The sequence below is a fragment of the Alteromonas sp. KUL49 genome, from assembly GCF_006538345.1.
Lineage (GTDB): Bacteria > Pseudomonadota > Gammaproteobacteria > Enterobacterales > Alteromonadaceae > Alteromonas.
On the sequence record NZ_BJKL01000001.1, the window covers coordinates 115,343 to 171,328 of the forward strand.

At 45.3% G+C, this 55,986-nt stretch carries 61 protein-coding genes (2 of these 61 only partly in view); 33 read left to right on the top strand and 28 right to left on the bottom strand.

Features of this window, described 5'->3' with window-relative positions; all coding sequences use genetic code 11:
* Window positions 1–1,823, bottom strand: partial view of a glycerol-3-phosphate 1-O-acyltransferase PlsB gene (gene plsB / locus EYS00_RS00525; RefSeq protein ID WP_130634629.1) — the 5' portion only. The gene continues 631 nt to the left of window position 1, outside the view; only the first 1,823 of its 2,454 coding nucleotides appear in the window; it begins with the start codon at window positions 1,821–1,823; its stop codon lies beyond the left edge, outside the window.
* Window positions 1,824–2,029: 206 nt separating this feature from the next.
* Entirely contained in the window at window positions 2,030–2,407 is a 378-nt protein-coding gene (locus tag EYS00_RS00530; protein ID WP_130634630.1) for an STAS/SEC14 domain-containing protein, read from the bottom strand.
* Window positions 2,408–2,597: 190 nt separating this feature from the next.
* Here EYS00_RS00530 and lexA point away from each other — a divergent pair, with 190 nt between their 5' ends.
* The 5 genes from lexA (at window position 2,598) to EYS00_RS00555 (ending at window position 8,105) form a co-directional block, all read left to right on the top strand.
* A complete protein-coding gene (gene lexA / locus EYS00_RS00535) occupies window positions 2,598–3,224 on the top strand; it encodes a transcriptional repressor LexA (protein WP_130634631.1) in 627 nt (208 codons plus the stop codon).
* 641 nt (window positions 3,225–3,865) lie between these two features.
* A complete protein-coding gene (coxB, locus tag EYS00_RS00540; RefSeq protein WP_373995551.1) occupies window positions 3,866–4,966 on the top strand; it encodes a cytochrome c oxidase subunit II in 1,101 nt (366 codons plus the stop codon).
* Window positions 4,967–4,975: 9 nt separating this feature from the next.
* Window positions 4,976–6,583: a cytochrome c oxidase subunit I gene (gene ctaD, locus EYS00_RS00545; protein ID WP_130634633.1), complete on the top strand. Its 1,608-nt coding sequence runs from the start codon at window positions 4,976–4,978 to the stop codon at window positions 6,581–6,583.
* 30 nt (window positions 6,584–6,613) lie between these two features.
* On the top strand, window positions 6,614–7,201 hold the full coding sequence (locus EYS00_RS00550) for a cytochrome c oxidase assembly protein (RefSeq protein WP_130634634.1): 588 nt from the start codon (window positions 6,614–6,616) through the stop codon (window positions 7,199–7,201).
* A 25-nt stretch (window positions 7,202–7,226) separates the two neighbouring features.
* Window positions 7,227–8,105 carry a cytochrome c oxidase subunit 3 gene (locus tag EYS00_RS00555; protein ID WP_130634635.1) on the top strand — a complete coding sequence of 293 codons (879 nt, stop codon included), beginning with the start codon at window positions 7,227–7,229 and terminating at the stop codon, window positions 8,103–8,105.
* An 18-nt stretch (window positions 8,106–8,123) separates the two neighbouring features.
* Here the strand turns inward: EYS00_RS00555 and EYS00_RS00560 are convergent, their stop codons facing one another.
* Entirely contained in the window at window positions 8,124–8,333 is a 210-nt protein-coding gene (locus EYS00_RS00560; RefSeq protein ID WP_130634636.1) for a DUF2909 domain-containing protein, read from the bottom strand.
* A 32-nt stretch (window positions 8,334–8,365) separates the two neighbouring features.
* Between EYS00_RS00560 and EYS00_RS00565 the strand changes: the two genes are divergently transcribed.
* The 6 genes from EYS00_RS00565 to EYS00_RS00590 are packed head-to-tail and all read left to right on the top strand — an operon-like array spanning window position 8,366 to window position 12,835.
* Window positions 8,366–9,079, top strand: a complete 714-nt coding sequence (locus EYS00_RS00565; RefSeq protein WP_130634637.1) for an SURF1 family protein — start codon at window positions 8,366–8,368, stop codon at window positions 9,077–9,079.
* Entirely contained in the window at window positions 9,069–9,623 is a 555-nt protein-coding gene (locus EYS00_RS00570) for a hypothetical protein (RefSeq protein ID WP_130634638.1), read from the top strand. The genes EYS00_RS00565 and EYS00_RS00570 overlap by 11 nt, the downstream gene beginning before the upstream one ends.
* A 10-nt stretch (window positions 9,624–9,633) precedes the next feature.
* The gene (locus EYS00_RS00575) at window positions 9,634–10,686 is read left to right on the top strand and encodes a heme A synthase (protein WP_130634639.1); all 1,053 of its coding nucleotides are present in this window, start codon (window positions 9,634–9,636) and stop codon (window positions 10,684–10,686) included.
* Window positions 10,679–11,596, top strand: coding sequence for a heme o synthase (gene cyoE / locus EYS00_RS00580; protein WP_130634640.1), 918 nt, complete (start codon window positions 10,679–10,681; stop codon window positions 11,594–11,596). Before EYS00_RS00575 ends, cyoE begins: the two co-directional genes overlap by 8 nt.
* Complete coding sequence (locus EYS00_RS00585; RefSeq protein WP_130634641.1) at window positions 11,593–12,231, top strand: SCO family protein; 639 nt, start codon at window positions 11,593–11,595, stop codon at window positions 12,229–12,231. Before cyoE ends, EYS00_RS00585 begins: the two co-directional genes overlap by 4 nt.
* A 4-nt stretch (window positions 12,232–12,235) precedes the next feature.
* The gene (locus tag EYS00_RS00590) at window positions 12,236–12,835 is read left to right on the top strand and encodes a GNAT family N-acetyltransferase (RefSeq protein WP_130634642.1); all 600 of its coding nucleotides are present in this window, start codon (window positions 12,236–12,238) and stop codon (window positions 12,833–12,835) included.
* Between the two features lie 17 nt (window positions 12,836–12,852).
* On the opposite strand, the gene EYS00_RS00595 is transcribed toward EYS00_RS00590, so the two are convergent.
* On the bottom strand, window positions 12,853–13,941 hold the full coding sequence (locus EYS00_RS00595) for a polysaccharide deacetylase family protein (RefSeq protein WP_130634643.1): 1,089 nt from the start codon (window positions 13,939–13,941) through the stop codon (window positions 12,853–12,855).
* A 169-nt stretch (window positions 13,942–14,110) separates the two neighbouring features.
* Here EYS00_RS00595 and EYS00_RS00600 point away from each other — a divergent pair, with 169 nt between their 5' ends.
* Window positions 14,111–15,388 (top strand): MATE family efflux transporter, encoded by a 1,278-nt coding sequence (locus tag EYS00_RS00600; protein ID WP_130634644.1) that lies wholly within the window; start codon window positions 14,111–14,113, stop codon window positions 15,386–15,388.
* Here EYS00_RS00600 and EYS00_RS00605 read toward each other — a convergent pair.
* From EYS00_RS00605 to nfuA, 4 genes are read right to left on the bottom strand one after another with little or no spacing between them, the layout of a single operon-like run.
* Complete coding sequence (locus EYS00_RS00605) at window positions 15,348–15,977, bottom strand: class I SAM-dependent methyltransferase (RefSeq protein ID WP_130634645.1); 630 nt, start codon at window positions 15,975–15,977, stop codon at window positions 15,348–15,350. The genes EYS00_RS00600 and EYS00_RS00605 overlap by 41 nt on opposite strands.
* Before the next feature lie 4 nt (window positions 15,978–15,981).
* Window positions 15,982–16,674: an aspartate/glutamate racemase family protein gene (locus EYS00_RS00610; protein WP_130634646.1), complete on the bottom strand. Its 693-nt coding sequence runs from the start codon at window positions 16,672–16,674 to the stop codon at window positions 15,982–15,984.
* 57 nt (window positions 16,675–16,731) lie between these two features.
* Window positions 16,732–16,956 carry a hypothetical protein gene (locus EYS00_RS00615; RefSeq protein ID WP_130634647.1) on the bottom strand — a complete coding sequence of 75 codons (225 nt, stop codon included), beginning with the start codon at window positions 16,954–16,956 and terminating at the stop codon, window positions 16,732–16,734.
* 8 nt (window positions 16,957–16,964) lie between these two features.
* Window positions 16,965–17,543: a Fe-S biogenesis protein NfuA gene (gene nfuA, locus EYS00_RS00620; protein WP_130634648.1), complete on the bottom strand. Its 579-nt coding sequence runs from the start codon at window positions 17,541–17,543 to the stop codon at window positions 16,965–16,967.
* 112 nt (window positions 17,544–17,655) lie between these two features.
* On the opposite strand from nfuA, the gene EYS00_RS00625 reads away from it, so the two are divergent.
* Window positions 17,656–20,259: a M14 metallopeptidase family protein gene (locus EYS00_RS00625; protein WP_130634649.1), complete on the top strand. Its 2,604-nt coding sequence runs from the start codon at window positions 17,656–17,658 to the stop codon at window positions 20,257–20,259.
* Window positions 20,260–20,355: 96 nt separating this feature from the next.
* Entirely contained in the window at window positions 20,356–21,039 is a 684-nt protein-coding gene (locus tag EYS00_RS00630) for a hypothetical protein (RefSeq protein WP_130634650.1), read from the top strand.
* 24 nt (window positions 21,040–21,063) lie between these two features.
* Here EYS00_RS00630 and EYS00_RS00635 read toward each other — a convergent pair whose 3' ends face one another.
* The 3 genes from EYS00_RS00635 to EYS00_RS00645 form a co-directional block, all read right to left on the bottom strand.
* On the bottom strand, window positions 21,064–21,846 hold the full coding sequence (locus EYS00_RS00635; protein ID WP_130634651.1) for an RMD1 family protein: 783 nt from the start codon (window positions 21,844–21,846) through the stop codon (window positions 21,064–21,066).
* Between the two features lie 163 nt (window positions 21,847–22,009).
* Complete coding sequence (locus EYS00_RS00640) at window positions 22,010–22,942, bottom strand: DUF808 domain-containing protein (protein ID WP_130634652.1); 933 nt, start codon at window positions 22,940–22,942, stop codon at window positions 22,010–22,012.
* 86 nt (window positions 22,943–23,028) lie between these two features.
* Complete coding sequence (locus EYS00_RS00645) at window positions 23,029–23,781, bottom strand: ComF family protein (RefSeq protein WP_242618593.1); 753 nt, start codon at window positions 23,779–23,781, stop codon at window positions 23,029–23,031.
* 27 nt (window positions 23,782–23,808) lie between these two features.
* Here EYS00_RS00645 and bioH point away from each other — a divergent pair, with 27 nt between their 5' ends.
* The 3 genes from bioH to EYS00_RS00660 all read left to right on the top strand — a co-directional run bounded on the left by bioH (window position 23,809) and on the right by EYS00_RS00660 (window position 25,996).
* Window positions 23,809–24,627 (top strand): pimeloyl-ACP methyl ester esterase BioH, encoded by an 819-nt coding sequence (bioH, locus tag EYS00_RS00650; RefSeq protein WP_130634653.1) that lies wholly within the window; start codon window positions 23,809–23,811, stop codon window positions 24,625–24,627.
* Between the two features lie 93 nt (window positions 24,628–24,720).
* The gene (locus tag EYS00_RS00655) at window positions 24,721–25,044 is read left to right on the top strand and encodes a hypothetical protein (RefSeq protein ID WP_130634654.1); all 324 of its coding nucleotides are present in this window, start codon (window positions 24,721–24,723) and stop codon (window positions 25,042–25,044) included.
* Between the two features lie 13 nt (window positions 25,045–25,057).
* A complete protein-coding gene (locus EYS00_RS00660; protein ID WP_130634655.1) occupies window positions 25,058–25,996 on the top strand; it encodes a putative metalloprotease CJM1_0395 family protein in 939 nt (312 codons plus the stop codon).
* 27 nt (window positions 25,997–26,023) lie between these two features.
* Here the strand turns inward: EYS00_RS00660 and EYS00_RS00665 are convergent, their stop codons facing one another.
* The 3 genes from EYS00_RS00665 to EYS00_RS00675 all read right to left on the bottom strand — a co-directional run bounded on the left by EYS00_RS00665 (window position 26,024) and on the right by EYS00_RS00675 (window position 30,390).
* The gene (locus EYS00_RS00665; RefSeq protein ID WP_130635105.1) at window positions 26,024–28,357 is read right to left on the bottom strand and encodes a Tex family protein; all 2,334 of its coding nucleotides are present in this window, start codon (window positions 28,355–28,357) and stop codon (window positions 26,024–26,026) included.
* A 179-nt stretch (window positions 28,358–28,536) separates the two neighbouring features.
* On the bottom strand, window positions 28,537–29,400 hold the full coding sequence (locus EYS00_RS00670) for a hypothetical protein (protein WP_130634656.1): 864 nt from the start codon (window positions 29,398–29,400) through the stop codon (window positions 28,537–28,539).
* A gap of 27 nt (window positions 29,401–29,427) precedes the next feature.
* Complete coding sequence (locus tag EYS00_RS00675; RefSeq protein WP_165399273.1) at window positions 29,428–30,390, bottom strand: hypothetical protein; 963 nt, start codon at window positions 30,388–30,390, stop codon at window positions 29,428–29,430.
* Between the two features lie 233 nt (window positions 30,391–30,623).
* Here EYS00_RS00675 and EYS00_RS00680 point away from each other — a divergent pair, with 233 nt between their 5' ends.
* Window positions 30,624–31,439, top strand: coding sequence for a DUF1080 domain-containing protein (locus tag EYS00_RS00680; RefSeq protein WP_130634658.1), 816 nt, complete (start codon window positions 30,624–30,626; stop codon window positions 31,437–31,439).
* 18 nt (window positions 31,440–31,457) lie between these two features.
* Here the strand turns inward: EYS00_RS00680 and greB are convergent, their stop codons facing one another.
* A complete protein-coding gene (greB, locus tag EYS00_RS00685; protein WP_130634659.1) occupies window positions 31,458–31,943 on the bottom strand; it encodes a transcription elongation factor GreB in 486 nt (161 codons plus the stop codon).
* A gap of 203 nt (window positions 31,944–32,146) precedes the next feature.
* Between greB and EYS00_RS00690 the strand changes: the two genes are divergently transcribed.
* Window positions 32,147–32,404 (top strand): hypothetical protein, encoded by a 258-nt coding sequence (locus EYS00_RS00690; RefSeq protein ID WP_130634660.1) that lies wholly within the window; start codon window positions 32,147–32,149, stop codon window positions 32,402–32,404.
* A gap of 262 nt (window positions 32,405–32,666) precedes the next feature.
* Here EYS00_RS00690 and fkpA read toward each other — a convergent pair whose 3' ends face one another.
* Window positions 32,667–33,446: an FKBP-type peptidyl-prolyl cis-trans isomerase gene (gene fkpA, locus EYS00_RS00695; RefSeq protein WP_130634661.1), complete on the bottom strand. Its 780-nt coding sequence runs from the start codon at window positions 33,444–33,446 to the stop codon at window positions 32,667–32,669.
* Between the two features lie 148 nt (window positions 33,447–33,594).
* Window positions 33,595–33,765, bottom strand: coding sequence for a hypothetical protein (locus tag EYS00_RS20640; RefSeq protein WP_207301669.1), 171 nt, complete (start codon window positions 33,763–33,765; stop codon window positions 33,595–33,597).
* Between the two features lie 79 nt (window positions 33,766–33,844).
* Between EYS00_RS20640 and EYS00_RS00700 the strand changes: the two genes are divergently transcribed.
* Entirely contained in the window at window positions 33,845–34,837 is a 993-nt protein-coding gene (locus tag EYS00_RS00700; RefSeq protein ID WP_130634662.1) for a WD40 repeat domain-containing protein, read from the top strand.
* 8 nt (window positions 34,838–34,845) lie between these two features.
* Window positions 34,846–35,097: a SlyX family protein gene (locus tag EYS00_RS00705; RefSeq protein ID WP_130634663.1), complete on the top strand. Its 252-nt coding sequence runs from the start codon at window positions 34,846–34,848 to the stop codon at window positions 35,095–35,097.
* Between the two features lie 100 nt (window positions 35,098–35,197).
* On the opposite strand, the gene EYS00_RS00710 is transcribed toward EYS00_RS00705, so the two are convergent.
* Window positions 35,198–35,404, bottom strand: a complete 207-nt coding sequence (locus EYS00_RS00710; protein ID WP_130634664.1) for a YheV family putative zinc ribbon protein — start codon at window positions 35,402–35,404, stop codon at window positions 35,198–35,200.
* A gap of 170 nt (window positions 35,405–35,574) precedes the next feature.
* On the opposite strand from EYS00_RS00710, the gene EYS00_RS00715 reads away from it, so the two are divergent.
* From EYS00_RS00715 to EYS00_RS00730, 4 genes are read left to right on the top strand one after another with little or no spacing between them, the layout of a single operon-like run.
* Entirely contained in the window at window positions 35,575–37,506 is a 1,932-nt protein-coding gene (locus EYS00_RS00715) for an ATP-binding cassette domain-containing protein (RefSeq protein ID WP_130634665.1), read from the top strand.
* Window positions 37,493–37,993 (top strand): TIGR02444 family protein, encoded by a 501-nt coding sequence (locus tag EYS00_RS00720; protein WP_165399274.1) that lies wholly within the window; start codon window positions 37,493–37,495, stop codon window positions 37,991–37,993. Before EYS00_RS00715 ends, EYS00_RS00720 begins: the two co-directional genes overlap by 14 nt.
* A gap of 20 nt (window positions 37,994–38,013) precedes the next feature.
* Window positions 38,014–39,051: a hydrolase gene (locus EYS00_RS00725; protein ID WP_130634667.1), complete on the top strand. Its 1,038-nt coding sequence runs from the start codon at window positions 38,014–38,016 to the stop codon at window positions 39,049–39,051.
* Window positions 39,048–39,290, top strand: coding sequence for a YheU family protein (locus EYS00_RS00730; RefSeq protein WP_130634668.1), 243 nt, complete (start codon window positions 39,048–39,050; stop codon window positions 39,288–39,290). Before EYS00_RS00725 ends, EYS00_RS00730 begins: the two co-directional genes overlap by 4 nt.
* Before the next feature lie 9 nt (window positions 39,291–39,299).
* Here EYS00_RS00730 and EYS00_RS00735 read toward each other — a convergent pair whose 3' ends face one another.
* The 3 genes from EYS00_RS00735 to nudE are packed head-to-tail and all read right to left on the bottom strand — an operon-like array spanning window position 39,300 to window position 41,307.
* The gene (locus EYS00_RS00735; RefSeq protein WP_130634669.1) at window positions 39,300–39,878 is read right to left on the bottom strand and encodes a YceI family protein; all 579 of its coding nucleotides are present in this window, start codon (window positions 39,876–39,878) and stop codon (window positions 39,300–39,302) included.
* Between the two features lie 16 nt (window positions 39,879–39,894).
* Window positions 39,895–40,740 (bottom strand): 3'(2'),5'-bisphosphate nucleotidase CysQ, encoded by an 846-nt coding sequence (gene cysQ, locus EYS00_RS00740; protein ID WP_130634670.1) that lies wholly within the window; start codon window positions 40,738–40,740, stop codon window positions 39,895–39,897.
* Window positions 40,741–40,743: 3 nt separating this feature from the next.
* The gene (gene nudE, locus EYS00_RS00745; RefSeq protein WP_130634671.1) at window positions 40,744–41,307 is read right to left on the bottom strand and encodes an ADP compounds hydrolase NudE; all 564 of its coding nucleotides are present in this window, start codon (window positions 41,305–41,307) and stop codon (window positions 40,744–40,746) included.
* Window positions 41,308–41,374: 67 nt separating this feature from the next.
* On the opposite strand from nudE, the gene yrfG reads away from it, so the two are divergent.
* The 8 genes from yrfG (at window position 41,375) to EYS00_RS00785 (ending at window position 50,962) form a co-directional block, all read left to right on the top strand.
* Window positions 41,375–42,064: a GMP/IMP nucleotidase gene (gene yrfG, locus EYS00_RS00750; RefSeq protein ID WP_130634672.1), complete on the top strand. Its 690-nt coding sequence runs from the start codon at window positions 41,375–41,377 to the stop codon at window positions 42,062–42,064.
* Complete coding sequence (gene yjjX, locus EYS00_RS00755) at window positions 42,061–42,603, top strand: inosine/xanthosine triphosphatase (RefSeq protein ID WP_130634673.1); 543 nt, start codon at window positions 42,061–42,063, stop codon at window positions 42,601–42,603. The genes yrfG and yjjX overlap by 4 nt, the downstream gene beginning before the upstream one ends.
* Before the next feature lie 84 nt (window positions 42,604–42,687).
* The gene (locus EYS00_RS00760; RefSeq protein ID WP_130634674.1) at window positions 42,688–43,557 is read left to right on the top strand and encodes a sterol desaturase family protein; all 870 of its coding nucleotides are present in this window, start codon (window positions 42,688–42,690) and stop codon (window positions 43,555–43,557) included.
* 271 nt (window positions 43,558–43,828) lie between these two features.
* The gene (locus EYS00_RS00765) at window positions 43,829–45,085 is read left to right on the top strand and encodes an efflux RND transporter periplasmic adaptor subunit (RefSeq protein ID WP_165399275.1); all 1,257 of its coding nucleotides are present in this window, start codon (window positions 43,829–43,831) and stop codon (window positions 45,083–45,085) included.
* Window positions 45,086–45,107: 22 nt separating this feature from the next.
* Window positions 45,108–45,827: an ABC transporter ATP-binding protein gene (locus EYS00_RS00770; protein WP_130634676.1), complete on the top strand. Its 720-nt coding sequence runs from the start codon at window positions 45,108–45,110 to the stop codon at window positions 45,825–45,827.
* 9 nt (window positions 45,828–45,836) lie between these two features.
* Entirely contained in the window at window positions 45,837–48,227 is a 2,391-nt protein-coding gene (locus tag EYS00_RS00775) for an ABC transporter permease (RefSeq protein ID WP_130634677.1), read from the top strand.
* A gap of 25 nt (window positions 48,228–48,252) precedes the next feature.
* On the top strand, window positions 48,253–49,599 hold the full coding sequence (locus tag EYS00_RS00780; RefSeq protein WP_242618594.1) for a sigma-54 dependent transcriptional regulator: 1,347 nt from the start codon (window positions 48,253–48,255) through the stop codon (window positions 49,597–49,599).
* Window positions 49,600–49,681: 82 nt separating this feature from the next.
* Entirely contained in the window at window positions 49,682–50,962 is a 1,281-nt protein-coding gene (locus EYS00_RS00785) for a PAS domain-containing sensor histidine kinase (RefSeq protein WP_130634678.1), read from the top strand.
* Here the strand turns inward: EYS00_RS00785 and EYS00_RS00790 are convergent.
* The 7 genes in view from EYS00_RS00790 to gspH are tightly spaced (each overlapping or abutting the next) and all read right to left on the bottom strand, a layout consistent with a single transcriptional unit that may run on beyond the window.
* The gene (locus tag EYS00_RS00790) at window positions 50,949–51,704 is read right to left on the bottom strand and encodes a type II secretion system protein N (RefSeq protein WP_130634679.1); all 756 of its coding nucleotides are present in this window, start codon (window positions 51,702–51,704) and stop codon (window positions 50,949–50,951) included. The two genes, EYS00_RS00785 and EYS00_RS00790, sit on opposite strands and share 14 nt — an antisense overlap.
* Window positions 51,701–52,180, bottom strand: coding sequence for a type II secretion system protein GspM (gene gspM / locus EYS00_RS00795; protein ID WP_130634680.1), 480 nt, complete (start codon window positions 52,178–52,180; stop codon window positions 51,701–51,703). The genes EYS00_RS00790 and gspM overlap by 4 nt, the downstream gene beginning before the upstream one ends.
* Entirely contained in the window at window positions 52,177–53,376 is a 1,200-nt protein-coding gene (gene gspL / locus EYS00_RS00800) for a type II secretion system protein GspL (RefSeq protein ID WP_130634681.1), read from the bottom strand. The genes gspM and gspL overlap by 4 nt, the downstream gene beginning before the upstream one ends.
* Window positions 53,376–54,374, bottom strand: a complete 999-nt coding sequence (gspK, locus tag EYS00_RS00805) for a type II secretion system minor pseudopilin GspK (RefSeq protein WP_130634682.1) — start codon at window positions 54,372–54,374, stop codon at window positions 53,376–53,378. Before gspK ends, gspL begins: the two co-directional genes overlap by 1 nt.
* The gene (gene gspJ / locus EYS00_RS00810) at window positions 54,374–54,994 is read right to left on the bottom strand and encodes a type II secretion system minor pseudopilin GspJ (protein WP_130634683.1); all 621 of its coding nucleotides are present in this window, start codon (window positions 54,992–54,994) and stop codon (window positions 54,374–54,376) included. Before gspJ ends, gspK begins: the two co-directional genes overlap by 1 nt.
* Window positions 54,994–55,374 carry a type II secretion system minor pseudopilin GspI gene (gene gspI / locus EYS00_RS00815; protein ID WP_258312975.1) on the bottom strand — a complete coding sequence of 127 codons (381 nt, stop codon included), beginning with the start codon at window positions 55,372–55,374 and terminating at the stop codon, window positions 54,994–54,996. Before gspI ends, gspJ begins: the two co-directional genes overlap by 1 nt.
* On the bottom strand, window positions 55,364–55,986 hold the 3' portion of the coding sequence (gspH, locus tag EYS00_RS00820) for a type II secretion system minor pseudopilin GspH (protein WP_130634685.1). Its footprint extends 13 nt past the window's final position; 623 of the gene's 636 nt are visible here — the last part of the coding sequence; the start codon falls outside the window, past its right edge — the gene reads right to left on this strand; the stop codon is at window positions 55,364–55,366. The genes gspI and gspH overlap by 11 nt, the downstream gene beginning before the upstream one ends.

Consider the following 55,986-nt stretch of genomic DNA (forward strand, 5'->3'; position numbering starts at 1 on the left):
TAAACCGCTGATTTTGGTTGAGGGCTAATGAGTTTACCAAAGTCGTCTTCTTGCACATCAAAGCGATTAAGCTGAAGGGTTTGGTCAAGCAAAGTACGCGCGCTCACGTCAGGAATAGTGGCGTCTGCACTGTAGGGCACTTCATTGAACAGGTGCATAAAGTCTTGCAGTGCTTGCTCTAATTCACGCTCACTCATGGTTTGAGTTTTAGAAGACAACAAGCAAAGCGACGTCAACGCCATGCCATTGAGGGCAGCCGCTGTATTAATGTTTGTCATCACATTATTGGCAAGCTCGTTTACTGCGGGTGTTAACCATGTAGGCTTTTTGTCTGCGTCGTCTTCGCGACAGTCACGCCAGTCGGGTACTTTATTTTCCAAGAACTGGTTGAGTTGAATGGGCTCACCAAAGTTCACGTAACCATGACCGTAATTTTTGAGTTTTTTGATCGCTGAGAATATCTGCCAGTTAGACTCTTTTTGCTTTTTCGAGCCTTTCAATTCGTTGAGGTAGCTTTTCACTTCCATGACGTTTTCATAGCCGATATAGACCGGAACAATACTCACTGGGCGATTAACTCCTTTCACCATGGCTTGAATTGTCATGGCAAGCATGCCGGTTTTGGGAGGAATCAACCTACCTGTTCGGCTTCGACCACCTTCTGGATAATATTTTACTGAATACCCTTTGTTGAAAAGCAGCTCGAGGTACTCTCTGAAAACAGCGGTATAGAGTTTGTTGCCAGCAAAGCTGCGGCGTAAAAAGAATGCACCCGCTCGACGGAATATCTTCCCAAAGGGCCAAAAGTTAAGGTTAATACCCGCGGCAATGTGCGGTGTTACCATACCTTCGTGGTAAATAACGTAGGTCAGTAGCAAATAATCCATGTGACTACGATGACACGGCACGTAAACAATTTCGTGACCGTTCGCTGCTAATTCCCGAATGCGATCGGCATGACCAACACTAATACCGTTATAAATTTTATTCCAAATTCGACCGAGTACCCGATCACCTACGCGAATGAGCCCTTCGCGATAATCACCAGCAATTTCTGTAATGTAACCTTGCGCTCGCTGTTTGGCTTCTTCGTGAGATATTTTCTTATTTTTAGATTCGTCACTAATGGCTTTTCGAACAGAGTCAGAACCCAGCAAGCTATTGTTGAGTTCTTGGCGCTCAAGTAATGTTGGCCCTGTCATACCCTTGCGCTTACGTTGAAAGTGAGTACTTGCCACACGCACAAGTTTGTGGGCAATGCGTTGATCGCTGCCGTGTTGATTGGCCATCACACGAGCTGAAACGGCTTTGCTGTAGTTGATAAAATTGTCTCGGCCTAAAAACAGCACGATGAACAGTTTACGCAACCAGCTTGGAGTCGCATTGTCAGTAATCAAATCACTAAGACCAGGGTTACCCGTGCTAGGTGCACGACCCCACGTAATAAATACAGGAACAACCTGTAAATCTAAATCTAAATTATCCCGATGAAGATGGAACAGATCGGTAAAAACTTCTTCGATGCCAGTATCTTTAGCTTTAGAACGCATTAAAGGCTTTGAATTGCGCAAAAATAACGTTGATGGATATTCTCTGCCCGCAAGTGTTAGCGGTTCAGTGGGGCTTGGGAGACCAAGCGACTGGGTAGACATTCTCAACGCCAACTGGTCGGTAATTGAGTTCGTCATTAATAAGTAAACGATGGGTTTGGTTCTATCGATTCCTAGCTCTGATTCTACATTTACTGGAATACTATGAGCTTTAACAAGCCATTTAACCGGATATTGGAAAACCGATACCAATGCTTTTCGCATCCACGTCATGAATTGTGTGATCCTATGAAAAAGTTACGCGCGAAGTGTACCACAGATAACCCGTGTTTATTATGTCACATGGGTGTCAGATACAATGATTGTAGCTGCTTACGTGAGCTTCAATAGTCGAACTAGCTTTTTGACAAATATTCTCGCAGGAAATTCAACATGACCACATACGAAAAACTAAATGTAACGACAAAATACTGCAGTGATTAGAATTGCTCTAACCAACGTAGTGCCGTTTGATAGTCTGAGAAAAATTCTGTGGGAACAGAGTGCAGGGAAGAAAGCCTCTGTTCCATTACCCCTTTTAGCACTGCGCTATTATATACAAATGCTTTGGCAATCAAGGGTTGTGTCGCCATCCAAGTATTAAACTGGTCAAGGGTTTCAAAGGCGTCTGGAGTACCGCCTTCCACTAAGGTGTTGTCGACCAGCATCGCAAAAGCTTCACCCTCAAGAGAGTCAAGCGCTTGAATGACTTTTTGTTTGTACTGCTCTATGCCGGTTTTGTTAAACGCACCACTCATCTTCGAAACAATAATATTGTTGTTGAGGAATACTTCTGAGTGACCATGATTTAGAGGCATAGATTACAACGCTTATACTCTCGTGAATTCACGTTAATTAATACACCCAAAACGAGTGCATTTAAAGTGTTTCACGCGCAAGTTAGACTATTTACTCATACGTAATCTAGGTTTATCGGATTAATCATTGCTTGCCATTTAATCATGGGTGTATATACTTACAGGAACTGTATAGAAAAACAGGTCTTTTATGCGCCCACTTACTGCACGACAAACCGAAGTACTCGAACTCATTAAATCCACGATGCAAGAGACGGGTATGCCGCCTACACGGGCAGAAATAGCGCGTCAATTAGGCTTTCGTTCTGCGAATGCTGCAGAAGAGCATTTGAAAGCTTTAGCGAGAAAAGGCGTTATCGAAATCCTTCCTGGAACGTCACGAGGTATAAAGCTCAATGTACCTGTTGAAGATGTAGAATCAGAAGAAGAAGGTCTTCCACTTATTGGGCGTGTTGCCGCGGGCGAGCCAATTTTAGCTCAAGAACACGTTGAGACTCACTACAAGGTTGATCCTAACTTATTTCACCCTAGCGCTGATTTCTTACTTCGCGTTGACGGTATGAGTATGAAAGATATTGGAATTATGGACGGAGACTTACTTGCCGTTCATCGCACAACCGATGTACATAACGGGCAAGTAGTGGTTGCGCGTGTTGATGAGGACGTTACTGTCAAGCGTTTAGAAAAACGTGGTCGTGAAGTGTTACTCCACGCTGAAAACGAGGAATTTGCGCCAATTAAAGTCGATTTGGCTAATGAGCCATTTAATATCGAAGGTATCGCTGTTGGTGTCATTCGAAACGCTGATTGGATGTAGCTAAGATCCTCATTAAACCAATTTAATTAAGAAAAGCGGCCGAAAGGCCGTTTTTTGTTGATTTTTTATTCACTTTTGACCCGCAAACGATCAACTAACCAAACTTTTTAGCATGCTTAGTTAGATGCGGAAAAATCAATGAATGGTCTGACAAATTTAATGAGTTGGATCAGCTTCTTACTTGTCTAAACTTTGACATAACCACGCTTAGCTCCCATCTTCATCCTGATTTTAAAGCAGTTTTCGCGATTTTTTGCCAACTATCACCAGTTTGATTTGTACGCTATTGGTAACTGCAACTATTCGCCCGTAAATTTCTTCGAGAATTATACATTTGGTTAAAAAACATACCAAATATGAAGTTTTTGAAATAAAAGACTAGACGTACGTTGTTTATTGAGCAATTCTTATACAGCATTTTACAAAATAATAACAACGACTCAAATCTATATTTACATGCGGGCAGATCTGGGTCGAGTTCATGGAAACCACTTGGTGAGAACAACGCGCTACAACTTAGCGACATGGTTCCACCATAATGGAGGTGCTGAGTGAAACGACTTACGGTTTCTGCCGTAAAGGGGTTAACAAACAAGCTAGCCCTTTGGCTTTATTCTTTACCCTTACTGGGTTTTTCTGCGTTGTCTATCGGCGCAAGTTCAGATACTGAAGAAATCTCTTCAATAAATCTTCGGCCTGGTGCTACTGAGATAAGCGGCCAGGTATACGACTTACACATGCTGATGTTTTACATCTGCGTGGCGATTGCTGTTGCGGTCTTCGGTGTGATGTTCTTGTCGATGTATTTACATCGCAAATCACGAGGTGCGAAACCTGCGAACTTTCATGAAAATGTGAAAGTGGAGATTGCTTGGACCGTAGTGCCTTTTCTTATTCTAATTTTTATGGCGGTGCCGGCAGCAAATACGCTTATTGCCATGGAAGATACCAGTGAGCCCGACATGACCGTATTGGTTACTGGTTCTCAGTGGAAGTGGCACTACAAGTACATGGATAGTGATGTTGAGTTCTATTCATTGATGGCTACTCAACGCGAGCAAATCGAAAATCGCTTTGATAAAGGTGAAAACTACTTACTCGAAGTGGATCGGCCTTTGGTTATTCCTACCGGACAAAAAGTTCGCTTTTTGATCACGTCGGATGATGTGATCCATTCGTGGTGGGTGCCAGACTTTGCCGTCAAAAAAGATGCAAACCCAGGATTTATCAATGAGGCGTGGACACGGGTTGATGAGCCCGGCATTTATCGCGGTCAGTGTGCTGAGCTTTGTGGAAAGGATCACGGATTTATGCCCGTGGTCGTTATCGCGAAAGAGCCTGCCGAATATAACGCTTGGATTGACGAACAAGAGGCTATAGCTAAGCGAGCTCGAGAAGAAGAGCAACGTCTACTGGCGATGAATATGTCTATGGACGAACTCATGACGGAAGGCGAGCGTGTATACAACGCTGCTTGCGCCGCCTGTCACATGCCCAATGGTGAAGGTCTTCCTGGTGTATTCCCTGCACTGAAAGGGAGTGAGATGGTTTTGGAAGATCAGCACGCACATATCGAGATCGTTCTCAATGGTAAGTCAGGTACGGCCATGCAGGCATTTGGAAAAATGCTCAGCTTAAAAGAGATTGCTGCTGTTGTGACCTATGAGCGAAATGCATGGGGCAACAACACTGGTGATGCTGTGCAGGCTAAAGATGTTAATGCCGTCGTGAATGGAAATTAGGAGCCCGTTATGAGTAAAGCAACAGATGTTCTTACGCCGGATACGGCGCATCACGATGACGACCATCACGATCATATACCTAAGGGGATAACACGTTGGTTGTTCACGACTAACCACAAAGACATTGGTACTTTGTATTTGTGGTTCGCCTTCATCATGTTCTTGGTGGGCGGTGCGATGGCTATGGTCATTCGCGCGGAGTTATTTCAACCTGGGCTACAAATCGTCGAACCCAATTTTTTCAACCAGATGACTACGGTGCATGGCCTTATCATGGTATTTGGTGCCGTCATGCCCGCGTTTACTGGTTTAGCTAACTGGCTTATTCCTATGATGATCGGCGCGCCAGATATGGCGTTGCCGCGCATGAATAACTGGAGTTTTTGGATTTTACCCGGTGCATTCCTAATCTTACTAGGGTCACTGTTTATGGAAGGTGGCGGTCCTGCGTTCGGTTGGACCTTCTACGCGCCGCTATCAACTACTTACAGCAATGACTCTACGGCCTTGTTCGTATTCTCCGTACATATCATGGGGATCTCGTCCATCATGGGTGCCATAAACGTCATCGTTACTATCTTCAACATGCGTGCACCTGGTATGACGTGGATGAAGATGCCACTGTTTGTATGGACGTGGTTAATTACAGCCTTCTTATTGATAGCGGTAATGCCCGTACTGGCAGGAGCCGTGACCATGGTACTTACTGATAAGTTCTTTGGCACTAGCTTCTTTGATGCCGCCGGTGGTGGCGACCCAGTAATGTTCCAGCATATTTTCTGGTTCTTTGGTCACCCAGAAGTGTACATCATGATATTGCCCGCCTTTGGTATTATCTCTCAGATCGTACCGACCTTTTCTCGCAAGAAGCTGTTCGGTTACGCGTCTATGGTTTATGCCACTGCATCAATAGCACTGCTGTCCTTCGTGGTTTGGGCGCACCACATGTTTACCACTGGGATGCCGGTGTACATGGAGATGTTCTTCATGTTCGCCACTATGCTTATCTCGGTGCCAACTGGGGTTAAGGTATTTAACTGGGTGGCGACTATGTGGCGTGGGTCATTGACCTTCGAAATGCCCATGATGTTTGCAATAGCCTTTATTGTTCTGTTTACCATTGGTGGTTTATCGGGATTAATGTTGGCGATAACACCCGTGGACTTCCAATACCATGACACTTATTTCGTGGTCGCTCACTTCCATTACGTGCTAGTTACTGGCGCCGTATTCTCAATTATGGCTGCCGTGTATTACTGGTTACCTAAATGGACGGGGAAAATGTACGACACCGCATTGGCAAAATGGCATTTCTGGTGCTCGTTAATTTCAGTAAACGTACTTTTCTTCCCAATGCACTTTGTTGGTTTAGCGGGTATGCCGAGACGTATTCCTGACTACGCCCTTCAATTCGCTGACTTTAACAAGTGGATAAGTATAGGCGGTTTCGCGTTTGGCTTGTCTCAGCTTATTTTCTTGGCGCTACTTATTAAAGCATGTCGCAAAGAAGGTGAAGCCGTGTCGAATCAGGTGTGGGAAGGTGCAGAAGGTTTGGAGTGGGAAATCCCATCACCAGCGCCTTATCACACGTTTGAAACACCCCCAGAAGTGAAGTAGCACACAGTCGCGAACGTTAGGAGAGCACCTATGCAAACCAAAACGCAGCAAAACAACAAAATGGTCATTCGCTTGGTAGTGATTGTTCTGGGTATGTTTGGCTTTGGGTTTGCGCTGGTGCCGCTCTATGACGTGTTCTGCGACCTAACGGGTATTAATGGCAAAACAGACAATACCGCAGCTAGCTATCAAATGGTTGAGGTGGATGAAAGCCGAAGCATTACGGTGGAGTTCATTACCAAAACCATGACAGGTATGCCTTGGGAATTCCGTGCTGAAACCTTCCGTATGGAAGTACATCCGGGAGAACTCAGTACCGTTGGCTTCTACGTCAGAAATCCAGCGAATAGCAATATGGTAGCGCAAGCGATTCCCTCAGTATCGCCGGGAGAAGCGGCGCTCTACCTGAACAAGACAGAGTGTTTTTGCTTTAACCAGCAACCACTCGATTCCGGTGCTGAAGCCTACATGCCCATGCAGTTTTACGTTGACCCTCAGCTTCCTGAGGACATCAGTTATTTCACAGTGCAGTACACCCTATATGACGTGACAGAGAGAACAGATGACACGTCTACTACCAATCCGTTTATGGTTTCGGTCGCTGAGAGTGGCGAGTAGCCGCCCTTAGTCAGAGGAGAAAAAAATGCAGCAAGAATATGAACGCTATTACGTACCCGCGCAAAGCCCTTGGCCCATTGTTGGGGCGGTGGCGCTGTTTTTAATTGCCGTTGGGGCTGGCACTGTGGTGCTGGAAACTACTAAAGGCGAGTCGGGTTATGGTACACATACGTTAACTGCCGGCATACTTGTGTTGTTGGTGATGCTTTTTGGTTGGTTTAAAAACCAAATTGATGAAAGTATGTCAGGGCTCTATAGCGACCAATTGGGTCGTTCATACCGTCAAGGAATGAGCTGGTTTATTTTTTCAGAAGTGATGTTTTTTGCCGCCTTCTTTGGCGCGTTGTTTTACGCTCGCTTCATTTCAGTGCCTTGGCTAGGTGGCGCATCAAATAATGAAATGACAAACGCTGTGCTATGGCCAACTTTCGAGGCCATGTGGCCGCTCATCAACACGCCAGACGGTACTACTACGCAGGTGATGAGTGCAGCTGGCTTACCGACGATTAACACCATCATACTGTTAGTGTCGTCTGTCACACTTCACTTTGCTCATACAGGATTAGAACAGCAAAAGCGCAAGCAACTGACGTGGATGCTGGGAGTAACCATTTTACTGGGCTTAATTTTCCTTACGCTGCAAGTACAAGAATACATTCACGCCTATCGCGATTTGGGGCTAACACTTCAGTCTGGCGTGTATGGTAATACCTTCTTTATGCTCACGGGCTTCCACGGTATGCATGTCACATTGGGAACCATCATTCTCATCGTTCTGTTTTTCCGTGTATTGAAAGGGCATTTTACCCCTGAAAATCATTTCGCGTTTCAGGCAGGTAGCTGGTATTGGCACTTTGTCGATGTAGTTTGGGTCATGCTCTACATCTTTGTTTACGTACTCTAGATAGACATACACCCAATCCTAGTAAGGTCGGGGGTTGGGTGTAATTAATCCCGTACTTATTGCCAGTAAGATGATAACGACGATAACGGCGGAGGTAAGTACACGACGGCCTATATATTTGCTCATTGGTCCGTCTTCAGGGTTGTTTCTTATCATAACGCGCATCGCAAGAAACAAATTAACCAGCATGTAAATCACCAGGGCTACGAGCAAGATTTTTATTATCATTCTACTGTCCTCAGGAGTGTGTACTGTTTGATATGAAGCTGTTACGTCCGTCTTCACTCGCTGCTTTGACCATTACTGCCCTTAGCGTAGTGATTATGTGTAGCCTTGGGTTTTGGCAACTTGAACGGATGACACAAAAGCAACAGCGTCTTTCAAGCATAACGCAAAAGCAGGCTAAAGGAAGTTTAAGCCTAATAGAGGCGCTTGCACAAAATGACCCAAGAGATCTATCGGTCAACTTTCAAGGGCAAGTAGACACTGAGCATTTGATGTTTCTGGACAATCAGGTGTATCAACAGAAGGTTGGATATAATGTGTTTGCCCCTGTGAGTACAAATGTTGGCTGGTTGTTGGTTAACTTTGGCTGGATGCCCGCAGCCGACCTAACACGTCAGATTCCAACTTTAGATAAAGCTAACGTTGCGCTAAACAGATTTGAAGGCGTAGTGTCGCTACCAAGCAACAATCCATTAGTGGACAACTATCTAGATACCAATGCTGGGTTTCCCCAAGTAATACAACAAGCCTTACCCGAGCAAGTTGCCCCTCTACTAAATCGAGACCTTTTACCCTATGTGGTTGTGCTTACCCAGCCTGACCACTTCTTCGTTCGGCATTACACCCCCGTTGTAATGTCTCCTGAGAAACATCTTGGCTACGCCATTCAATGGTTTGGGTTAGCAATTGCAGCTGCTCTCATTGGTGGAATAGCAATTATTAAAAAAGGACGTACTCATGACGCCTGATAAAACATCCTCTTCTTCAAAGAAAACCTTAATCGGCATGTTAGCCGTGTTCGTTTTACCAGTGATCCTTGCGAAAGTAGCGCTAGACAACGAATGGTTTAATCGGGGGGCAACAAATAAAGGACAACTAATCGCACCGACCTTGGACCTCAGCAATCAGTTAACAGGCGTATCACCCAAGTGGCGGCTCTTGTATGTCATGCCAGAAAACTGTGATGCCAGCTGTGAAAACGCTCTGTTTAGTATTAACCAAGTGTGGCTAGCTTTAGGGAAAAACGCTGATCGTGCTGAGGCGCTCGTACTCACTACATCATCGAGCGACCAGTCTGCAATTGCTCAGCTAGGCGAGTACCCCAATGTACGTACCCTTTCTGTTAACGACGCCATTGATGGGTTGAGTAGTGACAACGTATATGTGGTGGACACTCAGTACAACGCCATGTTGTTTTACACCATTGCTCCAGATAAAGACGTGGCGGTAATGGAGAGTAGAAACATGCTCGCTGACATGCGTAAGTTGCTTAAGTTATCTCGTATTGGTTAGGAGAAGTTCAATGAGAAAGCTGGTGGTATTTAGCTTATTTTTGGCTGTGGTGGTCATCATCTTGGGGGCATACACTCGCCTAACCGATGCTGGCCTGGGTTGTCCTGACTGGCCCGGGTGTTATGGTTTTTTAACCGTACCGTCGTCTGAACAAACCGTTGCCCAAGCAAATGAAGCCTATCCTGAACGTCCGGTGGAAGCATTTAAGGCATGGAACGAAATGGTTCACCGTTACTTTGCCGGAGCGCTGGGGCTATGTATTTTAGCCATTGCTGTTATTGCGGTGCGTGGTCGTCACAATGGGACGCCAGTCAAGCTCCCCTTATTTTTGTTAGCTTTGGTGACCTTTCAGGCCATGCTTGGTATGTGGACTGTCACACTCAACCTTCTACCAGTCGTTGTTATGGGGCACTTGCTCGGCGGCTTTACCGTGCTTACCTGTTTATTCTTGTTGTATTTGCGATTACCTAAAGCGCAAAACACGGTAGTTGAGCCAGAGATTCATAATGAGCATGCTCAAAGTACCTTGATGAGTTCTCGCGGATTTAAGCTCTGTATCGTTGGAGTGGTTGTGCTAGTGGGGCAAATCGCACTGGGCGGTTGGACATCCGCGAACTATGCTGCGCTAGCTTGTACAGAGATGCCAGTGTGTGAATCCGGATGGCAAGAGCGTTTAGATTTTTCAGGCGCGTATAGCGTACCTGACGCTGAAAATTATGAGTACGGTGCGCACGACTATGGTGAGCGAATGACTATGCACATAGTTCATCGATTTGGCGCTGTTGTCACTTTTGCGTACTTGTTAGCCCTGGGGGTAATGGGGTTACTCAGCAAAACGGCTTCCACCGGAATTAAACGCATCTGTGGATTAATGCTCATCGCACTATTCGCTCAAGTGGGATTAGGCGTGAGTAACATAGTGTTCAGTTTACCAATGGCGGTTGCGGTAGCGCATAATGCCGTTGCGGCTCTACTTTTACTCTCTCTTGTCTGGCTAAGTTGGACACTTTTCTCTTCTCGTGTTGCTTCGATAAATATGGAATCTGGAGTTTCTCATGGCTAAATCTGCTGCTTATGTTTCGAATACCTCTCGCCGATCAACGCAAGCATCTTGGCGCGACTATTATGAACTCACTAAACCCAATGTGGTTATGTTGCTACTACTTACTGCTTTGGTGGGAATGTGTTTGGCTACGCCCACTTGGGTCGATGCGCTAACACTTACTGCGGGGCTTGTGGGCATAGGGTTTCTGTCAGCCTCTGCGGCAGTGATTAATCATGCGGTGGATCACCAGATTGATAGCAAAATGGCGCGTACTTTCAATCGCCCTGTCGCCAAAGGGAAGGTGTCGATTAATAATGCGCTTACGTTCGCTTTGGTATTGGGAGTTGCTGGCTTTGCTTTGCTTGCTGTACTAGTGAATATGCTTACTGCATGGTTAACATTGGCGAGTTTAGTAGGTTACGCAGGCGTTTATACCTTGTTTTTAAAGCGAGCAACGCCGCAAAATATTGTCATTGGTGGATTAGCCGGCGCTGCGCCGCCACTACTTGGCTGGACAGCAGTGACGGGAGAAATTCACGCTCATGCATTATTACTCGTGTTAATCATCTTCACTTGGACTCCACCCCATTTTTGGGCGTTGGCCATTCATCGTGAAAAAGACTATGCAAAAGCTAAGGTACCTATGCTTCCGGTGACTCATGGTGTCAATTTTACTAAGACGTCGGTGTTGTTGTACACAGTGCTATTAACCTTAGTTTGCTTGTTGCCCTACTTAGTCGGTATGAGCGACCTTATCTATTTAATTGGGTCCACACTGCTCAATATTGGCTTCTTGTACTATGCTTACAAATTGAAGTTTTTAGCAAAAGAAGACACCGCAATTAAAACATTTCGCTACTCAATTGTGCATCTCATGTTATTGTTTGTGGTACTTCTATTGGATCATTATTTACCATTAAGTCTATGAATCAACGAATTATTGTCGGAGTCGTCGCGTTTATCGCCTTGTGTGCGGGAGTTGTTGGGGCCTTGTATATTGCCCCACCTAGCACGTCAGAGCCCAGTTACTTTCAAGCATACCCAACGCCTCGCGACATTAATTCTTTTACGCTTACCAGCCATACGGATAAGGCGTTTACCCAAGAAGATCTAAAAGGTCACTGGAGTCTTGTTTTTCTTGGGTATACCTTTTGCCCCGACATTTGCCCCACAACTATGGCCGAGCTCAACGGCATATTTCCATCGTTGCAGAAAATAAACACTGAACACTCACCCCAAGTCGTATTTGTGTCGGTAGATCCAAAACGAGACACCACAGAGCGATTAGCCCAATACATTGGTTTTTTTAACAATAGCTTTGTTGCGGTTACTGGAGAGCACACACAACTTTTTCCCCTCGCCAGAAACCTTGGCATGATGTATTCCATGTCAGACAGTACTGACAATCCAAATTACCTCGTCGATCACAGTGCTTCAGTGGTGGTAGTAAACCCCCAAGCACAAGTGGTTGGACGCTTTAAACCGCACCGCGAGCCAGGACAGTTAGCGATAAGTGACGCGCAGCAAATACTGCACGACATGCCGATTCTGATGTCGGAGTGAGGGCATGTTGGTCGAAATTCGCCGAGGGCGCCCAGAAGATGCACAGGCCGCCGCTAACCTTATTCTTTCTGCCGCTGAAGAGGTCATTACTGATTTGTTTGGCGATGGATGTAAATCCAAAGCGTACAAGTTTTTAGTACACGCCTGGCATCATGGTAGAGGTCAATACGGTTCGGAGTTTCATTGGGTTGCGCAATGTGAAAGCGAAGTGGTGGGAGTTATTACGGCGTGGCATACTAATTTGGGGCGAGAATTTGATCGCGCTACACTCGACAGTATTACGGCTTTCTATGATATTGATGAGTCGTTAGATGTGTTAGTTAAGAACCAGTTGATTAGTGCTGAACTCACACCGCCGGAAGGCCATGAATGGATGCTAGGTCATGTTGCAGTGGCACCCACGCATCGCGATAAAGGGGTGGGGCGAAAGTTAGTCGCTACTATGTACCCATTGGCAAAACGCTTTGAAAAGACCTCAATTGTACTCGACGTACACGTAAAGAATGTTCCCGCTATTCGGTTTTATCAACGTCTTGGTTTTCAAGAACAACAAGTGAATGGGCAGTTCATACGTTTCGCAAAAGCAGTCACTAGTGACATGTGAAACAAGGTTAAAATTTACTAGTCAGGATAACGCCCCAGCTCATCAGCAATAAAGAATGGCTGTGAGTACCAATAGTATCTTCCCGATTGTGTTTTCGAAGGCGCAGTGCAATTAACCCGCGAACGACCTATTGGGAGCCTTTGTTCAATGCTATACGAAATAACGTTATCACTGACTTGGGTAGGAATGAGTGAGCCATTGAAGTAACAAGTTGCTTGATTAATACGTACGTCAGTTGTCTCGATAATTACGGAGATTCTATCATTGAGTTGCCTGTCGACAAGCTCAGGATCCCCTAGCGAGTTCGCCATTACCGGCATGGCTAAGCTGTTCAACTTTACTTTCAAGGTATTTAAATTTGCATAAATACCCGCAGCAGGAAATCTAGGTAGCTGGCCAAAGTCACTCATTGCGCCAATGGCACCAGAATGTTGCCCAAAACCTATGTACCCTTCAGATGTCACTTTTTCTGCGAGTAAATTATTAAACTCGCCGAATGGGTAAGCTAAGTAACGCAAAGATTCGCCGGTATTTTGTGTGATCATCGCTTCAGCTCGAACCACATTGTTCCATACTCTTTCTAACCACTTTTGCTGAGTTTCATCCGCTTTTTTGTTCAACATGTGTAGGTGATCTAGCGTGTGATTAGCGAAGCTCGCGCCCTCTGATTGCATTTTCTTGATCGTTTCCCACGTCAACTGACTGCGAGACTTGCCAATTTCTAGGGGGTTAATAAATATGGTATAGGGAAAGCCATAGCTTTTTAAAACAGGGTGTCCGTTGTCGAAAATATTTTGATAACCGTCATCAAAGGTAATTGCCACGGCATTTTCTGGAAGCGGCTGACTGTTTTTAATGGCCTCAATGACCTGTTGTAATGGCACTACAGTGTGATGTTGCGACAAGTATTCCATGTGTTGTTTAAATTGATCTGGGGAAATACTTGTACTCGCTGGTGTATTGTCAGCCACATGATGATAAAGCAGCACTGTTGCACTTGATGTTGCCGGCGATGAAGTGTCAGCACTTTGAATATTTGCGCTCACTTGATAGCTGAATGCAAGGCACAGGCTGGCAAGCAGTGTAAGAAAAAACGTCTTCATCATTCAATCGACCTAAAAAGAAAAAGGACAAACGGGACAACCCAACTAAGTAGCGTGATATGCTCTGTACTGATTATACAATAACTTAGAATCAACAGCCCCCACTACACTCATGACGAACCAATATACACTTTGGCATGACCACAGTCGCCTCATTGTGCTAGCAGTACCAATGATTTTAGCCAACATTACCACGCCGTTACTCGGGTTGGTGGATACCGCCGTGTTGGGACACATGCAATCACCTTCAATGCTAGCGGGGGCCTCCATTGGCGCATTAATACTTACCCAAATTTACTGGGTGTGCGGCTTTTTGCGCATGTCTACTACTGGGTTAAGTGCACAGGCCCGTGGCCGAGTAGAAGATCATGATGCAGCAGCTCGAGTATTGTGGCAAACCGTGGGTATTGCCATTGCTATCAGTATGTTGCTGTTGATATTACAAGTACCTATTTTACGCATTGGTATCGCCTTAGCTGATCCTTCAACACAGGTGGAACAATGGCTCAGTCAATATTATCAAGTGCGTGTATGGGGAGCGCCAGCAGCGCTCGTTAATATCGCCATGATTGGTTGGCTAGTGGGTCAACAGCGAACACGCCTGGTTATGATTATTCAAATAACGGGCAACCTGCTCAATGGTGTGTTGGATGTTGGATTGGTGTATGGCTTAGGTTGGGGTGTTGAGGGCGTGGCATTGGCTAGTGTGTTTGCCGAGTACACAATGGCAACAATGGCGCTTGTTGGCGGGCTTCAACAGATTGGCTGGCGCTTGCCCAGTACTGAGTGGTTTAACGATGCCGCAAGGCGAGTACTGTTAAAGCTCAACTCAGACATGCTCATAAGAAACCTAGCGCTACAGGGCTGTTTGGCATTTCTAACGCTTCAAGGCGCGAGGCTTGGTGAAACACACGCAGCGGTAAATGCCATACTAATGCAGTTCTTTGTATTGATAGCACTGGGGCTCGATGGTATTGCCCACGCCGTTGAGGCCTTAGTTGGTGAAGCCTCTGGCGCGAAAAATCAAAGGGCTATTGTGCAGCGAACGAATCAAGGACTCGTGTGGTCTTCCTTTTTCGCCCTTGCTTATACCTTGTTATTTTGGATGTTTGGTACTGACATCATTCAGTTACTAACCCAACACAATGACATCATAGAAGCAGCTTTTAGCTACCTGCCCTTGATGGTGGTTTTGCCCATTCTTGCGCACTGGTGTTTTCTTTATGATGGCGTGTTTGTGGGACTCACTCGAGCGTCATCAATGCGCAATTCTATGGTGTTCAGTGCACTTATCGTGTTTTTTCCAGTGTGGTTTGTCACCCAGTCATTGGGGAACGTAGCACTCTGGTATGCACTGTTGGCGTTCCTCGTTGCCAGAGGGGTGACACTTGCGATAGCCTTTGCTTTGCTTAATCGTCGCAACCAGCTAGTGTCGGTCGCTGAGCAATAATGTAAGTATGTAGTTCCGGATGCTGATCGTATTCAACATGGCGACAGTAACAGCCTGTGTCTAGCACTGTCTGTATAAAACCGTTGATTCCAACAGACGCATAGTAAACTTCTGGCCCCATAGTGCGGTTAGTATGCTCTCCAGCTTCTTCGGTCCCACCACATGTGAAGATAAGCACCCCACCGGGTTTTAGTGCATTGCATAACTTGGTAATCAAAGCGGATTGATGAGCTAACGGAACATGCCAGATACTGTCCCAAGCGGTAATAAAGTCGTATTGACGGGGAAGAGCAAACGTACAGATATCACCGTGATAGAGCGTGCATTTATGGTTTTGCGCTTCAAGTAGCGCTAACATTTTCTCAGATGCGTCAATTCCCTCTAAAGCGAACCCTTCTTCACCAAGCAGCTCAAAAAATCGACCAGTACAACCACAACCTACGTCTAGCGCTACTGCATGTTCTATGGGTTTGCCGTAAAACTTTAGAGCACGCTTGTGCTGAGCGATCCCATTGTGGCGATTGAATGTTGATGAGGTCCATCGCTCGGTAATGGTATCGTAGGCTTTACCAGTTTTTAATGGATTCATTTAGCTAGCTCAATGCAAAATCGACGGCAGCTTGAGCATGTATTGCGACCGTATCAAACAGTGGAATAGCGGTATGCTCTGGTTTTACGAGTAGGGCTATTTCAGTACACCCTAAGATAATACCCTGAGCGCCCTGCTCGCTCATCTTATCCATAATGGCAAGATAGGTTTCTCTATCACCTGGTTCAACTATGCCTTGGCAAAGCTTGTTGTAAATGACGTCATGTACCCTAGTACGGTCGTCTTCAGAGGGCGTTAATACCTCTAGACCATACTCATCTTGCAAACGCTGTTTGTAAAAGTCTTGCTCCATAGTGAAGCGTGTCCCTAACAAACCAATGGAGCTATAACCTGCCTTTTTGATAGCCGCGCCGGTGGCATCAGCAATGTGAAGCAAGGGCACATTAACAGCGCTAGCGACTTCATCCGCAACCTTATGCATGGTGTTGGTACATATGAGGACAGCATCTGCACCGCCAGCAACAGTACTTTGTGCCGCGTGAGAGAGGATTTCTGCAGTGTCAGCCCACTTGTCTTGATGTTGAAGTAACTGTATTTCCTCAAAGTCCACACTGTAGAGGCAAAGTTTTGCGGAGTGTAATCCGCCGAGCTGCTGATTTACGCCACGATTGATGGCTTGATAGTAACTCACCGTAGATTCCCAGCTCATTCCACCAATTAAACCGATTGTTTTCACTGGATGTTCCATTGGAATGTTGAAAGTGAATTTCATCATACAATGGCAATTGGGTGATTAAAACGGTGGTGGCGGTTTTTTGCTCTTGAGTGAGTTAAAGCGATTGAGAAAGATTCCTGCGTAGCCAAACATGGCGTATGCAAATCCACCAAGTAACAAAGCCAAAGAGGTATAGTGAGTAGCGATGTGTATCGATGAAGTGAAAATAAAAAGCGCAGCGCCAACGGCGAAAAGGCCTAAACCAATCTTAAAGCGCTGCCAGCTTTTTAATATGTCCATCATTGGGGGTATTAGTAGTAAGAGTGTTCGCCAGCTTCGTGTTCTGTGGCATCGCGCACGCCATTAAGTTCACCAGCAAAGTTTTCTAGCATTTGCTTTTCAATGCCATCTTTCAGCGTTACGTCTACCATTGAACAACCATTACAACCGCCACCAAACTGAAGAATAGCAATGCCATCGTCAGTCACTTCAACAAGCATGACTTGTCCGCCATGGTTGGCTAGCTGAGGGTTAATTTCAGATTCGATCATATAGTTGATACGCTCAACCAAAGGTGCATCATCTGACACCTTTTTCGCTTTAGCGTTGGGGGCTTTAAGTGTTAACTGAGAGCCCATTTGATCAGTGACGTAATCGATTTCAGCTTCATCAAGGTAAGGTACGCTTTCCTCGTCTACCACAGCATCAAAACCATTAAACGGCAAACGAGTGTCGCTGTCTTCTACCGCGTCTGGTGGGCAGTAGGAAACACCGCATTCTGCGGAAGATGTACCCGGGTTAACAACGAAAACTCGAATGTTTGTGCCAGCTTCTTGATTACCCAGCAATTTTACAAAGTGAGCTTGCGCGTCTTCTGATATAGTGATCATTAGCAAGTCCTACAATAATGATGAATACGGCTATAATAACAAATTTACCTGACTAAAACAGTCAAGTATTGTTAAATTCCGTGAAAGAGTAAAAATAAAAGACAGGAAAATCATGGTTACCACGTTGATTCGGCGGGTTGTTACCGCCTGTTTGTATGTTTTAGTACTACTTAGCACTGTTGTCGGAAGCGTTTACGCTGCGGTATCGATAGATAAAGGCGGACGAGTTGCTGCCGCATTTTTACCAGAAGGTACACCGCTAGACCCGAGTATTCCCACGCCCGAGTCAGTGTTGGGTGCAAATGTTGGTGAATGGCACGTTAGACACGACCAATTAGTGAGTTACATGTATCAACTCGCCAACGCGTCGCCTCGGGTAACCATAGAGGAAACCGGACGCACTCACGAAAACCGCCCCTTACTGTTGCTTACGATCACTGCTCCCGAAAATCATTCAAATATTGACGCTATTCAATCGACTCATGTTAATTCGGTTGTCAGTGGTAATCGTCCAGCAGGTGATGCCCCCCTTGTTATCTATATGGGCTATAGCGTACATGGTAACGAGCCTTCGGGCGCAAACGCATCTCTTATCGTTGCTTATTACTTGGCCGCAGCACAATCGGCAGATGTAGAAAAGATGCTAAACGAGAATGTGGTTTTACTCGATCCGTCATTTAACCCTGATGGTTTATCGCGATTTGCACAGTGGGCGAATATGCATAAAGGGAAGCAGCTTGTTGCCGACCCTCAACACAGAGAGCACGACGAAGGCTGGCCTTCCGGCAGAACAAATCACTATTGGTTTGATTTAAATCGAGACTGGTTATTACTTACTCACCCTGAGTCACGTGCCCGTATTGCGAAATTTCACCAATGGCGTCCCCATGTGCTCACCGACTTTCACGAAATGGGTACCAATAGCACTTACTTTTTCCAACCCGGCGTACGCTCTCGTAAGAACCCATTAACGCCCGATGGTAATGTAACCCTCACTGAAGCCTTGGCAAAATACCATGCTAAGGCCCTAGATACTGCAGGAGAGCTTTACTTTACCGAAGAAGCCTTTGACGATTTTTATGTTGGCAAAGGGTCAACCTATCCAGATATTCACGGCAGCGTTGGTATTTTGTTCGAACAAGCCAGTTCTCGTGGGCATTTGCAATCATCTATCAATGGTCCAGTCGCCTTTGCCGATACTATTGCGAACCAAGTCACTACCTCGCTCAGTACGTTTGAGGGGGCTGTAGCCAATAAAGCGGCCTTACTTGACTATCAAGTGACCTTTGTAAAAAGCACTGAAGCATTAATAGAGAATGATACCGATGCTGGCTATCTGATTGAGCAGCCCAAGGACACAGGTAGGTTTACTCGATTCCTCGCTCTACTTACTCAGCACAATATCCGTTATGACGTAGTCAATCGAGACATCACGTTGCGCGATAAAACCTTTGAGGCGAAAAATGCGATTTATATCCCGTTAGACCAGCCTCAATACCGCTTGATTAAGTCGTTGTTTTCAACGCAAACAAATTTCGAAAACAATACCTTTTACGATGTGTCTAGCTGGCATATTGCCTACGCTTTTAACTTGGAATATCAGTCAGTTTCGCAACGTGATGCAAGAGGCGTAAAAACTGCTGCTAATATTGAGCTAGCCAAGCCAGAGCTTCCTGATGCGCTTCCAGAGGGTGCATATGCCTATGGGTTTGGTTGGGATGAGTATTATGCACCGGCATTTCTACAAGCCCTTTTAGAGCATGATATATCCACGCGAATTACCAGTAAGTCATTTACTGCGACTCTGGTGGATGGTAGCCGTCATCAATTTGCGCCGGGAAGTGTTGTGATACCTAGAAGTGGTAATGAAGGACAGCCGCTAGCTGAGTATTTGGTTTATCTTGCCAAGCAGTTTGATGTACCAGTGTATGCATTGAAGTCGGGGTTAACCCCGGCAGGTGTCGATTTGGGCAGCCGCTCGATTGTACCTACCACGCCGCCTAGTGTACTTATTGTTGGCGGTGAAGGTACCCGTGAATACGATGTGGGTGAAATTTGGCATTTGTTTGATACTCGCATTGGCCTAGCTACAAGCATTGTTGAACAAGCAAAGCTCGCCAGTACTTCTTTCATGCCATACACACATATCGTATTTGCCAATGGTCGTTATCAACTGTCGGAACAGGCGATTCAAAAGCTAGAACACTGGATTAACCAAGGTGGTGTGGTCATTGGTCAGAAGTCCGCCTTACGATTTTTATCAGCACAAGGCTGGCTTGACGCAGAGGTAGTAGATAATAGTGTGATAGATGCCGCATTTGATACCGATGATCTTGCGTTTGCTGAAAAGGATGCCTTGTATGCCCGCAAGCTCGTTGCTGGTACTGTGTATCAAGCCAATATCGACGTGTCACATCCTCTGTTTTACGGTTTTGATTCTGATACGCTCCCTCTGTTCAAAACAAGTAATATGATCATCAGTAATGATTATTCCCCGTTTACTACGCCTGCGGTTTACTCTGGTGCTCCGTTGCTCTCAGGCTTTAGCGATAAGGCCATGGTTAACCTAATTGCAGATTCTCCGGCGGTGGTAACAACGCGAGTAGGTAACGGGTTAGTCATAGGGTTTGTCGACAACACTCAGTTCAGAGGCTATTGGCATGGCACTAATAAAATGATGGCCAACGCTATTTATATGTGGCCATTTATGCGTTGAGTGCAAGCAACGGAGCACTAAGCAAAGTGGCTAGTAGTGAGTAGATAATATACTATCGGTGGTGTTTGGATTTGCGAGTTCGGAGAACCAAGTTTAATGAAATACGCAGTGTTCGGGGTATTGCTATTTGCCCTAACGACTATTTCGGTTGCGCAAACCAGTGACCGATACGCCATTGCTGTTTCAGAAATAGGGAATGCACTCACTCAGCCACCCGCTCCCGAGGGGCAATACAATCGTTTTCTGTCGACGTTAGACAACATAGATGTGGTGTTTATGCCTCCAACTCGGGTTGAAGTTGAGTTTCCAAAAGGCTATTTGAATTGTATTTTCCCCGCCAGTAGAGAAACCATGCAGGAAAAGCATACGTTACTGGAAAGTCATCCACTTGAAGTAACGAGTGCTTATGTTTTCACTATTGGGGAGCAACCCCAAGCGGGGCTTAATACAGAGTCAAGAATAGCTATTCGTCGCGGTTTTACCTTCGGTGGCATTCGTCAATCTCTACCAGCAGAGTATATAGAATTGGACGACGACGTAACTATTTTACAATTCTTAACTCTTGGGCGTGTAGATGCCGTAATAAGTTACCTAATAGATATTCAAGGGGCTGCAGAGCGATTACAGATCGCTGTCCCACAGTTCCAAAAAGACAGACCCATCCACACCTCACGCGAGGCATTTGTGTGTCATGACAATGAGGTCAATAGATCTTTTGTTGAGCAAATCAACCAAGCAATTCGTGAATGGAAAATGCAGTCTCAGTATGATTTACCCTAGTGCTTAGGAAGATGTCACCCATAGTTAATGGCCAAAGTAAACAGCAATATCTACGGCGATTAAGACAATAATTATCCATTCTAGAAAAGCTGAATGCTTATGGTTTTGCTCCGCTGCTAGCATCTCTAATAGTTCGTGAATCGTTTCGAGCTTTAATGTCAGCAATTCGACGCGTGGAACCAGTTCAAGGTATTTGGCCAACGCTTGGTAAATCGATTCCAGATCAGGGTTCTGCCAGAAAAAGTCGGGTGTATCGAGCAAATTGTAGTGAAGCAAAATATCGCTTTTTGTTTTGAATAAGTTGCCTCTGAGCTTTGCCAGTTCTTTGCGCGAAAGTGGGATTTTGCCAGTTTTTGCCAAACCTGCAGACAAATAAGCATTATCTTTAATAGTTCGCTCTGCTCGGCTTTCAAATTGTTCAAGCTTGGCAGACTGCGCTAACGCATGGCTAACAGCTAAAAGGGCACGCTGTTCCTTTGCATTTATCAGAATCTCGTCATCGACCATAGTTACCGTTGCATCAGAATCAACGCTGTATGGAAAGATTTCTCTTTGCTGTTCAACATGTAGCTGAGTATTGGCTTTGAGAGTATCTATCAGATAATCTTTGCGTTCTTCTGTGACAGACCAAAACACGACTACACCATAGTCGAAAATGTAGGTAAAAGATTTTGGGTAGCCAACAAATAAAACATCTTTATAGCGGTGTGAAAACACGCGCTTATCCAAGGCTTTCTCGATGAGCGTGAGTTGGACTTTGTCAGCCAATACAGTGACTTCAACTGTGTCTTGATGGGGTTTGTTCATATGGTTTCATGTTTAGCTTACGGGAAACTAAGCGCTTTTTACGCGCAATAAACATGAAAGGGAAATGACAAATTTTTATCGTCAGGAATGAATTTTATCGCCTTATTGATTGCTAGGTTGCTAGACAGTTCACTACTAACCATTAAAAAATGGAGACCGTCGCCTAAGTCTTGTTGTTTGTGATACCTCTTAGCTTAGACGCGAAGCTCACAATCACTGCAATTACCACTCCTGAAACAATGCCAACAACGCCGTCAGCCAAAATTGACATGATTAGTGAAAAGTTGGGTGCAATGGAAACAAACCAGTCTGATACATGATGTAGCATGCCAATACTGTGGGTTAAAATACCACCGCCCACCAGGAACATGGCAACCGTACCCACAACCGCCAAGGTTTTCATTAGTGCTGGCGCGGCTATCAGTAAGCTTCGGCCAACCACTCTTTGAAACCCATTCATTGTGCCGGTTAATGATTTTCGTAGCATGTACAAGCCCACATCATCCATTTTTACCAATGCAGCCACAAGACCGTAAACGCCTACGGTAATGGCTAAGCTCAATGCTACCAACACACCGATTTGTGTGGTTAACGGGGCATCGCTTACTGTACCTAATGCAATAACAATAATCTCTGCAGAGAGAATGAAATCGGTACGAATAGCTCCTTTGATCTTATCTTTCTCAAAGGCAACCATATCTACATCAACTTGCGATAAAGCTTCTATTCGTGCTTCTCTTGATTCAATGGCATCCTCGTGGGGCAAATATTTATGCAATAACTTTTCAGCGCCCTCAAAGCACAAATACAATCCACCTATTACCAATAATACTGTTATCAACGAAGGAATAAAGGTACTGATAGCTAATGCTGCGGGCACTAAAATAGCTTTGTTGAGCAAAGAGCCTTTAGCGACGGCCCAGACAACAGGAAGTTCTCTATCCGCTTTGACACCCCTAACCTGATCAGCATTTACGGCAAGGTCATCACCTAAGACACCGGCTGTCTTTTGTGCTGCGACCTTAGACAGGGTGGCTATGTCGTCCATCAAAGTGGCGATATCATCAAGAAGAGCAAGTAAATTAGCGGTGGCCACGCACGAATTCCTTATTTCATTTTTATCGCTAAAGCATACGCTTAGCGGTTTGTTGTTGGCAATAGCCTGTTTGCTATTCAATACTACTATTCATTCAACAACGCACTTTTCGGCGGTGGCGTAAACGCCATTGCCCAAACATGAATAGTGAGTTGGGGGTAGCGTTTTCGAAGTTGCTGAGCGAGGTGATTTACCGTAACGCCGGTGGTAATGATGTCATCGACGATGGCTACGCAGTTGATATTTGAAGTAGCAATCCGCTTATCTAAACAGCGGGTCGACAGTGAAAACGCTGATTTAGCATTCGTTGCTCGGTCTGAACGATTGAGGTGGTGTTGAGTTTTTCTTCCCGTCCTTATTGCCCAATGTTGCTCTACAGGGATGTTTGCAAGCGTTCCAATATCGTCAGCGAGCACAGTGGCTTGGTTGTAATGCCGAGAGAATAATCGCGTTGGATGAATGGGCACCGGCAGCAATACCTGAGGTAGTTGTCTTGATGAATGAATTCGCTTGGTGTAAAACCAGTTAGCGAGAATACGCCCAGCGGCAAGAGAGTGACTAAACTTAAGTTTTTGTATTAGGTGTGCAACGCTCCCAGTATATATACCTAGCACTGAGAGAGCGTCATAGTGGCAGTGTTTAACATGACGAGAAACTAACCCACAAGACAGTAAGTTTTCGTCGTAAGTGGTATCGTCGAAAAAAAATAGATCGTTTTCACACCAATGACATACTGTAGTGGCGCTTGGCTGATAGCATAGTAAACAGGAAAAGTTGAAAGCGCGTTGTAATAAGTGCTGTAACCGTTTACGCCATGTATTATGGTGTTTGGTGTTCATTGTTGCTTTAGTTAAAAGGTATTTACTGTGAAAGAGTCACACACCTCTTCAACGATTGTTAGCTGTACTCAGGGTGCAGGAAAAGATCTAGTTTTACTGCATGGTTGGGGGATGAACAGCGGCGCCTTCTCGTCCTTTGTACCTTATTTGTGTGAATATTTTCGCGTTACCACTATCGATTTACCGGGCTTTGGCGAAAACAAAGACGTAGTACCTATGCCATACACAGCTTCTGCGTTAGCAGACTGTTTGTCGCCTCACCTTCCTAAAAATAGCATTGTAGTCGGATGGTCATTAGGAGGGCTTGTAGCCCAGTATTTAGCCTTATCACAGCAATGTGAATTGGATGGTTTAGTGACCATTGCGTCTACCCCTAGATTTGTTGCGGGTAATTGTTGGCCGGGAATTGCCCCCGATTTATTGGCCATGTTTGAAGCTCAGCTAGAGCATGATTATCGCAAAACCCTTGAGCGCTTTTTAGCGATTCAAGCGATGGGTAGCAAAACAGCAAGACAAGATATCAAGCAGATTAAAAGTCAGATAACGGCCTTTCCCGAACCATCGCAGGTTGCACTGCAAGAGGGTTTGAAGCTTCTCTCTAGTGAAGACATCCGCGAGAAAATCTCGCGAATAGAAGCCCCTACACTGCGTTTGTACGGAAGGTTAGACAGTTTAGTGCCCACATCAGGCATTGATCGTATTTGTGAGTTACAGCCTCAAGCCGATACTGTTGTGTTACCTCACGCTGCCCATGCGCCATTTATTTCCCATCCTCAGCAGTGTGCCGATATTTTGATGCGCTTTGCAGCCAGCCTGGATAAGGTGAAAAGCGTCAACATTGCCTAACAGGCGTGCAAAGCTAAAAGCAATTCATACTTTCTATTTTGTCTTTTTTGGTTAATAATTAACCATGAGAGAGTAGAGGTAGTGTTTTTAGGTATGATTGACAACAATATCAATTCTGCCATTGTGTCTGGTCAGCTTGGTTTACAGCGGGCCAGTGATGGTATTACGACCGCATCGGTAAACATCGCGCAAAAAAGTGCACAATCAACGTTAGAAACCGACGGTGTTGGCGCTGTGTTGGCGAACGCGTCTGTGAGTGGTTTATCTACGCTCAAGCAAACCCTACCTAGTGCTACAGACACGTTTACGTCTGACCTACTATCTTTACAAATCAATAGTTTAAATGCCCAAGCATCGGCGAAGGTATTAGACACAGCTTACGATGCAGTAGGCACTATCATTGATACGTTAGCTTAACGGATAACAGCTAATGAATATCGTCACTCCTATTCCCACCGCGGCAACGTTACCCACGGCTAACATTAGCACCGAGGCTGCGCGACGTGACAATATTCTTCGCGAAACCATTCCGCAAACCAGCGATGCTGAAAAAGGCGCGTCGCAGAAAGGTTTAGGCTCTGAAAGTGATAGAGCAAAAACGCCTGGTCAAGCACCACCTCCGGTGACCTACGAAAGACCTCAAATTCAATCTGCGCCACAAAGTGCTGAAAACGCTACTCAAGATCGTGACAACGGCAGTGATCAAAGTGCTGGCAAAGATGATGCTCAAGAGCAACAGCGCCAACAAGCCGAACAAAAACAGATTGAATCGTTAAAGGCGCGTGACCAAGAGGTTCGTGCCCACGAGCAAGCTCATGCAGCCACCGGTGGCCAATATGCGGGCTCACCAAAGTACGAGTACACCACTGGCCCTGATAACAAGCGTTATGTCACGGGTGGCGAGGTGTCTATCGACATCTCAGAAGAACAAACCCCTGAGCAAACTGTGCGTAAGATGCAACAAGTGCGAGCTGCTGCCTTAGCGCCTGCACAACCCTCTGCTCAAGATTTGAAAGTAGCTGCGGAAGCGGCACAAAAAGCCTTTGAAGCGCGTGTTGAGCTAAGCGAGGAAAAACGTGAATCTCTAGCGAGCCCTGCCGAGAATAATGTGGAAAGCGGGGAGTCTGAGTCTAGCCAAGCGCAAAGTGGCGGTGTTGCTTCATCTTTTGCCCAATCCTTTGAAGACATTATTGCTGAGGCCGATATTGGTAGCAGTGATGGCGGCGATGTGGGTACCCGCTCTCTTGATGTAGAGGCTGAACTTGACACCGCAGTAGACGCGTTGATGCAAGCGCGCAAAGGTCGTATTCAATCGGCGTACACCCAAGCTTATACCCCTCTCTCGGAAGGCTTTTCAGCTCAGGCGTAACACTTCTATTTTATCTAACGCAATACGCTATTTAGTTTTCGCTTTGGCAAAAGCATCAGCAAATGCATTACCCATTGCACTGTTTTGTGGCTCTGAAGAGCGATTTCCACCACGTTTACCTTGATGGCTCTTCGCACTCGGCTTGCCGCTATTAGCCGGTTTTTTACCACCATTATGTTGTTTGCTGGCTTGCGGCGTATCATCTAAACGCATGGTAAATGAAATACGCTTGCGCTGAACATCAACTTCAAGCACCTTCACTTTTACAATGTCACCGGCTTTAACCACTTCACGCGGGTCTGAAATAAACTTGTTGGTGAGGGCAGAAATGTGAACCAGACCGTCCTGATGCACGCCTACATCCACAAACGCGCCAAAATTGGCAACGTTACTCACTACGCCTTCTAAGATCATACCTGGCTTAAGATCGCTGATGGTTTCTACGCCATCTTTAAATGCCGCAGTTTTGAACTCTGGGCGTGGATCACGTCCCGGTTTGTCCAGTTCACTTAAGATATCTTTTACCGTAGGCACACCAAACTCATCGTTGGCGAAGGTGTCTGGCGATAAGGACTTCAGTAACGCCGAGTTACCCACTAAATCATTGACGGCAACTGCTGTTGTATCCACGATTTTGTCTACCACTGGGTAAGCTTCAGGGTGAACGGCAGACGCATCAAGCGGGTTAGTTCCACCTACAATGCGAAGGAAGCCTGCTGCTTGTTCGAAAGCTTTTGGCCCCAAGCGCTCTACTTTAAGTAACTTTTTACGATCGCTAAATGCACCATTTGTATCTCGGTGGTGAACAATGTTTTGAGCTAGAGTTTTGTTCAAGCCAGATACATAGCTTAACAATGCGGGCGACGCCGTGTTTAGATCTACACCAACCGCGTTTACGCAATCTTCGATGACACTATCGAGTGATTTGCCAAGTAAGCTTTGGCTTACGTCGTGTTGATATTGGCCAACACCAATGGCCTTTGGCTCAATTTTTACGAGTTCGGCGAGGGGATCTTGTAGTCTACGGGCAATAGACACAGCGCCACGTAGCGATACATCAAGATCTGGAAGCTCTTTCGACGCTAGCTCTGAAGCAGAATACACCGAAGCGCCTGCTTCGCTCACCATGATTTTCTGGGCGTTAACAGCATCTTCAGCTTTTAACAGCTCGGCAACCAGCTTGTCGGTTTCACGGGAGCCGGTACCGTTGCCAATACTGATGAGTTCCACTTTGTATTGTTTGCAAAGTGTGGCGAGTGTTCGCTTCGACTTTTCCCATTGATTTTGTGGCGCATGAGGGAAAATTGTATTCGTCGCCACGGTTTTACCGGTTTTATCAACTACGGCAACCTTCACACCAGTACGTAAACCCGGGTCTAAACCCATGGTCGTCTTTGCACCTGCGGGGGCTGCCATCAACAAGTCACTCAAGTTTTTCGCAAATACGTCAATGGCTTCTTGTTCCGCTCGTTCGCGAAGGGCGCTGAAAAGCTCAGTTTCCATATGCAGCGCAATTTTTATTTTCCATGTCCACTGCACTACTTGCTTTAGAAAATTATCTGCAGCGCGATTGCGATGCTTAATATCATAGTGCTCAGCAATTAAATGCTCACAATGGGATGGCGCTGTGTTGTCTTCGTTGTTCGGATCAGCGTCTAACTGAATATGTAGCACACCTTCGTTACGGCCTCTAAACATGGCAAGTGCACGGTGAGACGGTACTTTTTTGTATGGCTCGGTGTGAGCAAAATAATCTTTAAACTTAACGGCTTCCTGCTCTTTACCCTGCACCACGGTAGCGACTAAATCGGCATTATTGGTTAAATAGTTACGAATCTTGCCCAGCAGCCCTGCATCTTCGGCAAAGCGCTCCATAAGAATGTAGCGTGCGCCATCTAGTGCTGCTTTGGTGTCGTATACACCTTTCTCTGCATCAATGAATTTTTCAGCTTCGAGTTGTGGATCTAAATCAGGGTCGGCAAACAGCGCATCAGCTAAAGGCGCTAAGCCAGCTTCAATAGCGATCTGTCCTTTCGTTCTTCTACGTGGTTTATACGGAAGATAAAGGTCTTCAAGAGACGTTTTATTGTCTGCATTCAAAATGCTTTGCTTTAGCGCATCAGAGAGCTTGCCTTGCTCGTCAATTGACTTAAGGATAACGCCTCGGCGGTCTTCTAGCTCTCGCAGATAGGTAAGACGCTGTTCTAGATGACGCAACTGAGTATCGTCCAGTCCTTGTGTAACTTCCTTTCTGTATCGCGCAATAAATGGAACTGTAGCGCCGCCGTCAAGTAGTGAAATAGCCGCGTCAACTTGCGATGCGCTGACGGCGAGTTCTTCTGCAATTTTGTTGTTGATCATAGTCCGCTCTGGGCCAGTGAAAAAGTAAATATGCCACGTCGTTGTGCGAATCTTTGCTGAGTATGGCATGCGATCTCATTTGTGGGCGCAGTATAGCACCGCGAGCCGTGAGTGCTAGAGAGTGATCTACATTGAAGAAAAATTTTTGTTCGTTAACTAAGACCTTTGCAGGCAAATACCTATTCAGTATTCAGCAAGTGTATTGCTTGCGCTCGAATCTGCTCCACATTTGAATCACACAACTGGTGAAGCTTACTTAATAATTGTGGTGCTGTTCTTGGGTAATTCGATAAGGCGTAAAGGACACTAATTACGGTTTCATGATCTTCTGAATGAAGTGATGCCGTGGCCAATCTCGTAGTATCGCTCTCTTCAGGAAGCATTAATAATAGCTCGAGAGCACTCAGTCGAATATCTTTGCTGCTGTGTGATAGTTTAAACATAAGGTCGGTGCGAATATCACTGGTGAGTAAATGCTCTGGTCCTATTAGTTTCAAGGCATGCATGACTTCAATTGACGCTTCCACGGATGTTTCTTGATACAGTCCATTGATCAATGCTTCTGAGTACAAATACTTTGAATCTTGCTCTGTAGAATATAACAACACCGCTAGTTTGAAGCCAATAGCGCGATAAATAGATCCTTCAGCGTTAATTAACTCCATAAATGCATTTCGTTTGTGCTGAGTATCTAGTTGCTTCAATACGTCGAAAAGTGCAAACGCTTGAATAGATGTAAGTGATGGGTGACTTTTTATGTACTCAGAGAGTGCTCTGGGCGAATGAGACAGTAGATTTCTTAAATAGCTACGAGAGTCATGGTTTAGTTCAGTATTATGAGTGTCATCTACGGGTGATTTTGGTGATGACGGGTTCGGCGTTTCAGTCACTAGTGAAATGTCATACGCAAGCGGATTATTTTTGGTTGGTTGACTATCAGGGGTGTCATCTGCCTGGGTACAAAAAACAGAAAGATAATAAAATAGCCCGATTAGCGCTATCAACAGGACGCTGAATTTGTTTTGTCTAAACGGGCAATTCACGGTTAACACCTCAGTGATTTATCATGGTTACTGGCAATATATTCCATTGGTAATAGCGGCATTGCTCGTGAGTCGAAATTCCGTATTGCTGTTCGTTGAAGCAATACAATTGCTACCAAAAAGATTCAAAGTAGCTCCATTTATGGTAAGCGCATTATTAGAAAGGTGACCAAAGGTGTATAGTTTAGATTTATCTTTCCCATTTGCGACTAAGTGATTGAAGTTACCTCTATAATCAACTCTTCGAACTAATCCAGTAGTGTTAGTTGAGACCCAAGCAAAGACTCCGTGTCGGTAATTAGCGGCGTTATCTATAACTGTATTATTGCCTTTTAGAATAAGCTTTGCGTAATTAAAACCTCCCCAACCAAATTGAAATGGTGCACCGTACTGATTATGGTAAATCGTGACGTTTTCTACTGTCATTTCTTGACGATAGACCTTTATTGAATCATCGAATGTATCAATTTCAGAATTACTAATTGATGAACCTATTCCTCCGCCAAATCCATCTGTGGTGTGGTAGTCATGAATATCGCTAGTTGGCCCAATTCTAGTATGAATATTGATATTATCAGCTAGCATTACCGAGTTGTTCGTGTCGCCGAGTATATGGTACTTCTCTGGGTTGCGGCTAGTTAGTGTAGATATTGAAACGGTGCAGTTACAGTCTGAATAGATATTACTGCGCTTTTTCGCTGCTGTACCTTTCGCATCTGCATCGGCATGCCCGAACAAACCATTTGGTGCAATTATTGATGTGTTTCTGTTTTGTCCCCTAATGAGAACATCCGCAGTACGTCCAGCTAATATATGGATATTTGCTGACAGGGTTTTGCCTGCTGGGATGACTATTTCGTCATAGTCATTGTTGTCATCGATGACAATAGTACCCGTTTGATTCGACACTACGAGAGTCCCCCCAGCGTAACTCAAAGTAGATATCAAAATAGTTGAAGCAGTAAGAGCCAATTTTAAAAGTGTTTTCATCTTCATGTTTTCTCACAGTTGGTTTACATAATTGTAATACTATATTAATATATATTTCAATTTTTGAGAGAGTATCAAGCTTTTTTTACTCTCTCATGCGAGAAAGTTATTTTTATTATTTATAAGTAATTGTTTTTTATATAAAAACTATAATGTTATTTGTTTTTAATAAATATTACTTAATACTGATAAATGTAGTGTTTGTATAGTCATTCGATGGAAAATTGCTGATCATGAAGAAGGCTCGTCTTTTGATTTTTGTCATCGTTTGCTCGGTATCACCATCTCTATATGCTGCTTCGGAAGGTCACTGGGAACCTTTGTTTAATGGGGTAGATTTAGATGGTTGGGACCTGATGTTGGTAAAGCACTATAATGACGACCATAAACCGGAAGACTACTTTGTTGTCGATGATGGTGTAATTCACGTTTACGCGGGCAAACAGCATGCTACTGCACAACCCTATGCTGCTATGGTCTCACAACAAGTTTACTCTCATTTTCATATGTATCTGGAATATCAATGGGGAGAGGCAAAGTTTGAACCACGCTTAGATCTTTTGCGTGATGCCGGCCTCTTGTATCATGTGCATGGGATGGGAAAACCCGCTTGGCCACTGAGTATGGAGAGTCAGATACAGCAATCCGAGAGTGGTGATGCTTATGCGATAGGCACTAAAATGAGTGCTTGGGTTGATCCATGTTCATTGACGATTAATCCTCCACAGTCAGTGACCCATTACACATTTGATGAGACGGTTCAAAACCAGCGTTATTTTTCATTGGGAACGCCAAATAAGATATTGCGATTTAGGCATAATCAAGACGAGGAAGTCGATGGATGGAACTCAATGGAAATTATTGTTGAAGGTGACCGCGCAATCCATAAGGTAAACGGTATTGTAGTAATGGAAGTGAGTGATTTTAAAAAGTGGGATGATAACAAAAAGCACTGGGTACCACTGATTGAAGGAAAAATAGCATTACAAGCCGAAGGGGCTGAAGTTTTCTATCGCAATATCAAGATAAAGCCCCTTGAACACCAATAAATATTAGGGAAGCTTTGGCTAGAGTTTGTCTGTGGTGTCGTACCAAATTCGGTTGATCCACCACTCCTTGGTACCCAATTCGGTTTTGACTGCAAACTCGTCATCTTCTTGCTTACCAACAAGGGCTCTTGCCATGGGAGAATCTATAGAAATGACATTTTTCTGGTCAAAAATTTCATCGTATCCCACCAAACGCAGTGTGAGTACTTTGCCGTCATGGTTTTCAATTTCTACCCAAGCGCCAAAGAACACTTTTCCCTCTTGTTGTGGGTTGTAATCGACTATTTTGAGGCGCTCTAAACACTTGCTCAGATACCTGACTCTTCTATCGATTTCTCTTAAGTTTTTTTTATTATACTGGTAGTCAGCGTTTTCACTGCGGTCTCCTAGGCTGGCTGCCCAAGTGACTTTTTTGGTGATTTCGGGACGTTCTTCCCGCCAAAGGTAGTCAAGTTCTTGTTTTAGCTTTAAATAGCCTTTGCGCGTTATTAATGGGGTTTTCAAAATAGTGATAATGGTTGATTACCGATGCTTTAAGTTATGGGGTTACATATTCTAAAAACCAATAAACAGCTCACAAATTGTACATGACAGTAAGGTAATTGCGCGCTACATTGATATTGAGCCACATGGTTCAAGTCGCAGTATTGATCTTACCTTTAGTATCGCGAGACTGGCGTAAGTGTCTCGCTTCTTCGGAGAGCTGAATGCACGATAACGAAACACCGGATGGAAACGAAAATTCGTTAACGGCAGGCGGCACTATTATTGGTTTTTTGTTGTTTATTAGTGGTGCAATTTTAGTGTTGTACGGACTGTTAGATATCGTCGTACGAATTGATAGTTTAATAACAGCAGGTTACTTAGTGGTTGGTGTAACTTGCTACAAAATAGGTCATGCACTGTTAAATCACTTTGCGGTTTTCAAAGTACACCCAGAGCGTAGAAGAGCGCCTCAGCGTTAAAACTTCTCGTTATAACTGGGTCGCTATTAGATAAAATGCGTTTAAAAAACGCAGGTTTTAGACAGGCAGAAATTAGAATTTTGACTATAGTTACAGTGAGGATTCGGAATACCTTTATTAGCGAAAAACCCTACTTACTAGCCGGGTTGGTGCGCCGCGAAATGACGCAATTAGCACCTGAGGAATAAGGTAGTCACGGACGTGATCTTTAATAAAAAGCCGACGGTAACGTCGGCTTTTTTCTGTTTGATAGGAAGTTAAATTACTCTGCGCTTTCTTCAGTAGCAGGCTTGATAACTTCGAGTAGCTCAACGTCGAAAATCAATGTTGAGTTAGGTGTGATAGAACCGGTAGCACGTTCACCGTATGCAAGCTCTGAAGGAATATGGAAGCGGAATTTGCCGCCTTCTTTCATAAGCTGTACACCCTCAGTCCAGCCAGAGATAACACGGTTCAGTGGGAACTCAATAGGCTCGCCGCGAGAGTACGATGAATCAAACTCAGTGCCGTCTAGCAAAGTACCACGGTAGTGTACTTTCACCGTGTCTGTAGCCAGTGGGCTTGCGCCTTCACCCGCTTCAAGAACTTCATACTGAAGACCTGACTCGGTAGTAACAACGCCTTCACGCTTGCCGTTTTCTTCAAGGTAAGCAAGACCTGCTTCGATGTTTTTCTCAGCAGCCATTGCAGCCATTTCTTGTTGCTTAGTCATCATTACCTGCTGTGCTTCTTGTGCGATTTGCTGAATTTCAGCAGGCGTGAATTTAAGCTGGTCTGCAAGACCATCGTTGAAACCTTGCTTTAATGCTTCAAGATCTAGTGGCATTTCTAGCTGTGCTTGTTGCTCGGCACGATCATTGGCGAACAAACCCATGCTTGCACCCATAGCATACGCGTGCTTTTGAGCTTCGGTCATTTCTACCGCTTCAACAGCGGCTGGGGTTGCTGCGGCTTCAGTTGATACTTCTTCATTAGTGCTTGGCTTACAAGCCATCAAGCCCAGTGCTGCAAAGGTAGACAGGGCTATGAGCGACTTCTGCATAAAACTCTCCATTAATTATTCTGTGTGCAATTACTATAAATTGCCGCATCCAAGACAATTTGCACGATAGTTATAAGAAAAATAGGGCGCGGTGATCCTTACTGTACGTTTTTGCAGCGAAGTGTTTGTCATTTAGACAAGGAAACTCTCACGACTTGTAGTAATCTACATGAGTGAGTGTTGACGCTGTATAAATGACAAACAATCGCTGCCTGAAAGGTTCATCCAAGCGAGCCCAATGCTGCTTCACTCGTTGCTTATTTGGAATAACCAAACTTCGCGCCTCGTTTATTGCCTTAGACTCGCTTGGACTGAACAAAAGGCGTACCGTAAGGATCACCACGCCCTAATACGTGCTATGGTAAACCTAGCGTTCACAAAGCGAAACCCGTTTGATTATGTTTAGGCTCAATTTGTTCCCTCGATTTATACTTTTCGTCGTATTTATTATTTCGTTGGCAGGATGTACCTACCCTGAAACTACGCCAATTGCGCAATGGCGGCATGTTGACGACGGCGCATACGCCGCTGATGTATCCACTGACGGTACCCTAGCCGTTGTCTCTGGTGTGAGTAATGGCATTAAAGTATGGCGAATTGGAGAAGCTGAGCCTCTTTTCAATTGGAGCCACCAAGGCGGTTCGGACAATACGGTAGGCTCGTTACATATTTCTGCAGACAACAAATATGTAATTACCGCCGATAGAGAAGCCTTCGCGCTGTGGAGTTTGGAGACAGGCGAGCCAGAGGGTTTTTGGCGCATCGATGAAGCCAGTATCCGTGACGTTGCAGTCTCTAATAATGGCAACGGTGTATTAGTTGCCCGCTCAAATGGGCATGTGATGTATTTCGAGCCAAGAACCGAGCGTCGTTTAGAGTTTTTGGGGCATCAAGAAAAAGTGAACAGTATTGATTTGTCACCTAACGGAAAGTTTGCACTCACTGGTGGTAACGACTACATCGCGTATTTGTGGAGTACCGAAACCGGACAAATCATTCATACATTTACTCACCCTACCCGTGTGACCAAGGTGGTATTAGACGATCTTGGCCGCTTTGCGTTTACCGCTGATAGCCAACGGAAATCTCAAATTTGGGATGTGCAAACCGGAGAGCCTGTCAGTTCATTGAAGTATATTTCTAGGCAGAAAATGTTCACCGACGCCGTATTTTCTGAAGATGGTAAGTATTTACTTACTGGTTCGCCAGCACGGCAAGTCTACTTATGGGATATCCAAACGGGCATGCAACAACAATCGTGGCAAGTGGCTGCTCGAGAATCTTCTACACCACCAACGGCAGTGGTCTATGGCGTTGGGTTTAACTCCGATGGTAACATTGTCACTGAAAGCAGTAGTGGCCTCGCTGAGGTCTGGCAAAAAGACGAGTAAGATATTCCATGAGCGATGCACAGCAGATTAAAGATCTCACCGAGAGCTTGGCACAGGCCAACGAATTTATAGAAGAATTACAAACCAAAGTCGCGTTTCAAGAGCACACTATCGAAGCATTGAATGATGCTTTGTCTTCTCAGCAGAACCAATTGGATGATCTTCGTTTCAAATTGACCCACGTCATAGACAGGGTTAAATCTATTGAGCCGTCGAATATTGCTAAGCAATCGGAAGAAACACCGCCACCGCATTACTAAATGAATGCGAAGCCGAGCCCCCAGGGAGGGGTTCACGGCGTGCAGTAAAAAGTCCATCGCTTCCCTGCCACAATTTTGATAACAGCGTAGCGGTTTAGTACTAGTGAGGCTTGAAAATTCCAATAACGTTTTCGTTTTCACGGGTTGCCGCGCTCACTTGTTCTTCGGTTTGTGATTCTTGATAACCACATGCAACACACTCAAGTTTTTCCACATTGTTCTCATAGTACAATGATATGGTATCTAGCTTTTGGCACTTGGGGCAGGTTGCACCGGCCACAAAACGTCGTTTTAGTTTCTTTTGCATAAGGTTACTGCACTGAGTTGGAGCTTCGGGTTAGCCGATAAAAATGGGTAAACCTAAAGTATTGGTAGACACATGAGGTATTATACCTCGGTTCTTAATATAGCGATCGGCTTTTACGCTTGGTTTTTTGATACTATAGCGGGCGGAATCAGGTTCAAAAAAGGTCATTAATGATAAAGCTTACTGATGTGTCGTTTATGCGCGGCACCAAGGTACTTCTTAATAGTGCATCAGCGCAGGTGTTTCCCAGTCACAAAGTTGCTCTTATAGGCAGCAATGGTTGCGGAAAATCGAGTTTATTTGCCTTGCTGCGGGGTGAGCTCGCCATTGATGCTGGGGATTGCATAGTACCGAAAGACTGGCGCATCGTAAGCGTGGCACAAGAAACCCCAGCAGTTTCACGCACTGCCATCGACTATGTTATCGACGGCGACAAAGCCCTACGTGGATTGCAAAAAGAATTAGCACAAGCAGAGGCTGCCGAAGACGGCATTCGTATAGCGCAAATTCACGGGCAATTAGAGCAAGCTGGCGCCTATGATGTGGAGTCGCGCGCGGCAACGATTTTATCTGGGCTTGGGTTTTCTACGCCACAATTACAATCACCCGTCACTGACTTCTCGGGTGGATGGCGTATGCGTTTGAACCTAGCGCAAGCACTGCTGTGTCCATCAGACTTATTGTTACTAGACGAACCGACCAACCACTTGGACTTAGATGCGGTTATTTGGTTGGAGAAATGGTTGCAACGTTATGCAGGTACGCTATTTCTTATCTCTCACGATAAAGCCTTTATTGATAATACCGTAGAGCAGATCATCAGTGTTGAACAACAGCAACTGATTACCTACACAGGTAACTACTCGGCGTACGAAAGGCAGCGTGCTGAACGAATTCGTTTGCAGAATATTGAATTTGAAAAGCAGCAGGCCAAAATTGCTCATCTAGAGTCCTTTATCACTCGCTTTAAAGCCAAAGCGAGTAAGGCTAAGCAAGCGCAAAGTCGTATCAAGCAGTTGGAAAAAATGGAAACGCTCCTGCCTGCGCACGCGGCTAGTCCATTCAGTTTTGACTTTGCTATGCCCTCAGCACTACCCAATCCCCTTGCGCAGATGGAAGAGGTACAATTAGGTTACGACACCAAAGTCGTGCTAGAGCAAGTAAAGCTAAACTTAGTGCCTGGGAGTCGCATTGGTTTACTGGGGCGAAATGGTCAAGGTAAGTCTACTTTGATAAAGCTGTTAGCCGGTGTACACGCGCCCACTACCGGTGTGTTCTCAACCGCAAAAGGCTTGGCCATTGGCTACTTTGCGCAGCATCAGCTAGAGACGCTAGATGCTGAGGCTACCCCCTTGTTGCACCTTCAGCGCCTTGATGAAAAGGCCACTGAGCAACAACTTCGCGACTACCTCGGTGGATTTGGATTCCATGGTGATGAGGCGCTCGCCACCGTAGCGCCCATGTCAGGTGGTGAAAAAGCGCGTCTGGTACTCGCTTTGGTGGTGTATCAAAAACCTAATCTACTCTTGCTCGATGAACCGACCAACCATTTGGATTTAGAAATGCGCCATGCCCTCAATATTGCGCTTCAAGGCTTTGAAGGCGCCATGGTATTGGTGTCGCATGATCGCTTTTTATTGTCTTCTGTGTGTGAAGATTTTTATCTGGTAGACAGTGGTGAAGTGAACCCCTTTAGTGGTGATTTGGATGACTATCGCGATTGGATTTTAAAGCAACAGTCTGAAGAGAAGTCTCGTTTAAATGCGCAAGCCTCTGAAAATACCAAAATTGACGTTACACCTAAGGTAGATCGCAAAGAATTAAAGCGTCGTGAAGCGGCGTTTCGTCAACAAGTTGCACCACTCAAAAAAGCCATTGAAAAGCACGAAAAGAAAATGGATTCACTCAGTGCTTTGTTAAGTGAAGCCGAGACCGCATTGGCTGATACTAGTTTGTACGACGACAATAAGAAAGACGAACTCATGTCGTGGTTAGACAAACAAACGTCGTATAAGCAAGCTTTGGAAGAAGAAGAAATGGCTTGGCTTGATGCGCAGGAGCAAATGGAGCAAGCGAGAGAAGAATACGATGCCGCTAACTAGCCTAACAAGTGAGACGTTTTGGTCTTATACGTGCGAGCGGTATGCGCGAGGAAAGACGCAAGAACTTGCCCTTACGTTACAAGATACCTATGGCGTTAATGTAAACCTGTTACTGTTTCTTTGTTGGTGCACCGAAAACAATGTGGTTGTCATATTATCCCAGTTTAAGTCACTGGCGAGCGCGGTAGAACAAAGTGATCAGCAGCTTATTTTGCACCGTGCAAAACGCAAGCAAATGCATCCAAATCAAAGTGGTGACAGTACAAATTATGCGGCACTTAAAGCGCAAGAATTAGACTTGGAGCGAGAACAGCAAGGCATTATTGTTACCACTGCCAAAGCCCTGGGCTTGCATGGCTTACCCAGCCAAGTTGGCCAGTCTCAAAGTAGCGTGTTTAATGCAAGTATTGCCAGTTTTGTGAACCTGTATGGCCTTCGAGAGCAAAAAGTTGCCCGTTCATTGATATCACAGGTATTGTGCCAATAGCACCAGAAGTAGAAAGAGTAATGAGCAAAGTCCCCCAATCTCACGGAAGAATAATTAAGAGCAGTTTTAAAGTGCCGTCATGGGCACGAAACCGCCACATACAAACTATTTGGCCGCGTTTTATTCAAAAGCGTAAGCCGTTGAACTACAGCATAGAAAGGCTAACTTTGCCTGATGATGATTTTGTTGATGTGGCGTGGGGGCCAAAGCCCAAGTCACCAACGGGGATCGTGACTATGTTTCACGGTTTAGAGGGAAGCATTCGCTCGCATTATGCCAACGACATGATGGCAACTCTATCTCAGAATGGCTGGCAGGTAGTCATGATGCATTATCGTGGTTGTAGCGGTGTGCCCAATCTTAAGCCACGGGCATATCATTCTGGTGAAACCGAAGACCCCAGCTTTTTCTTAGAATGGATCCATCAAAAGTTTCCTCAGTTGCCTAAGGTCGCGGTGGGTTTTTCATTGGGCGGGAACATGCTGTTAAAGCTTCTAGGTGAAAACCCAGCACAAAAATGGCTACAAGGAGCAGTCTCTATCTCTGCACCACTCAAGCTTGCAGAGTGTGCTAAATCCATTAATCAGGGGTTTTCACGGGTTTATCAAAAGTATCTGTTGAACAGTATGAAATCGACGTTGCGCCAAAAAATGGAATACATTGACTATCGTCGACTCATACAGTTGACGGATGATGATGTTGAAAAAATGAAGCATTTTTCCGACTTCGACGAGAAAATCACGGCACCACTGCACGGCTTTGAAGATGCCCAAGACTATTACGAAAAATGCAGTGCGTATCACTTTATGAGTGCCATTCATTGTCCAACATTGGTACTTCACAGTATTGATGACCCTTTTATGAATGATCTTATTGTACCCAAAGAACATGAGTTGGCCCGCAATGTAACTATGGAACTCAGTGAGCGAGGCGGTCACGTAGGCTTTATGCAAGGATCTATATTTAACACTCGTGTATGGCTGCACGAGCGGGTTAAGCGTTTTGTGAGTGACGTTTTGCCCGTGGACCCTGATTGTCAGTATGAAGGACGCGTATGATCATTCCCATCGATGCGCTAGACCAAGATACCTTGTACAACGTCGCTGAAGCCTTTGTACTGCGAGAAGGCACGGATTACGGCGAAATTGAAACGAGCCTAGAAGACAAAGTTGATCAAGTGCTCGCGCTACTCAAAAGTGATGAAGCCGTACTGGTATATTCGGAGCTACATGAAAGTGTAGATATAAAAATGAAGCGGGATTTGGCGCTGGAAGATGATCCAGCGCACGACGATTAACGATAACAATTAACCGGTGAAAGTGACCGTAAAGGTGACCGGCACTGTGCTAGTAATACTCTGTAGACCAGCAATTTTTTGAAGTGCCTCCACACCAGTACTTAACCCAAACGCACTTGCTGACAGCAAGGTTGGTTTAGTCGTCGTTACTGAGAAGGTCTTTTCATCAAGCTTACTCACTTGCACCGCAAATGAAGTCGCAACGTCGTTGCCATGTAATGACAAGGTGCCGTCAACCATAGTGCTTACTGATTCCCCTGCACTCAACTGCATGAGTGTGTCGGGCAGCGTGGCAGAAAATGACGCAGTGGCAAAGCTCGCCACATTAAACAGCATCTCTTGCATACGCGTATTGCGAATATCGATGTTGGTATTCACCGAAGTTAAATCAACCACAACCTCCAATACACCACTGTCTGACAAGGTGCCTGATAAGCGCTCAAAAGCGTGCACTTCGGTTATTTGCGCATTCTTAGTGCTAAGGAAGTTCAGCGTACTTTCGTCTGGCGATAGGCTCCAATCTGCCATTGCCGGGAATGCCGAGGAAAGTGCAATCGCACATAACGCAACGCGGTGACGTAAACTCATTGTATGAAAAACTCCTTTAGTGGGTGTGCGGGTTAACAAAGTCGTTGTATTGAATAACATCCTGCCATGCTACTCGCTGGTCGCCCATAATAATGAAGTCTGGGTTTTCCAATGAATGGCGTTGGTTATAGGTCAAAGGCTCAAAGTTGGCTGCCGCAATAGCTCCGCCTGCCTCTGATACTATGCACTGGGCTGCTCCCGTATCCCATTCTCCAGTCACACCTATACGCATGAACACGTCGGCTTTACCTTCGGCGATAAAACAGGCTTTTAGTGAACAGCTGCCCAGCGGTAATGTTTGGTATACGCGCTTGGCGCACATGCGGTTTAGTACTTTTTCTCGAGACTGTCGACGGCTAATAGCAATCATCACTACGCTATTTTTAGGATCATCGAGTTTTCTTACCGAAATCTGCTTATCTTCATCAGGGCAGGCTTTAAAAGCACCTTTACCTTTTTGCGCATAGTACAGCGACTGTCCTGGTGGCCAGAAAATAACGCCAATACTCGGCTGGTTGTTTTCAATAAGCGCAATGTTCACAGCAAAGTCACCACTGCGGGCGATAAATTCCTGAGTACCGTCAATAGGGTCAATAAGCCAATACCTTTCCCATGTCTTTCGCTCTTCAAGGCTCGCGTGTTTGTTTTCTTCCGACAAAATAGGAATATGAGGCGTTGCTTCTGATAATCGCTGAGTGATGATGTCGTTCGCGAGGTAATCAGCGCTAGTTACTGGTGAGTCATCTTCCTTTTGATAAGCGTCGAAATCACCTTTATCGTAAACGGTGAGTATGGCTTCTCCAGCTTCAATGGCAACGGCTTTGGCGAGTTCAAGTAGGTCTTCGTGGGTATCTTCTGACATGGGTTATTGCTCCTTAAACCACTTTTGAGCGAGTAACAGCGCGGCAATACTGCGAGCTTCTATAAAATCATCTCTTGCAAGTAAAGCATCAACTTCACTAAGAGGCCAATGTATGACCTCTAGTGGCTCAGGCTCATCCCCTTCTAATTGCTGAGGGTAGAGATCTTGAGCGATGACAATAGTCATTGATGCGTTAAAAAACGTCGGTGCCATACTGACTTTGTGGAGCTCAGATAACGAACGTGCGGCAAATCCCGCTTCTTCTTGGAGTTCTCGGTTCGCAGCTTCCAACGCAGTTTCACCGGCGTCGATGAGCCCCTTGGGAAAGCCCAATTGATATGAATGTGTGCCAGCGGCATATTCGCGAATGAGTATGAGTGTTTCAGGGTCGTACATGGGAACTATCATTACGGCACCGCGATGGTTACCTGTCATTCGTTCGAATTGGCGGGTGGCGCCATTAGAAAATTCGAGATCAACACTTTCAACAGCGAACAGTCGGCTTTTAGCAACCACTTCGCGGCTGTGAATTTGAGGCAACGGTTTATTCGGGTCGATTTTTCCCATGTGCTTGGCTACAACTTTGTTATCATATCCTACTGTAACTAGCTTACTTCATTATGAGGAAAATCGCTTGCCCTTTCTGCCATGGAACGAAATAGACACAGTGTTGTTAGATATGGACGGCACATTGTTAGATTTGCACTATGACAATCAGTTCTGGATGCATTACTTACCTAAAAAGGTCGCTGAGAAAAAAGGCATTCCTGAAGATGAATGCCGCGAGCAGATGATGGAACACTACGACAGCGTGAGTGGACAAATTCAATGGTATTGTTTGGATTATTGGGCCGAGACATTAGCGCTAGATATTATGCCCTTAAAGCGTGAATTAGCTCATCTTATCGAGTTGAGACCCGACACCATTCCTTTTTTACACGCGTTGCATGCATCCGGTAGGCAGGTTGTATTGGTGACTAACGCTCATCCGGGTAGCCTGTCACTGAAAGTAGAATATACCCAGCTCGATGAACATATTGACACACTGATTTCTACCCATGAATTTGGCGTGACCAAAGAATCTCAATTGTTGTGGCAAAAGCTACATGGTCGACTGAACTTTGACCCTGAGCGCACTTTGTTTGTCGATGACTCCTTGCCCATCTTAGGCGCGGCAAAGCAATTCGGTATTAAACACTTGTTGGCAGTGGATAACCCTGACAGCAAATTGCCTCACAGAAATATTACGGATTATCCAGCGGTTACCGACTATTCCGTCTTTCTTGAAGATATAAAAGCAAATCCTGTGGAGCCAAAAGCATGACTTCTGCTATTTATGTGGGGTCGCAAAACCCCGTTAAAATTGATGCGGCACTCAATACATTGAATGATGTGCTTGAGGCAGATTTTCAAGCAGTGGGTTTGGCAGTGCCTAGCGGTGTTGCTGATCAACCCATGACAGAAGAAGAAACACGTCAAGGCGCTATCAACCGTGTTGAGGCGTGTTTAATTGCTCACGACGGTGGCGTGAATAACGCATGGTATGTGGCCATTGAAGGTGGAGTGGACGTGTTTGAAGACGGCCCCGCCACTTTTGCCTATGTGGTAATTTATAACAATGGCCGCTGGTCGGTAGGGCGTAGCGCAAACTTGCCCTTACCGGTGAGTGTGTACCAAGCCCTTCAACAAGGGGAAGAGTTGGGCACTGTAATGGACGCGTTGTTCAATACCCATAATATTAAACAGCAAGGTGGTGCAATTGGTTTGCTGACGCATCACCACGTTACCCGCCAAAGCGTTTACGAAGTGGCGTTATCGCTGGCTATGGCTAAGTTTCACTTTCCTGATCTTTATAGTGATTAGTGGGACGGTAGTCTCTTAGTAGTGGAAGCAAACTATTACTTGCGAATACAGTTGTCATATAGCAATTCAGGCTAAGGACTAGTGATGAGCACTTACCATAACGCTTTAGGAACATTTGAGTGGTTATTGCGGGAAATTATCTATTGGGCATTGCAGCCTGGTTTGATAGCTATGTCTTTGTATTTGGCGCACACCAATGCATCATTAGATACACATTCATTGTTTATTCTTTTGGCATTTTGCACTATCACTTTGCTGGAAGTGCTGTTACCTGGAAGGTCCGAATGGCGGAAAAATGCAGGTGAGAGTATTAAGCTTCTGGGCTTTGTGCTTGTCGCCGGTAGTGCATATGTCGCTGTTGAAACACTGTATGCAGTTTCTTTGTTTCAATGGTTGACTGACTTAAGCCATGCTTGGCAATTGGATTTTTGGCCTTCTGAATGGCCAGTACTAGCTCAAGTTTTGCTTATTTTTGTGGCGTATGAGTTCGTTAATTATTGGTATCACAGGGCGACCCATCGCTGGGCATGGTTTTGGAAATTGTCTGGCCATGGCACTCACCATGCCTTTAAAAAGTTAACTGGGCTCAATGCCATTGCTAATCACCCCATAGAAGCATTCTTTCTTATTCTACCTCGCGCTATCGTGGGTTTTTTGTTTGGAGGAGAAGCCGTTGGCGCAGGGATAGTCTCGCTAACCACTGTTACTGCAATACTGGCGCATAGCAATCTTCACCTCAATTCAGCAGTGATTGGATGGTTTTTTACAACCAACCGATATCATATTCACCATCATTCACAAGTCGTGAGTGAAAGTAATACTAATTTTGGCTGTATGTGCATTATCTGGGATCGAATTTTTGGGACCTTTCAAGATGCTAGCACGCAAGACACGGGAATTAGTGATACACAACCCAGTTATAAAACACTATTGATGATGCCGTTTAAATGGTGATACGCGCTCATTTGAACCTTTATACTCAATCATCATTCTAGTTCTTCACCATACGTCTCATTTTCGTATAAAGCCCCACACATTCATACTGTCCGATATCGCAGAGGTCATTTTTGATATCGGACACTCTACGATCTATTAAACCCTACATATTAACTTGGAAATGTATTTTTTGTTATATTTTTCATATGGTTATGAAATTAAAGTGCTGTTGGCACAGTCTTAGCAAAGTTAGGTTAACTCAACCATGTATACCTCATTGGAGAAACAAATGGATGTTCCAGTTAACCAAACAAAGCGGCATTTTAAAAAGCCAAATGTAAAACTCGGCGCAGTGGTATTGGTATTAATAGCGTTGGCATTTCTATCTAGTCGCTATTTACAATCTGCTGCCCCAACGGTGAATCAAAGTGATATTTGGATCAGCAGCGTTAAGCAAGGTAACTTTACGCGTAAAGTCAGAGGCGTTGGTGTATTAGCCCCTTCACAAATTCGTTGGATTGCGGCAAACAGTGCAGGTCGTGTAGAAAGAGTACTTGTTAAACCCGGCGCCTTGGTAACAACCGAAACGGTAATTGCTGAGCTATCTAATCCAGATTTACGCAACAGATTGCAACAAGCCCGTTGGGAGTTGGATGCAGCAGAGGCTAACTTACTTGCATTAGAAGCACAATTTGAAGAAGAAGCACTCGAACAAGAGTTGCGCGTCACACAAGCCCGCATGGCCTTGGCGTCGGCGAAGCTAAAAGAAAAGGCAGAAAAGCCGCTTGCGGAGAAGAACATCATCTCAGAGTTGGATTTTGCCAATACTCAACTGCATACAGAGCAAGCGGAAGCTGAGCTAGCGATACGCTTACAAACACAAAATCGCAGAACCCAAGTGGTAGAAGCAAGGCTGTTGGCAGAACAAGCCAACGTGCGCAAATACAGAAACATGGTAAAACTGTACGACGACCAACTTGCTGCGTTAACCATTAAATCTGATATTGATGGCGTGCTACAGCAAGTTTCTGTAGACGTTGGCCAACGAGTGGAAGTGGGTGGAAATATCGCTCGTGTTGCCCGCCCCGATTCATTGATGGCTGAATTGCAGATTCAGGAAAATCGTGTGCAGGACCTACAGTTAGGCCTTCCTGTTACCTTAGATACACGCAATGGGTTGGTTGATGGCATTGTAAAACGCATCGATCCCCGAGTGTCCAACGGAAACGTTCAAGTTGACGTAGAAATTACGGGAGAATTACCCAGTGGTGCTCGCCCTGACTTAAGTGTTACTGGCACCATAGTGGTCGAAAGAATTGAAGATACCTTATACATCGACAGGCCCGCAGGTGCAGCGGCGCTGTCTGATACTCGCCTGTTTACGTTAACCGATGATATTGGCCTAGCAGAGCTACGCAATATTAAACTGGGCAAAGCATCTGTTTCGTCAATACAAGTGATTGCGGGTCTGCAACCTGGTGATACTGTTATCGTGTCGGATATGACAGAATTTAATCAACACAAAGCCATCAAAATTGTTCAATAAACAACGTTTTACGGAGAATACTATGACAACTTCAAAGCCTATTATTTCACTGCAAAACGTGAGCAAAATATTTCGCACCGACGAGATCGAAACCCACGCTTTGTCTCAGATTAACTTTGATATTCAACAGGGAGAGTTCTTATCTATCTCTGGTCCGTCGGGGTGCGGAAAGTCTACCTTACTCTCTATTCTTGGCTTACTAGATGTGCCAAGTGAGGGGAGCTATTTAATTAACGGTAGCCCAACAGAGAATCTTAACTTAGATCAACGAGCACAACTTCGCTGTAAGTCTATTGGTTTTGTATTTCAGGCATTCAATCTAATCGGCGACTTAAGTGTATTTGAAAATGTTGAACTACCGCTGACTTACCGCGATGACATGAGCAAAGCTGAACGTAAAGTCAAAGTAGCATTGGCCTTAGAAAAGGTAGGAATGGATCACCGCAAACGGCACTTCCCCGGTCAACTTTCTGGTGGTCAGCAGCAACGTGTTGCCGTAGCTAGAGCTTTAGTGTGCGAACCAACATTGCTTTTGGCCGATGAGCCAACCGGTAACTTAGATTCCAAAAATGGTGAAGCAGTTATCCAGCTATTAGGTGAACTAAACCAGCAAGGCACCACCATTTGTATGGTTACCCATGACTCTCGCTATAACGACTTAGCGCAGCGTGTTGTGCAACTGTTTGACGGCAAAATGGTCGACGAGCAAGTGCCTATTCATCCCATGGCTGCAAATCAGTAGGAGGCGAAAATGGACCGTTTATTTGATGACATAAAATATGGCTTTCGCAACTTACGTGCGAATACCACTTTCTCCTTTATCGCTATTGTCACCCTCGCGTTAGGTATTGGAGTGACTACCGCCATGTTTACGCTGGTGAATAGCGTGCTGTTAAAGCCGTTACCTTTCCCAAACTCTCATGAATTGGTGCATATGACGCTGGAAAACCGAAAGACGGGTGAGCTCAGCACTAATACGCGTATCGGCTTTGTTGAACGCATGGAAGACTTGGAAGTACCCGTTAAGGAAATTGCGTATTACGCGTACGATCAAGTCACATTGGGTAAAGGTGACATTCAAGTGCCTTTCACTATGTTGATTACCAGCCAAAACTTCTTGTCTATGTACGGTGTTAAGCCTGCACTCGGGCGTTGGTATGAAGAACGAGACATTAACACTCAATCAATTGTGATCAGTCATGATATATGGCAGAACGAATTTGCTGGTGACCCTCAAATTTTGTCGAGAGACATCAAACTAAACAACAAAGAATTTACCGTGCTTGGTGTTATGCCATCGAACTATTCTTCGACAGGGTTTACCTCTGTAGATTTCTGGTTACCCATTAACGAGCTCGATCGCCCCGTCAATATTGTCGCTCGGTTGAAAGATGGCCTAGATGTCAATCAAGCCAAAATACAGTCCACCGCAATAGAGCGTTTACTCGATGAACTTATTGGCGAAAGCGACAGTGTTTGGGAAATCAAATACACCTCTGTTTTAGACAGCATGGTAGGTGATTCAAAGCAGTCTCTTTACCTACTGTTGGGATCTGTTTTCGCGGTATTTATGATTGCAGTGCTCAATGTGGTGAATCTTACGTTTGCCCAGTACGCCAATAGAACTCAGGAGCTTGCGGTGCGTATATCGGTTGGTGCGTCGCGTAAAAGGTTACTCAAACAACTCCTCACAGAGAGTGCCTTGCTTTGTACCATTGGTGGTGTAGTTGGTTTGTTGTTGGCAGCGTGGTCTTTAGAATGGATCCGCGATTTTATGGGCGATAGGTTACCCCGCTTGCATGAAATCGGTTTAGATCAAAGTGCGGTGTTAGCGGCATTAGCGTTGATCAGTATTTCCGCTATCGCTACCGCCCTAATTCCTGCGTATTCACTCGTAAACCCCAATAAACTGACTGATGCCATTAAGCAAGCGGGTAGAAAAATGACAGGTGACAAAAACAGTCAGAAAGTCAGACGTTTGCTGGTGTCTAGTGAAGTGTGTGTAGCCGTTGTATTGCTTGTGTGCGCTGGCTTATTAATGCGAAGCTATTTTTCATTGGCGGATCAAGACACAGGTTTCAATGCTAAAAACATAGTGACGGGTCATATTTGGCTACCTGATAATTTTACGCCTCAACCCAATCGCGCGGGCTATTGGTTAAATCTGGTAGATGCTCTTGAAAACAAACCCGGTGTCACCGCTGTTGCCGCTACATCTACGATGCCTATGGGCCGGACAGGTATCGATTATCCTGTAAACTATTCTTACCCAGGCGCTCCGCTTGTCCCTAAAGGTGAAGAACCATCGGCCAATGGTCGCTCCATTACACCAGGGTACTTTTCGTTGCTAGAAGTCCCGTTAATCGAAGGTCGAGAATTTGATTACCGAGATACCAAAGACAGCCCAAATGCAGTGGTAATCAACGAGTATTTAGCAAATACCATATGGCCAAACGGGTCGGCGATAGGCAATACCTTAAGTTTGCCTGTATGGATGGGAGGCGACTATACCGTTGTTGGCGTTGTAGGTAATGTAAAACATCGTGGGCTACGATCTGTGCCAACACCTGAATTTTTCTTACCCGTTACAAAACGCGCTTACGCAGGTATGACTATTTTGGTTAAGAGCAGCATGGATGCTGGCGCAGTAAAAAATCAAATGTTCACTACTTCAGTAGAAATGGAAGCAACTGCACCTATGATATTGCTGGAAACCATGGAAGATTTGACCGCTTATTCGATTGTAAGTGAGAAGCTACTACTGACGGTGTTGGGCATATTTGCAGGAGTTGCATTGTTGCTGGCAAGTATTGGCGTGTACGGCATTAGCGACAATATGGTTACCCAACGTACCAATGAAATTGGTATTCGTATGGCGATAGGTGCTCGCCCCAATGCAATACGACGCTGGATTGTAATCGACACGTCTAAACCAGTGATTATTGGTGCTTTGTTTGGCGTAGTGATAGCCTTCATCAGTGCACAGTTTTTAGCTAGCGTGCTGTTTGGGGTTAATGCACTAGACCCAATGACGTTTGCATCTGTGCCAGTGGTATTGATGGTGGTGGGAATAGTGGCTACTTGGTTACCTGCCAGACGGGCTACTCGAATACATCCACAACAAGCATTGCATTACGAATAAAAGCGCTACAACAAGGAAAAGCTTTATGTCTGGATATCGAATACTCGTTGCTGACGACCAGTCTCACATTCGTGAATCCTTGTCGCTCATGCTAGAGCCGGAAGGCTACGACATTGTCGAGGCCGCTAGCCCAGCGGCTGTGGCAAGCGCGTTGAGTAGCGACAGTTTCGATCTCATTCTCATGGACATGAACTACAGCAAAGATACCACCTCAGGTGAAGAGGGTATTGAGCTCATTAAACACATTAGGCAGCACGACAAAGCGCTGCCCATTGTGGTTATGACTGCGTGGGCCAATGTAGAGCTGAGTGTGAATGCGCTCAAGTTAGGGGCCAACGACTTTATCGAAAAGCCGTGGAACAATGCTCGGCTGTTGTCTTTGCTGAACAACCAAATCAATCTGGCGCAGGAAAAACAAGCGAATAAAAGGTTAAGTGAAGCAGCTAAGCAAGACAGCGCTATCGACTCTGTTATTGCCAATGCACCTAGTATGCAACCAGTCATACAGCTTATTGAGCGTACTGCCGCCAGTGATGCAAACATACTGTTAACGGGCGAGAGCGGAGTAGGAAAAAGTCTGTTCGCTGGTTTAATTCACAATCTCAGTACACGCAGTAAAGCACCTATGGTGAGTGTAAATATGGGAGCTCTTTCTGATACGCTATTTGAGAGTGAGTTGTTTGGCCATCAAAAAGGCGCGTTTACTGATGCTAAAGCTAATCGAATGGGGCGTTTCGAGATGGCTGACAAAGGCACACTGTTTCTCGATGAAATCGCCAATATCCCCAAAGGATTGCAAGGCAAGCTATTGCGAGTGCTTGAATCTGGCGAATACGAGCCGTTGGGCTCGTCAAAAACCAAACATGCCAATGTCAGAATTGTGTCTGCCAGCAATGTGGACTTTAAAGAAGAAATCGATGCGGGAAGGTTTCGACAAGACTTACTCTATCGACTCAATACCATCACGATTCATATCCCACCCCTGCGAAATCGCAAAGAAGATATCGTCGCTATTGCTGATTCATTCTTGTTTAAACTGAGAGCAAAATATCGCCGCCCCGATTTGATGTTTTCAGATGAAGCCAAGGCGGCGTTAGTTCAGCATGATTGGCCGGGAAATGTCCGTGAGTTATCTCATTGTGTTGAACGTGCTACCTTAATGGCTCTGGGTGACGAAATTACCACGCAAGATTTGGGTTTAATAGCGTCGTCTAACGACAATGATTTTATGCAAATGACCCTGGAAGAAGCCGAGAAAACTCTCATTAGTCATGCATTAGAGAGCAACGGTGGCAATATACTCGTCGCCGCTGAAAAACCTTGGTATTTCACGGGCCGCCCTGTATCGTCGATTAGAGAAATACGGCGATGACATACAAGTCGATGTAGAAGAGTAAACGACCATTTTCAACACTAAAGGCGACAAGCCACTCGAAACCACGATATTCCAATGGATGTGTGCCTTTGGCGCAGTGTTTTTGTTGGTCGTTGCCCTGCTGATGTGGCAAGCCAAGGTCAGTTGGTTGGTCTTCTTTACTGTTTATCCTGCGCTATTTTTGTTTTGGTTTTATGTGACTTTTCACATCAAGAATATGCTGTCTCGACATTTTTACAGCCTAGCTAACGTCATTGAGAGTTTGCGTTTAGGCGATTTCAGCATGCGTATTGCCCCCAAACATACAGACAGTGCATGGAGTGAGGTGTACCGAGAAATAAACCTACTCGCTGAAGGCCAACAAGAGCAAAAGCTACATGACGTAGAAACGGATATTCTACTCGACAAATTACTCGCAGAATTTGATGTCCCTGTGTTTGTGTTCGACCACAGCGCCATTCTTAAAAATTGTAATCAAAAAGGCAGTGACCTATTCGGTAAGGATAAATCTAGGTTGCTTGGACTGAATACCAAGCAACTGCAACTCGAACATTTACTTTCTCACAACTCCGGTGAAGTGATAGATCATTGGTTTCCAAATCAAGGTGGACGGTGGGAGCTTCGAAAAAACTATTTCATTCAGCAAGGGCAACGCTATTCAATCGTCCTGGTGAATGATTTGTCCCGTGCCCTGAGAGAGGAAGAGCGCAAAGCCTGGACTCGGCTTATCAGGGTTTTGGGTCACGAACTGAATAACTCGTTAGCGTCGTTAATTTCAGTGAGTCAGACGCTACTCACCCGTTTGAATGAAGAAAAAACCGAAAAGTGGCAAGCCAGTTTTGAAAAAGCGCTGAACTTGATTCATGAGCGTAGTGGCAGTTTGCTCCGTTTTACCGACGCATATACCAGATTGGCAAAGCTACCCCCACCAGATCGGAAACCCTTAGAGTTATTGAGCACATTTAAGCGCCTAACAACATTGGTGGAGGGACAATTTGATATTGCCAATGATGAGCCTTTTAGTCTAAATGCTGACCCTGATCAGCTAGAACAGTTACTTATCAATTTAATGAAAAACGCGGTGGAAGCCTCAAGCCCACAAGCCCCAGTGACTCTGCAGTGGCAAAGCTATCAACAAGGGGTGCGCATTCGCATTATTGATAGTGGCATGGGATTGCCTAAGTCAGATAATTTGTTTGTACCGTTTTACACCACTAAAGAGCACGGCAATGGTATTGGTTTGTTTTTGTGCCGCCAAATTGCCGAAGCTCACGACGGCACAATTCAATTGCTCAATCGTTCAGATGAATCAGGCTGTATAGCAGAATGCTGGCTACCCCAAGCGACTAGAGCTGAATAGGGTAGTAACCTGAATTGTCTGGCTGACCGAAGAATCCAGCTGCTTGGTGAACTTCCGCAGGCAAGCTCTCATCTGGCTTAAATTTGCCGGATACTTGCACGCCTTTGAAGTCTGGACGAACCACGGCATCCATAGATAAGCCCAATAAGTTTGGTTCGCTTACGGTTACACCAATGCTGTCACCCTGGCATCGAAGCGTTGCTGAGTAAGTGCCAAAATCGATAGGGCCTTGTGTACCTGCGACAGTGGCGTTTAACCAGTCGCCTTTACCTTGTAACGCCACACATGTTGGGCCATAAGACAAGGTATCGAGCTCTACTTTAAAGCGGCCGCCAGCATATACAGGCAGTGGAAGCTGCACTTTAGCAAGCACGCGATCCACAGGTAAATACAACACAAAGTCTTCTGTATTGATCTGTTCTGGATTAAACAGGCTCAGTGATACTGGACCTGTAAAGGCAATAGCGCCAGCATCACGTAGATTACCACCTTTAACCTCAGCACTTAGATTTCCGATAAGAAGAGATAACGCACTTATATCCCAAGTGATGTTATTGATTGGTAGGCCATCAACCATAAGCGTTTGAGCGCTGCCTTGCCAAATGGTCCCTGATACGCCACTAACGGATACATTTTTGGGCAACGCGACTCTACCAATCACTTGTATGGCAGGAAGTGTGGCTACTGCAAAAACGATAAAAGCGAATAGGCCGCCTAAAATCCAACGAATATTTACTTTCATGCTTTTCCTAGCTGTAGTCGGCGAATCTTAATATGCCCGGCGGTGTCGGTTTCGGCAATATCTGCTTGCAGGATAACAATACCCATTTTTTCAAGTGATTGAAGCCAACCCAGCACGCTATCAAAAGGGGCTTGGTCTACCCATACTTGAAGCTCGTTACCCTGAGGCTGCATTCTTGATACCGCAATATCAAACTGGCCAGTAGTGCGATTGACGGCTTGAGACAGTGAGCCTGAAAATGCTCGCGTATTCGATGAACTACGTCGCAGTTGATTAGCTCTAGTTGCACTTTCGCTTACCCAAGTAAGTAGTTCTTGTTGGCTAGCTTTAAGTGTTTGTTGTTGATCTACAGCACTATTCAAAGGCTGCCAAATAGCGAAGTAAAACAAAGCGACAACGCTTAATGCCGCGCTTATTTTAACGAGTAGTTGCTCTCGTGCGGTCAGCGCATTGAATTTGTTGATAAGCTCTTTCACGATGCGCTCCTAATGGATACTGTGCCAACAACGACGTCGTCACGATTATTAAAGGCCCCTTGCTCAACTTCAAACCCCACATCTCTTACGCGATTGCTAAATTGCTCAAGCGCATCAAATGACCTACCTACGGCTTGGAGCCTAATTTCAGTGCGTGAAGCGTCAAAGCGCAGTGTTTGCGGCTTTACGTTGGTTGCTTCAAATGCGCCTGAAATTTGATCTAGCATTAACAACATAGAGGCTTGTGAGCCACCTTGTTGCAATTTATCTAACTCTGATTGCACCTTAAGCCTTACATTGCGATACACGCCAATACGAGGGAACCCCGCTTTTACGGTTTTATCGATTTCTGCACTAAGAGCGGCATTTTCACTTTTCAATTGGTACAAGGTTACCGTCTTATCAATGAGTGACGAAGACAACGCAAGCACTGCCAATACCGCAGCAACACGCCACTGTACCCAAAGGTTTGAGCGTTGACGTTTGACCTTGTAATCCCCTTGGAACAGATTGAACTTGGTTGCCATGGCTTCTTTAGCCAGTAGGTGCATAGGCAACTCAAGGGGCGCGGCGGAAACTTCTGCGTTAGGAATGTCAGATAAGTCGCTATCTGAGAAATTAGCAATTTGTACGGTTTCTTCTTCTTGTGAGGCAAAGTGAGAAAGCATAGGTAGTAGCCACGCTGACTCTCCTTGCATTCCACCAAAGCTCTGTTGACGCACCAGCAAGTTGTCGCCCAACGTCATGACCGACCAACCTTTGTCATTGAGTGGTACAGCAAGCACATCTGGAATCAGCCTGTCACAAAATAGTCCAGCATCTGATAGCCATGATTGCCAAGCGGAGAGCTTTTCTTTGCTCACAACCGCCACTGCTTGCTGATCGCCTTCTTTGGGGCCTATAGCAAAAAATTGCTCGCTGATGTCGCTGGCCAGTTCGTCTTCTAGCATGAAAGGCAATGCGCTAATGACTTTACGACCAGCCCTAGGAGGAAGGGCTACCCACTTGAGTAATATCTCACTGCTCGGTGCCAGGGCAATAATAGGTCGCTGACCGGCCCGTTCTGCCAGAGTGGATAGTGCACTTGCATCAGGGAGTTCCCCAGAGGCTATGATTTCTTCTTCCGTGGAAGACCATACGAGCCAGTTGATGGGCGCATCATACTGTGCGCCAAGCCGGACCAATAATTGTTCCATTATTCTATCTCTCCAAACTCGCGTTTTAGAATACTCACCCCATCACCTTGTACTACGTGAAACACGGTAGATAGCTTAAAGGTGGACTTATTGTAGCGGGTCTTTGTATGCAAAATAAAATGTTCTGTAGTCACGCCGAACCACTCTTGTTGGGTATTCGACAAATTCAGTGCTTGAACGGCAGGGTCGGTTAAAAAATCCTGTACATCGTCCCAGCCATCTTGAGGTCTATTACCGATAAGTTGGCTGGCTTGGGAAACATCAAGCCCAGTAAGACCTGCCAATAGTGCCACTCTGTCTTCTGTAATGGTATTAACATTGACTTTGAGTACGTCGCTGTCTGGAATGACACACACCAATGGCAGTATCTCATTGATCCATGCTGCGCTAACACCGTTAATTTGTCTCAACTCACTTTGAGAAGCGAGTAAACCATTGGCCGCAAGATAGGGGTGAACTCTCGACTCATATTCACTGTCTTCTCCACCATAGGGACGCATATTGTCGTCTTCATCCACCCAATCCGCTAAGCTATCGCGTACGGTCTCTGCGGTATAACTATCTATCTCTTCGATATTGGCGGCAAGCAACATATCGTGAAACGCATCCATCGCCAGCGAGTTATCTCTATTGTTAGCAGGTGGCCCTTGTAAAATAGCGTTTAAATTAAAGCAACTTTGAAGGTCTTCTAACTCCGCTTGGATCCCACCGCCATCTAAAGGGTAAGCAAAGGTTTGAGCCCAAGGTTGATCAAGGGAAATCTTTTCACCTTCCTCTTCAATTAGGGTCTGAATTGACTTGCGCGCAAATGCCTCGGCCCCAAGGGCATACCAATAGGCTTGGTTGTTGTCTTTGATATTAATAGTACGCTGAACTTGTAACTGTAATCGTCCAGCCATCTCGGTGGCGAGTATGGATACCAGTGCAACAATCAACAGTACAATAATGAGAGCGACACCTTGCTGACGTTGCATTCCCGACGACATTTCGCGACGCATTAAGCACCCCCGCTCAATGTAAATTCGCGGCGCAGAAGGCCAAAGTCGATACTGTCAATTTCAATGGCTACTGCTTGAGGAAGCTTGTTGCCCTGATAGCGTTCAACCCAGCTACCATGGTCGTCTTCGGTAATCGTTTTGTCTGGCTCTACAAACTCAACTTCAAAGCCCTCTACGTTTTCTAGTAGTACTCTTACGGTGGGTTCGTGACCCACAACGTTATCCACATAGTTGCTGTGAAGGCGTTCTAAGCGGTTTTCTTTTAGTCGGTAAACTACGTACTGTAAGGTACTTCTTGGGAGCATGTGTTGAGGGTTGTGCCAACCACCACGAACAAAGCCAAGGCCATCCCCTTCACTTTCACGGCTCCCCACATCGCCTCCAGCCATGACCACTTCTTGTACTTCACCTTCCACTCGAATGGCCCGAGGTACTGCTTGCTGAATATCGCGCTCGATAATGAGCATCGCCCGTTGTAATTGTTGAAGTTTATCGAATCGCTCTTCTGATAGCGTATTGCTGTCGATTACCGTTGTCATCATGGCTGTCGATGCAACGCCTATCAGCGTAAAAATAGCCATGGCGATAAGAATTTCGAGTAAGGTGAATCCCTTCTGCATCAGTTGTCACCCGGCTGTGCCATGAAGGTCGTTACTGAGGTAACGCTGCCATTATAGTTGGCGTCGAGCCCCACAGTTATGGTGACTGCACGTAAATCATTGTCGTTAGTTTTAGTCACAGTTTGCTGCCAGTACCAGGTGCGATCAGCGAACTCTGCAGAACCCTTCACATTGTTCTTCGGCGGCCATGGGGTATAGAGTTGGAGTTGATTTAGACGGTTATTCGCCACCCAGCTTGCCATTGTTACGTCTTCGATTTGACCGACGCTGTTTAAGTGGTCACTTGCTGATTTGAGTATCGCGGTGCCAGCGAGTGCGAAAATGACGAGTGCAACCATAACCTCGATAAGCGTTAAGCCCTGTTGAGATTTATTCCCCACTGTAAAGATCCTCAAGCGGGCCTAACAACTCCAATGGAGGCGCGTCTTTGTTGATAAGTGCGAAGTACACAGGGAACTCTTGTACATCACCTTCAAACACGAAGTTCAAACTAAAAGGCGTGACCTCACCACTAGACATAATAAGAATTTGAGGGGGAGGAAGCTTTTTTTCCTCTTCGTTGCCTATTTCTACACCGTCTTCTGATACGCTCAGGGATTCATCAAATAGATCGCGGTCGAATAAGCGGTCTTCTACTTCCCAGGGTAAATCATCAATATTCAGTTCGAATGTAAATTGCTCAGGTAGCTCGTGTGGTTCAAAGATTTTCTCGCCACTGATGCGTTGCCATTCATTTTCTTCGTCTAACTGTACGAAGTAATAACTCGCATCTTTTTGCTCAAATCGAATACCTAATTGTTGTTGATTGAGCACAGCAAAATCACTCGCCATAGTCACAATGACTTGTAAACGTTTGGCTTGATTCTTGAGCAGGTCTGATTGACTGACGCCAAACGCGTTGTACATCACATAGCCCGCAGCAATACCAATAAGCAGCAACACCAGCATGATTTCAAGCAAGGTGAAGCCTCTTACTGATGAGTGTGTACGTT

What these genes read in the sequence shown, in the direction of transcription:
- EYS00_RS00785 (WP_130634678.1), top strand. Translation starts at nt 49,682, where the DNA reads ATGTGTGCCTTTGGCGCAGTGTTTTTGTTGGTCGTTGCCCTGCTGATG.
- EYS00_RS00550 (WP_130634634.1), top strand. Translation starts at nt 6,614, where the DNA reads ATGCAAACCAAAACGCAGCAAAACAACAAAATGGTCATTCGCTTGGTA.
- EYS00_RS00625 (WP_130634649.1), top strand. Translation starts at nt 17,656, where the DNA reads ATGGTTACCACGTTGATTCGGCGGGTTGTTACCGCCTGTTTGTATGTT.
- EYS00_RS00790 (WP_130634679.1), bottom strand. Translation starts at nt 51,704, where the DNA reads ATGAAAGTAAATATTCGTTGGATTTTAGGCGGCCTATTCGCTTTTATC.
- nfuA (WP_130634648.1), bottom strand. Translation starts at nt 17,543, where the DNA reads ATGATCACTATATCAGAAGACGCGCAAGCTCACTTTGTAAAATTGCTG.
- EYS00_RS00775 (WP_130634677.1), top strand. Translation starts at nt 45,837, where the DNA reads ATGGACCGTTTATTTGATGACATAAAATATGGCTTTCGCAACTTACGT.
- fkpA (WP_130634661.1), bottom strand. Translation starts at nt 33,446, where the DNA reads ATGCAGAAGTCGCTCATAGCCCTGTCTACCTTTGCAGCACTGGGCTTG.
- yjjX (WP_130634673.1), top strand. Translation starts at nt 42,061, where the DNA reads ATGACTTCTGCTATTTATGTGGGGTCGCAAAACCCCGTTAAAATTGAT.
- EYS00_RS00735 (WP_130634669.1), bottom strand. Translation starts at nt 39,878, where the DNA reads ATGAGTTTACGTCACCGCGTTGCGTTATGTGCGATTGCACTTTCCTCG.
- EYS00_RS00615 (WP_130634647.1), bottom strand. Translation starts at nt 16,956, where the DNA reads ATGATGGACATATTAAAAAGCTGGCAGCGCTTTAAGATTGGTTTAGGC.
- EYS00_RS00675 (WP_165399273.1), bottom strand. Translation starts at nt 30,390, where the DNA reads ATGAAAACACTTTTAAAATTGGCTCTTACTGCTTCAACTATTTTGATA.
- gspL (WP_130634681.1), bottom strand. Translation starts at nt 53,376, where the DNA reads ATGGAACAATTATTGGTCCGGCTTGGCGCACAGTATGATGCGCCCATC.
- EYS00_RS00730 (WP_130634668.1), top strand. Translation starts at nt 39,048, where the DNA reads ATGATCATTCCCATCGATGCGCTAGACCAAGATACCTTGTACAACGTC.
- ctaD (WP_130634633.1), top strand. Translation starts at nt 4,976, where the DNA reads ATGAGTAAAGCAACAGATGTTCTTACGCCGGATACGGCGCATCACGAT.
- EYS00_RS00715 (WP_130634665.1), top strand. Translation starts at nt 35,575, where the DNA reads ATGATAAAGCTTACTGATGTGTCGTTTATGCGCGGCACCAAGGTACTT.
- EYS00_RS00560 (WP_130634636.1), bottom strand. Translation starts at nt 8,333, where the DNA reads ATGATAATAAAAATCTTGCTCGTAGCCCTGGTGATTTACATGCTGGTT.
- EYS00_RS00575 (WP_130634639.1), top strand. Translation starts at nt 9,634, where the DNA reads ATGAGAAAGCTGGTGGTATTTAGCTTATTTTTGGCTGTGGTGGTCATC.
- nudE (WP_130634671.1), bottom strand. Translation starts at nt 41,307, where the DNA reads ATGGGAAAAATCGACCCGAATAAACCGTTGCCTCAAATTCACAGCCGC.
- EYS00_RS00760 (WP_130634674.1), top strand. Translation starts at nt 42,688, where the DNA reads ATGAGCACTTACCATAACGCTTTAGGAACATTTGAGTGGTTATTGCGG.
- EYS00_RS00565 (WP_130634637.1), top strand. Translation starts at nt 8,366, where the DNA reads ATGAAGCTGTTACGTCCGTCTTCACTCGCTGCTTTGACCATTACTGCC.
- EYS00_RS00665 (WP_130635105.1), bottom strand. Translation starts at nt 28,357, where the DNA reads ATGATCAACAACAAAATTGCAGAAGAACTCGCCGTCAGCGCATCGCAA.
- EYS00_RS00720 (WP_165399274.1), top strand. Translation starts at nt 37,493, where the DNA reads ATGCCGCTAACTAGCCTAACAAGTGAGACGTTTTGGTCTTATACGTGC.
- EYS00_RS00570 (WP_130634638.1), top strand. Translation starts at nt 9,069, where the DNA reads ATGACGCCTGATAAAACATCCTCTTCTTCAAAGAAAACCTTAATCGGC.
- EYS00_RS00680 (WP_130634658.1), top strand. Translation starts at nt 30,624, where the DNA reads ATGAAGAAGGCTCGTCTTTTGATTTTTGTCATCGTTTGCTCGGTATCA.
- EYS00_RS00690 (WP_130634660.1), top strand. Translation starts at nt 32,147, where the DNA reads ATGCACGATAACGAAACACCGGATGGAAACGAAAATTCGTTAACGGCA.
- EYS00_RS00595 (WP_130634643.1), bottom strand. Translation starts at nt 13,941, where the DNA reads ATGATGAAGACGTTTTTTCTTACACTGCTTGCCAGCCTGTGCCTTGCA.
- lexA (WP_130634631.1), top strand. Translation starts at nt 2,598, where the DNA reads ATGCGCCCACTTACTGCACGACAAACCGAAGTACTCGAACTCATTAAA.
- EYS00_RS00710 (WP_130634664.1), bottom strand. Translation starts at nt 35,404, where the DNA reads ATGCAAAAGAAACTAAAACGACGTTTTGTGGCCGGTGCAACCTGCCCC.
- EYS00_RS00655 (WP_130634654.1), top strand. Translation starts at nt 24,721, where the DNA reads ATGATTGACAACAATATCAATTCTGCCATTGTGTCTGGTCAGCTTGGT.
- cyoE (WP_130634640.1), top strand. Translation starts at nt 10,679, where the DNA reads ATGGCTAAATCTGCTGCTTATGTTTCGAATACCTCTCGCCGATCAACG.
- EYS00_RS00700 (WP_130634662.1), top strand. Translation starts at nt 33,845, where the DNA reads ATGTTTAGGCTCAATTTGTTCCCTCGATTTATACTTTTCGTCGTATTT.
- EYS00_RS00725 (WP_130634667.1), top strand. Translation starts at nt 38,014, where the DNA reads ATGAGCAAAGTCCCCCAATCTCACGGAAGAATAATTAAGAGCAGTTTT.
- gspJ (WP_130634683.1), bottom strand. Translation starts at nt 54,994, where the DNA reads ATGCAGAAGGGATTCACCTTACTCGAAATTCTTATCGCCATGGCTATT.
- EYS00_RS00530 (WP_130634630.1), bottom strand. Translation starts at nt 2,407, where the DNA reads ATGCCTCTAAATCATGGTCACTCAGAAGTATTCCTCAACAACAATATT.
- EYS00_RS00765 (WP_165399275.1), top strand. Translation starts at nt 43,829, where the DNA reads ATGGATGTTCCAGTTAACCAAACAAAGCGGCATTTTAAAAAGCCAAAT.
- cysQ (WP_130634670.1), bottom strand. Translation starts at nt 40,740, where the DNA reads ATGTCAGAAGATACCCACGAAGACCTACTTGAACTCGCCAAAGCCGTT.
- gspK (WP_130634682.1), bottom strand. Translation starts at nt 54,374, where the DNA reads ATGCGTCGCGAAATGTCGTCGGGAATGCAACGTCAGCAAGGTGTCGCT.
- EYS00_RS00645 (WP_242618593.1), bottom strand. Translation starts at nt 23,781, where the DNA reads ATGAACACCAAACACCATAATACATGGCGTAAACGGTTACAGCACTTA.
- EYS00_RS00555 (WP_130634635.1), top strand. Translation starts at nt 7,227, where the DNA reads ATGCAGCAAGAATATGAACGCTATTACGTACCCGCGCAAAGCCCTTGG.
- EYS00_RS00770 (WP_130634676.1), top strand. Translation starts at nt 45,108, where the DNA reads ATGACAACTTCAAAGCCTATTATTTCACTGCAAAACGTGAGCAAAATA.
- EYS00_RS00590 (WP_130634642.1), top strand. Translation starts at nt 12,236, where the DNA reads ATGTTGGTCGAAATTCGCCGAGGGCGCCCAGAAGATGCACAGGCCGCC.
- EYS00_RS00660 (WP_130634655.1), top strand. Translation starts at nt 25,058, where the DNA reads ATGAATATCGTCACTCCTATTCCCACCGCGGCAACGTTACCCACGGCT.
- EYS00_RS00630 (WP_130634650.1), top strand. Translation starts at nt 20,356, where the DNA reads ATGAAATACGCAGTGTTCGGGGTATTGCTATTTGCCCTAACGACTATT.
- EYS00_RS00705 (WP_130634663.1), top strand. Translation starts at nt 34,846, where the DNA reads ATGAGCGATGCACAGCAGATTAAAGATCTCACCGAGAGCTTGGCACAG.
- EYS00_RS00605 (WP_130634645.1), bottom strand. Translation starts at nt 15,977, where the DNA reads ATGAATCCATTAAAAACTGGTAAAGCCTACGATACCATTACCGAGCGA.
- EYS00_RS00635 (WP_130634651.1), bottom strand. Translation starts at nt 21,846, where the DNA reads ATGAACAAACCCCATCAAGACACAGTTGAAGTCACTGTATTGGCTGAC.
- EYS00_RS00780 (WP_242618594.1), top strand. Translation starts at nt 48,253, where the DNA reads ATGTCTGGATATCGAATACTCGTTGCTGACGACCAGTCTCACATTCGT.
- EYS00_RS00600 (WP_130634644.1), top strand. Translation starts at nt 14,111, where the DNA reads ATGATTTTAGCCAACATTACCACGCCGTTACTCGGGTTGGTGGATACC.
- EYS00_RS00585 (WP_130634641.1), top strand. Translation starts at nt 11,593, where the DNA reads ATGAATCAACGAATTATTGTCGGAGTCGTCGCGTTTATCGCCTTGTGT.